Source organism: Streptomyces collinus Tu 365 (assembly GCF_000444875.1).
In the GTDB taxonomy this organism is placed as follows: Bacteria; Actinomycetota; Actinomycetes; order Streptomycetales; family Streptomycetaceae; genus Streptomyces; species Streptomyces collinus_A.
The window spans coordinates 6,413,333-6,470,177 of sequence record NC_021985.1; the positions used below are offsets into that span (position 1 = coordinate 6,413,333).

Consider the following 56,845-nt stretch of genomic DNA (forward strand, 5'->3'; position numbering starts at 1 on the left):
TCCCCGACCTCGCGCGCCGCCTCGGCCTCCGCGCGGGCGAGCTGCTGGGAGCGTGCCGCCTCCGCCTCGGCGAGCTTCAGCGTCCGGGCGGCCTCGGCCTCGGCGAGCCCCACTGAGCGGGTGGCCTCGGCCTCGGCGAGCTTCACGGACCGCGCCGCCTCCGCCTCCGCCAGCTTCACCGACCGGGCCGCCTCCGCCTCGGCGCGCACCGCGTCCGCGGCCGCCTGCTCCTCGGCCTCGCGGCGCGCGTTGGTGCCGCGCTGCTCGACCAGCTGCTCCTCGCGGCGGGCCAGCTCGATCCGGCTGGCCAGCTCGTTCTCGGCGATGGTGCGCTCCCGCTCGACCGCCACGGCCCGTCGTTCGTAGGTGGCGCGGTCGGCCTCCTGCTGGATCTGCTCCCGGGCCGGGGTGCGCAGCGCCCGCTCCACCTCCGGCTCGGGCCGCAGCGCCATCACGCGGACGGCGACCACCTCGATGCCGGTGGCCGGCAGCCGGGGCTCGGCGCCCAGGCCGGCCGCGACCCGTTCGCGCACCGCCGCCACCCCGTCCACCAGCGCCGCCGCCAGGGGCGTGCGTGCCAGGACGTCCAGCGCGTGCTGCTGGGCCGTCTCGGTCAGCAGGGTGCCGAGCTGGTCCAGCGGGGTGCCCCGCCAGGCGCCCGTGTCCGGGTCGATCGAGAAGTCCAGGCGGGCGGCGGCGACGGCCGGGTCCGCGATCCGGTAGGTGACCGTCGCCTGCACCGAGACGTCCTGGAAGTCGGAGGTGCGGGCGTGGAAGGTCATCGCCAGCTCCCGGTCGTCGACCGGTACCTCGGAGAGCGCGGCCGTCAGCGGGCGGAACCAGAAGCTGAGTCCGGTCCCGTCGTGGACCAGCGCGCCGGAGCGGTGGTGCCGTATGTGCGCCGTGGGCGCCCCGCGCAGATGGCGCCAGCCCAGGCGCCGGGTGATGTCGGCCATGGATCCCCTCGCTTTTCGTCATGACGACGATAATCGGGACGACCTTTCTCGTCAAGAGGACGAAAACAGGAAGTGGCAGAAACGGTCGATGGGAGCGTGAAGGCGGTCGTCCGCGGCCAGGATGGAGGCATGGCATACCACGTCCACTCCGAGGCCGGGCGACTGCGCCGCGTGATCCTGCACCGGCCCGACCTGGAGCTCAAAAGGCTCACGCCCAGCAACAAGGACGCCCTCCTCTTCGACGACGTGCTGTGGGTGCGCCGGGCGCGCGCCGAGCACGACGGGTTCGCGGACGTCCTGCGTGACCGGGGGGTCGCCGTCCACCTCTTCGGCGACCTGCTCACCGAGACCCTGGACGTCCCGGAGGCGCGCTCCCTCGTCCTCGACCGGGTCTTCGACGAGAAGGAGTACGGCCCGCTCGCCACCGACCACCTGCGCGCCGCCTTCGAGACGCTGCCGGCGCGCGAACTGGCCGAGGCCCTGGTGGGCGGCATGACCAAGCGCGAGTTCCTGGAGGCGCACGCGGAGCCGACCTCCGTGCGGTTCCACGTGATGGACCTCGACGACTTCCTGCTCGGTCCGCTGCCCAACCACCTCTTCACCCGGGACACCTCCGCCTGGATCTACGACGGTGTCGCCATCAACGCCATGCGCCGGCCCGCCCGGCAGCGGGAGGCCGTGCACTTCGAGGCGATCTACCGGCACCACCCGCTGTTCCGCGACGAGACGTTCCGGGTCTGGTCCCGGGGGCAGGCCGACTACCCCTCCACCATCGAGGGCGGCGACGTCCTGGTGATCGGCAACGGCGCCGTCCTCATCGGGATGAGCGAGCGCACCACCCCGCAGGCCGTGGAGATGCTGGCGCACAAGCTGTTCGCGGCGGGCTCCGCGTCCACGATCGTCGCGCTCGACATGCCCAAGCGGCGGGCCTTCATGCACCTCGACACCGTGATGACCATGGTCGACGGCGACACCTTCACCCAGTACGCCGGGCTCGGCATGCTGCGCTCGTACACCATCGAGCCGGGCGCGGGCGAGCAGGAGCTGAAGGTGACGGACCACCCGCCGGAGCACATGCACCGCGCGATCGCCGCCGCGCTGGGACTGGGCGAGATCCGGGTGCTGACCGCCACCCAGGACGTGCACGCGGCCGAGCGCGAGCAGTGGGACGACGGCTGCAACGTGCTCGCCGTGGAGCCCGGTGTCGTCGTCGCCTACGAGCGCAACTCCACCACCAACACCCACCTGCGCAAACAGGGCATCGAGGTGATCGAGATCCCCGGCAGCGAGCTGGGCCGGGGCAGGGGCGGCCCGCGCTGCATGAGCTGCCCCGTCGAGCGCGAGGCGGTGTGACCGACCGGACGCAACCGGACCGCATATAAATGCCATCGGTCGTATAGAATTCCAGGGTCCCCGGTCCTCTCACCTTTGGAGCGCCCCCATGGCGACCGTCCCGACCGCCCTCGCCGGCCGTCACTTCCTCAAGGAGCTGGACTTCACCGAGGAGGAGTTCCGCGGTCTGGTCGAGCTGGCCGCCGAGCTGAAGGCCGCCAAGAAGGCCGGGACCGAGACGCAGTACCTGCGCGGCCGCAACATCGCGCTGATCTTCGAGAAGACCTCGACGCGTACCCGCTGCGCGTTCGAGGTCGCCGCCGCCGACCAGGGCGCCCACACGACCTACCTCGACCCCTCGGGCTCGCAGATCGGCCACAAGGAGTCGGTGCGGGACACCGCCCGGGTCCTCGGCCGGATGTTCGACGCCATCGAGTACCGGGGCGACAGCCAGGCCGGGGTCGAGGAGCTGGCCGCGCACGCCGGCGTGCCCGTCTACAACGGGCTGACCGACGACTGGCACCCCACCCAGATGCTCGCCGACGTGCTCACCATGACCGAGCACGGCACCCGGCCGCTGACGGAGACCGCCTTCGCCTACCTCGGCGACGCCCGCTTCAACATGGGCAACTCCTACCTGGTCACCGGCGCGCTGCTCGGGATGGACGTGCGGATCGTCGCGCCGAAGTCCTACTGGCCGGCCCAGGAGATCGTCGACCGCGCCCGGGAGCTGGCCGAGTCCTCCGGCGCCCGGATCACGCTCACCGAGGACGTCGCCGAGGGCGTCGCGGGAGCCGACTTCGTCGCCACCGACGTCTGGGTCTCGATGGGCGAGCCCAAGACGGTGTGGGACGAGCGGATCACCGCCCTCGCCCCGTACGCCGTCACCATGGACGTCCTGCGCGCCACCGGCAACCCGGACGTGAAGTTCCTGCACTGCCTGCCGGCCTTCCACGACCTCGGCACCAAGGTCGGCCGGGAGATCCACGAGAGCCACGGCCTGACCTCGCTGGAGGTCACGGACGAGGTCTTCGAGTCGGCCCACTCCGTCGTCTTCGACGAGGCCGAGAACCGGCTGCACACCATCAAGGCCGTGCTGGTCGCCACCCTCGCCTGAGTCGATTTATCCTGACCGGCGGCCCTCGGACCACCCGTCCGGGGCCGCCGCCGCGACCGGGGAAACCCCCACGGGTCGCCCGCACCACCAGAAACGAGCACCACCCGCATGCCCGCCTCCCGCATCAAGTCCCCGCACCTGCTCGTCGCCGAATCCGGCGCCGACCGCGAGGGCCACGGCCTCAAGCGCACCATGGGCCTCTTCCAGCTCATCTGCTTCGGCGTCGGCGCCATCGTCGGCACCGGCATCTTCGTCGGCCTCTCCGACTCCGTCGCCCAGGCCGGCCCCGCCGTGGTCGTCTCCTTCGTGCTCGCCGCGGTCACCTGCGTCTTCACCGCCCTGTCCTTCGCCGAGCTGGGCGGCGCGATCCCGGTCTCCGGCTCCTCGTACTCCTTCGCCTACGCGGGCCTCGGCGAGTCCACCGCCTTCCTGGTCGGCTGGTGCCTGCTGCTGGAGTACGGCATCTCCATCTCGGCCGTCGCCGTCGGCTGGAGCCAGTACGTCAACGAGCTGCTGCACAGCCTCACCGGCTGGCAGCTCCCGGCCGCCCTCTCCGCCGGCCCCGGCGACCACGGGATCGTGAACCTGCCCGCCGTGATCGTCATCGCCATGGCGTCCGTGCTGCTGGTGCGCGGTGTGCGGGAGAGCGCCGGGGCGACCGCCGCCATGGCCGCCGTGAAGCTGGTCATCCTGCTGGCCTTCTGCGCCATCGGCTACAGCGCCTTCAAGCACGGCAACCTCACCCCGTTCTCCCCGGCCGGCCTCGGCGGCATCGGCGCGGGCACCACCGCAGCGTTCTTCTCCTACATCGGTTTCGACGCCATCACCACGGCCGGCGAGGAGGCGAAGAACCCGCGCCGGGACATCCCCGTCGCCATCCTCGTCTGCATGGGCCTGGTCACCCTGCTGTACTGCGCGGTCGCGCTCGCCGCGATCGGCGCCATCGGCGGCCACCAGGTCGCCGACCGGCCCGCCGCGCTGTCGTACGTCGTCAACCAGGTCACCGGCTCCGCCGTCGGCGGCGGAGTGATCGCCTTCGGCGCGGTCGTCGCCATCGCCTCCGTCGTGCTCGCCGTGATGTACGGCCAGACCCGCATCCTGATGTCGATGTCCCGGGACGGCCTGATCCCGCGCGTCTTCGAGAAGGTCTCCCCGAAGACCTCCACCCCGGTGGCCGGCACGCTGATCGTCGCCGTCGTCTTCGCCGTCCCGGCGGCCTTCGCCTCGCTCGACGCCGTGATGAACCTGTGCACCATCGGCACGCTCGCCGTCATGGCCGTCGTCAACATCACCGTGATCGCCCTGCGCCGCCGCGAGCCGGGTCTCGACCGCAGCTTCCGGGTGCCGTTCTATCCCGTGGGCCCGCTGCTGGGCGTCGGCTTCTGCCTGTACCTGATGTACGAGACCGGCTGGCGGACCTGGATCCAGTTCGCGCTGTTCCTCGTGGCCGGCCTGGTCGTGTACCTCGCCTACGGGCGCCGGCACTCCACGCTCGCGCGGCCGGTCCCCGCGGTCACGCCGGCCGCCGCTGAGCGGGAACCACAGGCAGTCTGAACCACACCGCCTTGCCCGACGGGGTGGGGCGGTGACCGCAGGACGAACTGAGGGCGCGGATCAGCAGCAGGCCGCGCCCGCCCTCCTGCCAGACGTCGGGCTCCTCGATCACCGGGCGGGTCAGATGACCGGGCGGCGCCGGGTCCGGGTCGTGCACCTCGACCTGGCAGCCGCTCGGCAGCAGCTCCACCACCAGCTCTATCGGGCCGCGGCCCGCCGTGTGCTCCACCGCGTTGGCCACCAGCTCCGCCGTCAGCAGCTCGGCGGTGTCGCTGTCGGCCGGGTGCTCCACCTCGGCGATGGCCGTACGCACCAGGGCACGGGCCACCGGCACCGCGGCGGCGGTGTGCGGCAGCGCGATGCGCCAGGAGGCCGGTCCGGCGGGGCGTTCGTGCAAGGCGAGTCCGTTCATGGAGCAGGCTGTCCTGCTTTCGACTAGGGAATGGTACGGGCCCGGCCCCACGGGACGGCCGCCGGGCGCCGCTCGGGACCACCGGCCCCGGTACCGGGCGGCCTACCCCACGAGGAACCGCAGGACTCGGTGAAGGCCCTCGCCGAAGACCGCAACGTCCTGCACCCGGGGCGCATCGCCAGGGCGGCCCGTCAGCTCGGCCCGATCCCGAACGCGCAGGGCTTCCGCAATCCGAAGCACCGTCTCAAGACCGGGCGCGCTCACTCAGCGGCCCCATCTGATCCGACAGGGCGGGATAGTCGTTGTAACCGGCGGCCCCGCCCACATACATGAAGTACCGGTCCCGAACCGGGTTGAGGGGTGCGTCGAGGCGCAGCCGGGTGACGAGGTCCGGGTTGGCGAGGAAGGGTCGGCCGAGCGCCACCAGGTCGGCGCCGGCCGCCAGCATTTCCCGCGTGGCCCGTGTGACGGCCTGTGTGGAAAGGTCGGTCAGGTCTGGGTTGCCGATCAGGACGCCGGACCAGTCGGTCCGGATCCGCCGGTACCAGCCGGTTGCCGGGTCGGAGCGCACCAGGTGCAGATAGGCGAGGTCCAGCCCCTTCAGGCGGTCCAGGAGCGTGGCGTAGAGGCCGTCGGTGTCTTCCTCCACGACGCCGTTGACCGTGCTCGCGGGGGAGATGCGGATGCCCACCCGGTCCGCTCCGATCGCGTCGGCTGCCGCCTCGGCCACTTCCGCCGCGAACCGCACCCGCCGCGCGGCGGAGCCGCCGTAGCCGTCGGTGCGGAGGTTGGTGTTGTCCGCGAGGAACTGGTGCAGCAGCATGCCGTTGGCCGAGTGCACCTCCACACCCTCGAAGCCTGCGTCGACGGCCCGGCGTGCGGCGGCGGCGAAGTCGGCGATCGTGTCCCGGATGTCCTCTGTCGTCATCGCGCGTGGGACGGCTGCCTGCAGGTGGCCCTGCGGTGTGAAGATCCTCTCCGGCAGCGGGACGGGGGAGGGTGAGAGGGGCGTGAGGCCGGTGGTCGCCGGGTGGCTGACCCGGCCCCCGTGTTGGAGCTGCAGGAACATCTGTCCGCCGGCTGCCCGCACCGCGTCGGTGACCCGCCGCCAGCCGGCAGCGTGCCGGCCGGTGTGGATCGCGGGGATGTCGGGGTACGTCTGTCCGGCCGGGTTGGGCGTCGAGCCCTCGGCGATGATCAGTCCGGCCGCGGCGCGCTGTGCGTAGTGGGTGACCATCAGGTCCGTAGGGGTGCCGTCGGCCTCCGCGCGGTTCCGGCTCAGCGGGGCCATCACGAGGTGGTGGGGCAGGGCGAGCCGGCCGAGCCGGGCGGGGGCCAGGAAGTCCGTTGTCCGCGTCATGCCGGCACGGTAGAACTTGACACCGATGTGAGGTTCAAGCCCACTTCCCAGCGGAGGCGGACATGCGAATCGGCGAACTGGCCCGGCGCACCGGCGTGAGCGAGCGGTCGCTGCGCTACTACGAGACACAGGGACTGCTCACCGCCGAGCGCACCCCCGGCGGCCACCGCGACTACCCGGAATGGGCCGTCGACCGGGTCATCCGGATCCAGGAACTGTACGCGGCCGGGCTGCACAGCGGGAAGATCCGACAACTGCTGCCCTGCATGCGCGACCGGGACGGCGGGCCCTCCGCGATCGCCACCGGACGCCTGGTGCGGGACCTGACCGCCGAGCGGGACCGGATCGACCGCATGATCGCTGACCTGCGCCGCTCCCGGGAGACCCTGGACGAGGTCATCCGCACGGCCCAGGACGCCTGACCGGCCGCCGTCTTGGCCTTCGACAAGCGTCGCTCTCACCCCCCCCGTAGGGGCGTACAGACAGCCGCTCGGACCCCTGACGTGCCGGAGCAGCCAGACGCTGACAGTTGGACCGCTGAGGCCCTGGCACGCGAACCGGCGCAAGGCAGACGCTGACGACAGGCGGTGACCACCGGCAGCCGAATCCGCCGGCCTGCTCGACGGGCTGAGCGTGCGCGCGTGGGGCAACGCGGAGTTCCTCGCCCTGGTCCCACGAGACAGCCGCGCCGGTCGCAGCGCCCTGAACAAGCACGTACGAAGTTCCTCCGCGCCCGCGTACAACCCTTCGGCCCCCTTACCGGTCCCTTGTTCGCGGACCCCACGCGGCACCCGAGGAATCTCTCGATGAACGACGTGGCGTCCCCACACACCACCGGCCACACACCCTCGCTCGGCGCACAGCTCGCCGCCGACTGAGGCCACCGCCTCCGCGACTCACGAGGAGCCCCACCACCCATGCCCGTCCGCACAACGGCCACGCTCGCCACCTTCCTGGCAGCGGGCCTCGTCCCCCTCACTCTGCCCGCCGCCTCGGCGAGCGCCGCACCCGCGAAGTACGGCGACGACTTCAACGGCGACGGCTACCGCGACTACGCGTACGCGAGCTTCAGCGCCAGAGGGGGCGGCGGGGTCACCGTGGTGTACGGGACTGCCACCGGACCCGGCACCTCGAAGCAGCGCATCACCCAGTCGAGCCCCGGCGTGCCCGGCACCGACGAGGCCGATGACATGTTCGGCGAGGTCCGTGCCGCCGCGGACTTCGACGGCGACGGATACGGCGACCTCGCGGTGGCGGCGACCGGCGAGAACGGCTTCCAGGGCGCCGTGACGATTCTCTGGGGCTCCCCCTCCGGCCTGTCCACCGGCACGGCCCTCCCGAACAAGAACCCCGGCCGCAACAACTACATGGGCAAGGATTTGGCGACCGGCGACTTCAACGGGGACGGCAAGCAGGACCTTGCCGTCATCAACGAATCGATGACCTACGTCTACCGCGGCCCGTTCAAGCGCTCCGGCACCACCGGCGCCGTGACCAAGCTCGACAAGACGTCGTCCTTCTACGCCTCGGCCCTGATCTCCGGCAAGGTCGACGGCGACAAGAAGACCGACCTCGCGATCATCGGCGACGTGGTCAGCCCCGAATACACCGCGTCCGACGTCTGGTTCATCAAGGGTGGCGCAACCTCGCTCACCCCGGGCAAGAGCCTCCGCCTGGAGTCCGAGTCCGGCAACGGCGGCAGCGCCGAGCGCGGCGGCGACGGTGTCATCGCCGACTTCAACAAGGACGGCTACGGCGACATCGCCATCGGCACACCCCTCTACTCGAAGCACAAGGGCCGCGTCAGCGTCTGGTACGGCTCGTCCGCCGGCCCGTCCCGAAGCACCCGCCTCACCCAGGCGACCAGTGGGGTCGCCGGGACCCCCGAGAACCGGGACGAATTCGGCTCATCCATTGCGGCGGGTGACGTCAACGGCGACGGCTACGCGGATCTCGCAGTCGGCGTGCCGGGCGAAGAGATCGACGGCCAGGACTACGCGGGCGGCGTGCACGTCTTCAAGGGGCGGGCGGGCGGCCTGTCCGGAGCCGGTTCGCAGTGGTTCGCCCGCAACACCCCTGGCGTCCCGGGTCCGTTGATGGCCGACGACCAGTTCGGTGGCCTGGTACGGCTGCGCGACACGGACGATGACGGAACGGCCGACCTGTACGTGAGCGGTGTCGGCTCTCTGCGGCTGCCCGGCTCAGCCAGCGGCATCACGACGGCGGGCGCGACGGACTACAACACGATGCCCATCGACGGCTTCCTGGAATGACTCCTCAGGACAAGTGGGAGCGCGGCGGCGTCCAGGGCGTCGGCCGCCTCCTGCAAGGCGGCTGTCAATGGCACCAGCTGACCGGGCTCAGCGGCTGATCGGTTCGCGGGAGGACCAGACGGGGTCGGTCACGTCGGGGCGCGGCACGTCCTTGCCGTAGTAGCTCTGTCCGCGCGTCCGAGTCGCCGGCGCCTTGACCTCGGGCGTGCGGACGCAGGCGGTCTGCACGTCGAGGGAGAACTGCCCTTCCCCGCCGACAACGGGCCCGGTCCGTGGTCCGGGGCATCATGTGTCCAGTCGAGCGGGGGCCCAACCGCGCGTGCCAGATGTGTGCCTTCCTCACGGAGACCTCGTGGACGGGGTCCGTACAACCTGAATTGCGGGCCTGAAACGGTTCTTGACGCCGATCCACCGTTTTTCTGTTGTCTCCGTGAGCCTCGGGCGGTCTCCGTTCCGACAGCCGATCCCTGCGTGGAGGAACACACCCACATGATCGAGAACCATCGGAGAGGGCCTGATCCCGGCTTGGTCACGGCCGCCCGCGCGGGTGACGGACGGGCCCGGGAGGAACTGGTGGGCCGTTGCCTGCCGTTGGTCTACAACATCGTCGGCCGCGCCCTGAACGGGCATGCCGACGTCGACGACGTCGTACAGGAGACGCTGTTGCGCATGGTGCGCGGGCTGCCGAAGCTGCGGGATCCGTCCGCGTTCCGGTCCTGGCTGGTGGCGATTACGATCCGGCAGGTACGGAACCGCGAGCAGTCGCGGGCCATGGACCGCGACCGCAGGACGCACCTGGACGACGCGGAGACGATCACCGATCCCACCCTCGACTTCGCCGGGCTGACCATCCTGCGGCTGGGACTGACCGAGCAGCGCCGTGAGGTCGCCGAGGCGACGCGCTGGCTCGATGCGGAGGACCAGGAACTGCTGTCCCTGTGGTGGCTGGAGGAGACCGGCGAGCTGGAGCGCGCGGACCTCGCCGGTGCGCTGGGGCTGTCCGACCGGCACACGGCGGTACGGGTGCAGCGGATGAAGAAGCAGATGGAGATATCGCGGGGCGTGGTGCGGGCGCTGGGCGCCGAGCCGCGCTGTGCGGAGCTGGACCAGATCGCCGCGCCGTGGGACGGCACGCCGAGTTCGCTGTGGCGCAAGCGGTTCGCCCGTCATCTGCGCGGCTGTGGGGTGTGCGGGGGCCTGGAGCGGGGGCTGCTGCCGATGGAACGGCTGCTGGGCGGGCTGCCGCTGGTGGCCGTGCCGACCAGTCTCGATCCGGCGCGGGTGCTCGCCCATGTGTGGACGGCGGCGACCCCGCCGTCCTCGGGGTCCGGGGGGTCTTCCGGCTCGGGGAGCGGTGGAGGCCGGGCGCCCGGGCGGGGGCACCGGCGGCTTGCGCGGACGGGCAGGCGGATGGCGGGCAAGCAGGCCGTCGTCGGCGGCTCGGCGGCGGTCGCGGCCGTCGCGGTGGCCGCGCTGGTCGCCACCCGGCTGACGGCGGGGCCGTCCGCGCCGGCCGCGGCGACGGTTCCGCCGCCCACACCGATGGCCGTCACCTCGTCCAGTGCCCCGCCGAGCCCCGGCCCCAGCCCCAGTCCCAGCCCCAGCCCCAGTCCCAGTAAATCCCCTTCACCGTCGGCAAAGGCGTCAGTGAAGAGGAGTCCTACGCAGCAGTCCGCGACCCCCGTGCAGATCGCGTCCGGCGTGAAAAAGGGTGTCGGGGTGTGGACGTTCAACGGGGTGAGCCAGGCGCTCGCCGCAAGCGGGGCGAGGTGGTACTACACCTGGAACACCCAGCACCAGGGCGTGACGACTGCGAAGTCGGCTTCGTTCGTGCCGATGATCTGGGGCGCCTCGTCCGTCACCGACGCGGCGCTGGCGCAGGCCCGGGCCGCGGGGCCGTACCTGCTGGCCTTCAACGAACCCGACTTCGCGCAGCAGTCGAACATGTCGGTCGACCAGGCGCTGCGGCTGTGGCCGAAGCTGATGGAGGCTGGGAAGATCCTGGGCAGCCCCGCGGTCGCGACGGGCGCGGGAACGCCCGGCGGCTGGCTTGACCGGTTCATGGCCGGGGCGGCGGAGAGGGGGTACCGGGTCGACTTCATCACTCTGCACTGGTACGGCGGTGACTTCCGCACCCCGCATGCGGTCGAGCAGCTGAAGTCGTACCTGACGTCGGTGTACGCGCGCTATCACAAGCCGATCTGGCTGACCGAGTACGCGCTGATCGACTTCTCGCAGGGGACGCGGTTCCCCTCCGCCGCACAGCAGGCGGCGTTCGTCACGGCGTCCACGAAGATGCTGGACCGCATGCCCTACGTGCATCGTTACGCGTGGTTCGGGCTGGGTGCGGACCCGTCGAAACCGAGCAGCGGGCTGTTCACGGACGGTACGACGGCCACGGCGGCGGGCCGGGCCTTCCAGGCGGCGCGCTGAGCTGAGGGGGCCGTGCGGCGGTTGCGCCGGCACCGGCCCCCTCGGGCTATGGGCTGACGCCCCATGACTGCATGTGCCAGGCGGCAATGACGATCTTGTGCATGACCGCGACCAGTGCGCGTTCCCGCACGCCGAGCCCGTCACGGACCCGGGAGGCGAGGGCGACGGCCTCCTTGGCCTCGACGGTGTCCGTCAAGCCCGACGCGGAGGTGCCGAGTTGTCGTCGGCCGCCATCGCTGAACTCGACGCATACGGGTCGAAGACGGCATCGCGCATCCTGCTGCGTTGCCCCAGCAGGCGGGTCTGTTCCTTCTTCAGCGTGGCGAATCCTTGGCGCGCATAGGCGGCGAGCTCCTCGCTGGGGAACGACACCACCGAGAGGTGGTGGTCGTGGTTTCCCTGTGCCCACCGGGCAGCTGTGATCTCGTAGCCCGAGACATGCGCACACAGGTGAAGCAGAAGCGGCGGCATGTCTGGTTCGCTCAACAGGTCCGCGTGTTTGATGACCAGGTCGCGCATGGCCTGGATGTTGGGGAGAAAGACGGTGGTCACCCACAGCCGCCATTCGGTGAGCTCTTCCGGGGTGGGCGGGATCTCGTGATCGAACGGCGACGTTCCGCCGGGGCGAGCATGACGTCCCACGAACGCGTCGAAAGTGCGTCTGTTGGCTTCCGTGAGGGCGAACAGAGGCCCATAGAGGTCGCTGAGCTGGCGATTCACGCGAGCGAGCCGTTCTTGCCGTTGCGTCAGGCGCAAACCGTTGAGGTAAGTGACGACATAGCCGACGAACGCCAGCCCGATGGTGACGACCATTGCGATCATGAGGGGCGATGCTAGTGCTGTGACCGCACAGGTTCACCGGGTTCGGCCTTGTCCTAGGATCCTCTGGCCATGGGGGGATCTTTTCGTGACCGGCAGCGCCTGACTCGTGCCGTTGCTGTGGCGCTGGCCGTAGTGGCCGTGATCGTGTTACTGGGCGTCGTGCTCCTGGTTCTTCCGGGGCTGATGGTCGACCACGACCTCGCAGGTGGCCACCTCGCTGCAGCGGACCGGCTGAACGCGGTGAACAACGTGCGCACCACCCTTCTGCAGACGGTTGGCGGTGCGGTCGTCCTGTTCGGCGCCTGTGCCACATGGCGGCAGCTGCGCGTCAGCCAAGACGGGCTGAACGCAACCCGAGAGGGGAACATCACCGATCGCTTCAGCCGGGCCGTGGACCAGCTCGGCAGTGACAAGCTGGACGTGCGGATCGGAGGCATCTACGCACTGTGGCGCCTTGCAGATCATTCCGACCGCGACCGCGAGGCGGTCGTCTCCATCATGGCGGCGTATCTGCGGACACACCTTCCCTGGCCGCCGCAGGAACCCACAGTTCCGGCGGCGGACGCGTCCATTAACTCGGTGCCCCCGCTGGAGACCCGCGCCGCGGACGCCCAGACGGCGCTGACCTGCCTCGGGGTCCTGTACCAGGAACGCCGTCCGGAGTGGCTCAACGTCAGCTCGACCGATCTCCGCCGAGCCGACTGTGACGGTTTGTGGCTGCACGGAGCCAACTTCGACGGCGCATGCATGGAAGCGGCGAGCGTCTACCAGGTCAACCTGAGCAAGGCATCACTGATCGCCGCCAACCTGCGGCATGCCGAACTCGGCACCTCCATTCTCCACCAGGTCCGCTGTCTGCAAGCCGACTTGCGCGGCGCACGCCTGGTCAAAGCCGACTTGAGGTCGGCGGACTTCACCCGTGCGGACCTGCGGGAGGCGAACCTGCGCAAGACTCGTGCCCAGGGCGCTGTCCTTGCCGGCGCGGACCTGCGGTTGGCCGACCTCCGGGGCTGCGACCTCACCGACGCAGACCTGCAAGGGGCGAGGCTGGAGGGCGCACTGGCGAGCGACCTTACGATCTGGCCAGCCGGCTTCAACGCTCGAACAGCCGGCGTCGTTGTCACCGCGGATCCTGGCATCGAACCGGACAATCTGCTTCCGGCTGCCGCGCTCACGAGGCGAGTCCCGCTGCTGCGATCGGAGCCGCGCCTGTACGGCACGGCGCTCGACATCGACGGCTAGGACATCTCGTTCCCGTGCTGGTGACAGCCACGCGTTGCGGACTGTGACCAGCACGGTCGCCTTGACCCCGTATCTGTGACAGGGAAACAGGTCAACGGGGAGTCAGGAGGCCGCTCACCAGGGCGCGGAGTCCGTCCAGATAGGTGTCCTCGGCGGTCAGCGGGGCCCAGCGGTCCGCGACCTGTGCCAAGCGGGGTAGCTCGCCCGGGTCGAGGTCGGCGAAGACTCGCTCCCGGTAGGTCGCACGGTCATCGTCTGCGCGCCGCCGGGACGCTGTCGCCCGGATCATGATCTCTCCAGCGGTGTAGTACCAGATCGCACGGTAACCGTGCACAGCCTGATCGAGGGACATTCCGCATTCGACCAGGCCGTCGACTATCTGCTCGACGAACCACAGCGCGGTTGCGGACATCAGGTCATCGGCGGTCAGCACCTCCACGATCCAGGGACAGGCGGCGAGCGCCTCATGGATCGCGGCGGCGGCAACGACGAACATGGTGCGGCTGCAGGCAGGCACCGCCGTGATCGTTCCCCGTGGCCGGTGGCACCGCCTGGAGCTGGACGCCCCCAGCAACCTGATGTCGGTCACCCTCCGCCACGGCACCCGCCTCGAAAGGCGCACTGACACTCGCTGAGCGACATGTGGCCCGGCGGTCGCGCTGCCGGGCCACCACCGGTGACGCCCGTCACCGGACGGGACCGCACCCGCCACGTTGTCGCGCCATCGTGACGACGGTCACGAACGAGTGATAGCTTTTCCGGGTAGCGCACGCGTGAGGCACCGCCCCCCTAGGAGGCCGCACGTCATGAGTCCCTTCACCGGCTCCGCCGCCCGCACCCGCGACTGGGAGCACCTGCGGGTCCAGATCGCCGACGGGGTCGCCACCGTCACCCTCGACCGGCCCGCCAAGCTCAACGCCCTCACCTTCGGCGCCTACGCCGACCTGCGCGACCTGCTCGCCGAGCTGTCCCGGGAGCGCGCGGTGCGCGCCCTGGTGCTCGCGGGCGAGGGCCGGGGCTTCTGCTCCGGCGGCGACGTGGACGAGATCATCGGCGCCACCCTGGCCATGGACACCGCCCAGCTCCTCGACTTCAACCGGATGACCGGACAGGTCGTACGGGCGGTGCGGGAGTGCCCGTTCCCGGTGATCGCCGCCGTGCACGGGGTGGCGGCCGGGGCCGGCGCCGTCCTGGCGCTCGCGGCCGACTTCCGGGTCGCCGACCCCTCCGCCCGGTTCGCCTTCCTCTTCACCCGGGTCGGCCTGTCCGGCGGCGACATGGGCGCGGCCTATCTGCTGCCCCGCGTCGTCGGCCTCGGCCACGCCACCCGGCTGCTGATGCTGGGCGAGCCGGTCCGCGCGCCCGAGGCCGAGCGCATCGGCCTGATCAGCCTGCTCACCGAGGAGGGCGGGGCCGACGAGGCCGCCGCCGCGCTCGCCCGCCGGCTGGCCGACGGCCCCGCCCTGGCGCACGCGCAGACGAAGGCGCTGCTGACGGCGGAACTCGACATGCCGCTGGCGGCCTCCGTGGAACTGGACGCCTCGACCCAGGCCCTGCTGATGAACGGCGAGGACTACGCGGAGTTCCACGCCGCGTTCCGGGAGAAGCGGCCCCCCAAGTGGCGGGGGCGGTGACCGTGCGGCGCATCGCGGTCATCGGCGGCGGCCCCGGCGGTCTCTACGCGGCCGCCCTGCTGAAGCGGCTCGACCCCGCGCGGCAGATCACCGTCTGGGAACGCAACGCCCCGGACGAGACCTTCGGCTTCGGCGTGGTGCTCTCCGACGAGACCCTCGGCGGCATCGAGCACGCCGACCCGGTCGTCTACGAGGCCCTGAAGAAGGAGTTCGTCCGCTGGGACGACATCGACATCGTGCACCGCGGAGTGCGCCACCGCTCCGGCGGTCACGGGTTCGCCGCGCTCGGCCGCCGCCGGCTGCTGCGGGTCCTGCACGAGCGCTGCCGCTCGCTCGGCGTGGAGCTGCGCTTCGCCACCGAGGCGCCGCCCCTCGACGAGCTCCGCGCGGAGCACGACCTGGTCGTCGCCGCCGACGGCGTGCGCAGCACCACCCGCGCGGCCCTCGCCGACGCCTTCCGCCCCCGGGTGAGCGAGCACCGCTGCCGGTACATCTGGCTGGCCGCCGACTTCGCCTTCGACGCCTTCCGCTTCGAGATCGCCGAGACCGAGCACGGCGTCGTGCAACTGCACGGCTACCCCTTCGCGGCCGACGCCTCCACCGTCATCGTCGAGATGCGCGAGGAGGTCTGGCGGGCGGCGGGACTCGACCGGGCCGGGCCGCAGGAGTCCGTGGAGCGCTGCGCCAAGATCTTCGCCGACGCCCTCGGCGGACGGCCGCTGCGCTCGAACAACTCGGCCTGGACCACCTTCCGCACGGTCGTCACCGAGCACTGGTCGCACGACGGCGTCGTCCTGCTCGGCGACGCCGCCCACACCGCCCACTTCTCCATCGGCTCCGGCACCAAGCTCGCCGTGGAGGACGCCCTGGCCCTCGCCGCGTGCCTGGCGGAGCAGCCCGACGTGCCCGCCGCCCTGGCCGCCTACGAGGAGGAACGCCGGCCCGTCGTCGCCTCCACCCAGCGGGCCGCCCGGGCCAGCCTGGAGTGGTTCGAGGACCTGGGCCGCTACCTCGACCAGCCGCCCCGCCAGTTCGCCTTCAACCTGCTCACCCGCAGCCGCCGGGTCACCCACGACAACCTCCGGCTGCGCGACGCCCACTTCACCGAGGCCGTCGAGCGCGAGTTCGGCTGCCCGCCGGGCACACCCCCGATGTTCACCCCGTTCCGGCTGCACGGCCTGACCCTGCGCAACCGGGTCGTCGTGTCACCCATGGACCTGTACTCCGCGGTCGACGGCGTCCCCGGCGACTTCCACCTCGTCCACCTCGGCGCCCGCGCCCTCGGCGGGGCCGGCCTGGTGATGACCGAGATGGTGTGCGTCAGCGAGGAGGGGCGCATCACCCCGGGCTGCACCGGCCTCTACACCGCGCGCCAGGGCGAGGCGTGGCGGCGGATCACCGACTTCGTGCACAGTCAGGCGCCCGGCACGGCGATCGGCGTGCAACTCGGCCACTCCGGGCGCAAGGGCTCCACCCGGCTCATGTGGGAGGGCATGGACGAACCGCTGCCCGAGGGCAACTGGCCGCTGGTGGCGGCCTCCCCGCTGCCCTACCGGCCGGACGGCCAGGTCCCGCGCGAGCTGTCCCGGGCCCAGCTCACCGACATCCGGGAGCAGTTCGCCTCGGCCGCCTGGCGAGCCGCCCGGGCCGGCTTCGACCTGCTCGAACTGCACTGCGCGCACGGCTACCTGCTCTCCGGCTTCCTCTCGCCGCTCACCAACCTGCGCACCGACGCCTACGGCGGCTCGCTGGACAGGCGGCTGCGGTTCCCGCTGGAGGTCTTCGACGCGGTGCGCGGTGTGTGGCCGGACGACCGCCCCATGACCGTACGCGTCTCGGCCACCGACTGGGCCGAGGGCGGCACCACCGCCGAGGAGGCGGTCGCGATCGCCCGGGCCTTCGCCGCGCACGGCGCCGACGCGATCGACGTCTCCACCGGCCAGGTCGTGGCCGGGGAACGACCGGAGTTCGGGCGGTCGTACCAGACGCCGTTCGCCGACCGCATCCGGCACGAGGTCCGCGTCCCGGTGATCGCCGTCGGCGCGATCTCCTCCTGGGACGACGTCAACTCCCTGATCCTGGCCGGGCGCACCGACCTGTGCGCCCTGGCCCGCCCGCACCTGTACGACCCGCACTGGACCCTGCACGCGGCGGCCGAGCAGGGCTACCAGGGCCCCGGCGTGGTCTGGCCCGCGCCCTACCGGGCGGGCAGCAGGCGCCCCCAGACCGGCCGCACGGACGCGCCGAGGCCGCGGCTGGCGCTCGACCCGGTCACAGCCCTTCCCCCCGACCGCGCGGTTCCCGGTCCGCACGGATCCTGAAGCGGCCCGCGACCGGGCCGCACCAGGCCCCCGCCCGAGCGTTCCGGCGGGGGCCACGGCCGATTCCGGCAGGGGCTACGGCCATGACACGGCGCCGCGGACACGGTCACGGCCCGTCCCCGGGCCCGGCACCCGCGAACGCGGCCCCGGCGTCCCGCAGCCGCTCGTGCAGCCCCCGGAAGACCTCCGCCGAGCGGACGCCCGGCCAGTCGGCCGGCAGCAGGTGGGCGGGCAGGCCCGGGTCGGTGTAGGGGAGGTGGCGCCAGGTGTCGAGGGCGAGGAGGTAGTCGCGGTAGGCGTCCTCGGGCGCGGTGTCCGTGCGCCCCTCCCAGGCGTGCAGCACGGGCGCGTGCGCGTCCAGGAAGTGCTCGTGCTCCTTGGCGATCGCCGCCAGGTCCCACCAGCGGGCGACCGCCTCCGGGGTGGGGGCGAAGCCGAGGTGCTCGCCGCGGAAGAAGTCGACGTACGGGTCGAGGCGCAGCCGTCCCAGGGTGTGCCGGGTCTCCTCGTAGAGGCGTGCCGGGGCGATCCACACCCCGGGCGCCGCCGTGCCGAAGCCGAGGCCGGCCAGCCGGGAGCGCAGCACGTGCCGCTTCTGCCGCTCCGACTCGGGCACCGAGAACACCGCGAGCACCCAGCCCTCGTCCTCGGGCGGCCCGGCCAGATAGATGCGGCGGTCGCCGTCGTCCATCAACTGACGCGCCTCGGGGGACAGTTCGTAGCCGGCCGCCCCGGTCGCGGTGCGCGCGGGCAGCAGCAGGCCGCGGCGTTTGAGCCGGGACACCGAGGAGCGGACGGACGGCGCGTCCACGCCGACCGCGGCCAGGAGCCGGATCAGCTCGGCGACGGGCACCGGACCGGGTGCGAAGCGGCCGTACGCGCCGTAGAGCGTGACGATGAGGGACCTGGGGGCGTGCTGCTCGGACACGTTGATCATTTTAGTTCGTCGACATCACTGCTGGTCACCTCCGGCCCGCAACCGGAACCGCTGGAGCTTGCCGGTGGCCGTGCGGGGCAGCGCGTCCAGGAAGACGAACTCGCGCGGGCACTTGTACGGGGTCAGCTCGCGGGTGAGGAAGGCGCGCAGCGCCTCCGGGTCGCGCGCCGCGCCCTCCCGCAGGACGGTGTACGCCACCGCCACCTGACCGCGGGCCTCGTCGGACCGGCCGACGACGGCCGTCTCGACCACGTCGGGGTGGCGCAGCAGGGCGTCCTCCACCTCGGGGCCGGCGATGTTGTACCCGGCGGAGACGATCATGTCGTCGGCGCGGGCCACGTAGCGGAAGTAGCCGTCGCTCTCCCGGACGTAGGTGTCGCCGGTGACGTTCCAGCCGCCGCGCACGTACTCCCGCTGCCGCGGGTCGGCCAGGTAGCGGCAGCCCACCGGGCCGCGGACCGCGAGCAGGCCGGGCTCGCCGTCGGGCACCGGGTCGCCGTGCGCGTCCTGCACGCGCGCCTGCCAGCCCGGCACCGGGACGCCCGTCGTGCCCGGCCTGATCCGCTCGTCGGCCGCCGAGATGAAGATGTGCAGCAGCTCGGTGGCGCCGATGCCGTTGATGACGCGCAGCCCGGTCCGCTCCCGCCAGGCCCGCCAGGTGGCCGCGGGCAGGTTCTCGCCCGCGGACACGCAGCGGCGCAGGGACGAGACGTCGTGGCCGTCCAGCTCGTCGAGCATCGCCCGGTAGGCGGTCGGCGCGGTGAACAGCACCGAGACCCGGTGCTCGGCGATCGCGGGCAGCAGCTGCCGGGGGCCGGCCTGTTCGAGGAGCAGGGCGCTGGCGCCGGCCCGCAGCGGGAAGACCACGAGGCCGCCGAGGCCGAAGGTGAAGCCGAGCGGCGGGCTGCCGGCGAACACGTCGTCCGGCCGGGGGCGCAGCACGTGGGCGGAGAAGGTGTCGGCTGTCGCCAGCACGTCCCGGTGGAAGTGCATGCACCCCTTGGGCCGGCCGGTGGTGCCGGAGGTGAAGGCGATGAGGGCCACGTCGTCGGCGGCCGTGTCCACCGCCGGGTACGGGGTGCCGGGCGCCGGGCGGCGCAGCAGGTCGTCGGGCGCGTCGCCGCCGTACGTCGTGATGCGCAGGCCCGGTATCGCGGCCTTCGCCAGGTCGTCCACGGCCCGCACGTCGCACAGGGCGTGCCGGACCCGGGCGATCTCGCAGATCGTGGCCAGCTCGTGCGGACGCTGCTGGGCCAGCACCGTGACCGCGACCGCGCCCGCCTTCAGCACCGCCAGCCAGCAGGCGGCGAGCCAGGGGCCGGTGGGGCCGCGCAGCAGCACCCGGTTGCCGGGCACCACTCCCAGCTCGCCGGTGAGGACGTGCGCGACGCGGTCCACCCGGGCGCGCAGGTCGCCGTACGTCCAGGCGGGGCCGGCCGGGGTGTGGAAGGCCGGCCGGGCGGGGTCGGTGCCGCCGAGCAGCTCGGCCGCGCAGTTGAGCCGCTCCGGGTAGCGCAGCTCCGGCAGGTCGAAGCACAGCTCGGGCCACTCGTCGGGCGGCGGGAGATGGTCGCGCGCGAAGGTGTCGACGTGGGCCGAGACGTGCATGGCGGTTCGCCCCCTATGCCGTGAGGCGTCGAGACGGGCGTCCTGGTGCGCTCGCGGATCGAGCGTATCGTGTTGGTGACGGCAGTCAACTGTGCGCGATAACCTCACCCGGAGACGGGAAGGTCACGACGGGACCCGTCCCGGAGGGAGGACCGGCAGTGCCCGCATTCTCACTCGAACCGGAACAGACCGCCTGGTGCGCCGAGCTGCGCGCCCTGGCCGCCGAACGGCTGCGCCCGCTCGCCGACAAGGGCGAACCGGGCCGGGTCAACCGGCCGCTCCTGACCGAGCTGGGCCGGCTCGGCCTCCTGGCGCGGCTGTTCGCGTCCGGCGCGCTCGACCTGTGCCTGATGCGGGAGTCGCTGGCCCAGTCCTGCACGGAGGCCGAGACCGCGCTGGCCCTCCAGGGCCTGGGCGCCCACCCGGTGCACGCCCACGGCAGCGCCGCCCAGCGGGAGCGCTGGCTGCCCCGGGTGGCCGACGGCGGCGCGGTGGCCGCGTTCGCGCTCAGCGAGCCGGGCGCCGGCTCCGACGCGGCCGCCCTCGCCCTCGCGGCCGAGCCCGACGGCGGCTCCGGCTGGCGGCTCACCGGCGCCAAGTGCTGGATCTCCAACGCCCCCGAGGCCGACTTCTACACCGTCTTCGCCCGCACCACCCCCGGCGCCGGAGCCCGCGGGGTGACCGCCTTCCTGGTCCCCGCCGACCGGCCGGGCCTGACCGGCTCCGCGCTGGAGATGATCTCGCCGCACCCCATCGGCGCCCTCGACTTCGACGCCGTGCCCGTCACCGCCGAGGACGTGCTCGGCGAACCCGGCCGCGGCTTCGCCGTCGCCATGGGCACCCTCAACCTGTTCCGGCCCAGCGTCGGCGCCTTCGCGGTCGGCATGGCCCAGGCCGCGCTCGACGCCACCCTGCGGCACACCGCCGAACGGGAGGCGTTCGGGGGGCCGTTGATGCGCATGCAGGCGGTGTCCCACCAGGTCGCCGAGATGGCCCTGCGCACGGAGGCGGCCCGGCTGATGGTGTACGCGGCGGCGAGCGCCCACGACGCCGGCGCACCGGACGTCCCCGGGCGCGCCGCCATGGCGAAGCTGCTCGCCACCGAGACCGCGCAGTACGTCGTCGACACCGCCGTCCAGCTGCACGGCGCCCGGGCCCTGCGCCGCGGCCACCTCCTCGAACACCTCTACCGCGAGGTGCGCGCCCCGCGGATCTACGAGGGCGCGAGCGAGGTCCAGCGGGGCATCATCGCCAAGGAGCTGTACGCCACACCCACCCGGGAGGCACGGTGACGACCGAGCGCGTCAACCCGCCCGAACTGTCCCCGCCCGCGGGCTTCTCGCACGCCGTCGTCGCCACCGGCTCCCGCGTGGTGTTCCTCGCGGGCCAGACGGCGCTCGACGGCGACGGAAAGATCACCGGCACCACCCTGCCCGAGCAGTTCGAGAAGGCGCTCACCAGCCTCCTCACCGCCCTGGCCGCGGCCGGCGGCACCCCCGCCGACCTCGCCCGCGTCACCGTCTACGCCACCGACGTCGCCGACTACCGCACCCACGCCCGTCAGCTGGGCCGCATCTGGCGGGAGCGGGCCGGCCGGGACTACCCGGCGATGGCGGTCGTGGAGGTCGTCCGGCTGTGGGACGAGCGTGCGCTGGTGGAACTGGACGGGTTCGCGGTGCTGGCCTGAACCCTCAGGCGGCCACCGCGAGCCGCTCGGCCGGGACCCGCCGGGGCGGGACCACGCTGCCGTCCGGGTGCAGTTCGCCCGAGTCGTCGAAGACGATCGAGCCGTCGCACAGCAGGGCCCAGCCCTGCTCCGGACGGGCGGTCACGAGATGCGGGACACCGGCGCGGACGGCCGTGGACGAGATCGGGCAGGAGCACATGGCGCACCTCCACAGCGGGGTGGGAAGGGCCGGCGGGATCGGCCGCGGCCCGTGCACCGACCATGCCCGCGCCGCGGGCAGGGGGGAACCGTCCGCCAGGAAGCGTGACAACACGCGGACAGCTTCCGGACGGTCCGAAGACGCGCCACCGATGGGGTGACGGTCACGGCGGCCGGCCCGGCCGACCGGTACCAGTGGGACCCCCCCCACATCACGGAACCGGGAGGCATCCCATGCCCGTACGTCACGCCCTCGCCACCGCCCTGGGAGCAGCGGCGCTGCTGTGTGCCGCGGTCGGCCCGGCCGCCGCCGGCACCGGCGAGAGCATCACGGTCGACCCCACCGGCACCGTCGCGCCCGACGGCACCGTCACCCTCTCCGGCACCTACCGCTGCACCGCCGGCACCGGTCCGGTCCTCGTCGGCTCCTCGGTCGGCCAGTCGGACCCCCGGGTCCAGCAGGGCGTCGGCGGCGGCGTCGCGCTGTGCGACGGCGCCGAACACCGCTGGGAGAACTCCGGCGAGGTCGTGCCCGGCTCGGTCGAGGCGGGGCCGGCCCATGTCCAGGCCGCCCTCGTGGAGCTGCGCCCGTCGGGCATCGTGCCGCTGCCCTATTTCCACGCGGTGGCGGAGCGGGACGTCACCCTCGTCCAGGACTGACACGCCCGCCCGGCGGCCCACCCCCGAGGGGCCGGGCCGCCGGGCGCGGGCCGAGGCCGTCAGGAGCGCTGCCAGCTGTGCGGGGCGTGGAAGGCGTGGGGGCGCCAGGAGGTGGTGCCGGGCGAGGAGGGCTCGGCGCCCTGCCCGGCCAGCGCGCTCCGGCTGAGCAGCAGCACCGTCAGGGCGGCCAGCTCCTCGTCGGTGGCCTCGCCGCGCTCGACACGGATCGGGGGAGTGGGGGACGTCACGGACGCGGGGGACGCCGGGGTCGTGGGGGACATCAGGGACATGCGGACCTCCGTCACTGAGGGGGATTGCCGTGCTTGCGCACGGGACGCTCGGCGTGCTTGGTGCGCAGCATCGTCAGCGCGCCGATGAGGACGCGGCGGGTGTCGGCGGGGTCGATGACGTCGTCCACCAGGCCGCGCTCGGCCGCGTAGTAGGGGTGCATCAGCTCGGCCTTGTACTCCTTGACCATCTTCTGCCGCATCGCCTCGGGGTCCTCGGCCTCGGCGATCTGGCGGCGGAAGATGACGTTGGCCGCGCCCTCGGCGCCCATCACGGCGATCTCGTTGGTGGGCCAGGCGTAGGTGAGGTCGGCCCCGATCGACTGGGAGTCCATGACGATGTAGGCACCTCCGTACGCCTTGCGCAGGATCAGCGAGATCCGGGGCACCGTCGCGTCGCAGTAGGCGTACAGGAGCTTCGCGCCGTGGCGGATGATGCCGCCGTGCTCCTGGCCCACGCCCGGCAGGAAGCCGGGCACGTCCAGCAGGGTGACGATCGGGATGCTGAACGCGTCGCACATCTGCACGAAACGGGCCGCCTTCTCCGACGCCTCGATGTCCAGCACACCCGCCAGGGTCTGCGGCTGGTTGGCGACGATCCCGACGACCTGGCCGTCCAGCCGGGCCAGTGCGCAGATGACGTTGCGCGCCCAGCGCTGGTGGACCTCCAGGTACTCGCCGTCGTCGACGATCTCCTCGATCACCCGCGTCATGTCGTACGGCCGGTTCCCGTCGGCGGGCACCAGGTCGGCCAGCGTCTCGCAGCGCCGCTCCGCGGGGTCGTCGCAGGGCACCGAGGGCGGGTTCTCGCGGTTGTTGCGGGGCAGCAGCGACAGGAGGTAGCGCACCTCCTCCAGGCACGTCTCCTCGTCGTCGTACGCGAAGTGGCACACGCCCGAGGTCTCGGCGTGGACGTCGGCGCCGCCCAGGCCGTTCTGGGTGATCTCCTCGCCGGTGACGGCCTTGACCACGTCGGGGCCGGTGATGAACATCTGCGAGGTCTCGCGGACCATGAACACGAAGTCGGTCAGCGCCGGGCTGTAGGCGGCACCGCCGGCGCACGGGCCGAGCATCACCGAGATCTGCGGGATGACGCCGGACGCCGCCGTGTTGCGCCGGAAGATGCCGCCGTAGCCCGCGAGGGCGGTGACGCCCTCCTGGATGCGGGCGCCCGCGCCGTCGTTCAGGGAGACCAGGGGCGCACCGGCCGCGATGGCCATGTCCATGATCTTGTGGATCTTCGCGGCGTGGGCCTCGCCCAGGGCGCCGCCGAAGATCCGGAAGTCATGGGCGTAGACGAAGACGGTACGTCCCTCGACCGTGCCCCAGCCGGTGACGACACCGTCGGTGTACGGCTTCTTCGCCTCCAGGCCGAACCCGGTCGCCCGGTGCCGGCGCAGCGACTCGACCTCCTGGAAGGAGCCCTCGTCGAGGAGCAGGCCGATCCGTTCGCGCACGGTGAGCTTGCCCTTGGCCTTCTGGGCGGCGGTCGCCTTCTCGCTCGGGCCGGCGAGCACCCGCTCGCGTATGCCGGCCAGTTCCTCGACCTGGGACCTCATGTCTCCCCCTGGTTCCCTGAAGTGACGGATTACCGGTCGCCGAGCCGGCGCAGCGCGCTCGCCTGGAGTGCGGCGAACGCCGCCACGACGGCCGCCTGCAGCACGGTCCACACCGTGCCGACGGTGTTCGGGCCGAACCACCCGAAGACGGCGGTGACGACCGAGGCGAGCGCCCACAGCGCGTTGGCCTCGATCACCGCCTTGGTGGCGGTCCCGCCGGGCACCGGCCGGCTCGCCAGCAGGGCCACGAGGGCGCCGTACACGGTGAGGAACGCCCCGATGCCGCGCAGGAGTCCGGAGCCGAGGCCGAGCAGATCGCCCACCGGTCCGGCGGCGAGCAGGTAGATCAGGCCGTTGGCGGCGGTGACGGCCGCGTCCAGCGCGAGGAAGGTCCGTAACGGGCGGGCCGCGGCGGAGCGGGTGAGCGTATGCCGCGCCGCGTGCGCCGGGGTCTGGCTCGTGGTCATGGGGCCTCCGAAAGTAGGGAAGTCTGATTCCACTTGCCCGAAGAGCGTGCCAGGACGGGCTGACCGGCGGCTGACGGAGCGCTTACGCGCCCGGCCGGTCCCTCAGACCGGCTGCAGGCGCATGTCGCCGGTCAGGGCCGGGTCGTGGGAGAGGATCGCGTGCTCGACCCGGCGCAGCGCGGGGGAGGGCTGTATCCCCAGTTCGTCGTCGAGGTGGCGGCGCATCCGGCGGAAGACGTCGAGCGCGTCGGCCTGCCGGCCCGAGCCGTACAGGGCGATCATCAGCTGCTCGCAGAACCGTTCCCGCAACGGGTGGTTGGTGTGGGCCTCGGTCAGTTCGGCGAGCACCGCGGCATGGCGGCCCAGCCGCAGCTCGGCGTCGAAGCGCAGCTCCATGGCGCGCATCCGGTACTCCTCGTAGCGCGCGGCAGCGAGCTGGCACAGCGTCCCGGCGGTGAACCCGCCGAACACCGGACCGCGCCACATGCCCAGCGCGTCGCCCAGCAGCCGCGCGGTGCGGGCCGCGTCGTCCGGCGTCGCGGCCTCGGCCAGCCGCACCGCCCTGATGAACTCGGCCGCGTCCAGCTCGCCCTCGCCGACACCGAGCCGGTAGCCGGAGGGGTGCATGGTCACCCGGGAGGCCGGCCGGTCCGGCTCCAGGTCACGGAGTCTGCGGCGCAGCCGGCTGACGTGGGCCTGGAGCGCGTTGGCCTGGTTGTCGGGGACCGAGTCCCCCCACATCTCCTCCGCCAGGCTCTCCCCGGACACCGGCTGCCCCTCGCTGACCAGCAGCGTCTGCACCAGAGTGCGCTGCAGGTCGCCGGAGACGTCCGCCGGGCCGTGGACGGTGAGTATCTGCAGCGCTCCGAGTACGGAGAACCTCAGCATGCCTTCTCCCCCTTGAACGACAATTCCTGGCGAAGATGTTTCTTTCCCGATTCTTTCCGGGCCCGTGCCACGGTGAAATGCCGGGGCCCCGAACGCGCCGCGCCCCGGCGGGCGCATGATTTCTCATCGGCCCGCCGGGGCGGTTGCTCCGCCGGGACGGGGGGCGGCCGGCGGCTCCTGGGACGTCCGGTCCCGCAGCGTCTTCGGCGCGGCACCGGACGGAAAGAATTCTTGCTCGTGTACTTCCGACCGTGGCGGAGAGGGCAGGATTCGAACCTGCGCAGGCCGTCGCCGGCCCGACCTGAGGCGTGCTCAAGGTCCCCGATCAGCCACTCCGGGCACCTCTCCTCGCTTCCGGCCCGGTTTCCCGTGCCGTTCACGGAAACAACAGTCGCAGCACCCGCTGACGGAATGCTGACACGCTTCTGACGCAGGCAATGAATTCCTTGTGGCCCTTTTCTCGGACGTCCTCACGGTGTTGTACTCCCTTCGATGGAAAACGCTCCCGAAAGGGGTAAGGGAATGACCGCGACCACCACCGAAACCGTCACCGGAAACCTGGTTCTCGACGCCATACGCCGCCACACGGACGCCGAGAACCCGAGTTCTTTCCTGGCGCTCAACAGCGGAAACAGTACGTTCACCGTCCCGGGCACGGACGGTGTCGTCGTCTACCGCCGCACCGGCCGCTGGGCCGTGCAGTTCGGCGGCCCGTTCGCCGCCGGACAGGACTACGCCACCCTCCTGGAGGGCTTCCGGCAGTACGTCCGCGACGAGGGCCTGAGCCTCGTCGGCGTCCAGCTCCAGCGCTCCGACGCCGAGCGCTACGCCGCCGCCGGCTTCACCGTCAACCAGGTCGGCGCCTCCTGGGCGGTGGGCCTGCCCGAGTTCACCCTGCGCGGCACCAAGTTCATGCAGCTGCGCAACAAGATCTCCCGCGCCCACCGCAACGGCCTGACGATCAAGGAGGTCGACGCGGCCGACGTCCAGGACGCCATCGCCACCATCGACCAGGCCTGGCTCGGCTCCAAGGGCGGAGCCCAGCAACTGGAGTTCCTGGTCGGCCAGATCGGCGGCCCGGTCCAGGAGCACCGCCGCCTGTTCGTCGGCACCATCGACGGCGCCCCGGTCGCGTACATCTCGTACTCGCCGGTCTACGGCAGCCGGGCCGGCTGGATGCACGACCTGAGCCGGCGCATCCCGGAGGGCTCGCCGGGCCTCATGGAGGCCATCAACGCGCACGCCATCGAGGTGTTCCGGGCCGAGGGCGTGCAGTGGCTGCACTTCGGGTTCACGCCCTTCACCGGGCTGGACGCGAGCCACGAACTCGACGGCCACAGCCCCGCGTTCCAGTGGCTCATGCACGCTCTGTGGGCCGAGGGCGCGGCGCTGTACCCGGCGCAGACGCAGCTGTCGTACAAGCAGAAGTGGGCTCCCGACGTGCTGATCCCGGAGTACGTCGCCGTGGACGGCCCGCAGGCCTCGCTGCCCGGCTTCGCGCACGTCTTCCGCGCCTGCAACGCCTTCTGACGGCACCGGCACCCCACTCCCCACCGCGCACCACCCACCCCCACCGCACCGCACACACGCACCGGAAGGAGCGAGCAGAGATGAGCCAGTCCACCGAGGAACTCCAGCACGCCATGGTCGAGCAGCTGATGGCGGTCATCGGCGCCCCCGACGACGAGGCGGTGGCCGAGGCCGCCGACTCGGTCGTCCGCGCCCTCGACGAGCGCCTGCGCGCCGGGGCGGCCGGCTGAGCCCCGCGCCGCACACCCGGTCAGACCGGTATCAGTGCCACATCAGCGCTCCACGGAACGCTGGACACACGTTCGCCCGGCGGTCCGGGCCCGGGAGCACCGCACTGTGCTCCCGTCGCCCGGGTCCGCCGGACGGACCCCAGGCCCTGTCCCGCGGCGGTGACCGCGCGGGAGCTGAAGTCGACTCGCGGCGCCCGCAGCTCCGTGGGGCAGCGGTGCCGCCGCCCGATCCGGGCACTTCTCCCAAGGAGAGCAACGCATGCAGCGTCCGCACACACAAGAGGCCGGGGCCGCGCTGGCCGCCGGTTCAGGCGCCGGCGCCGGGCAGCGCACCGGTGCCTCGGCGACCTTCTCCGAACTACTCAAACGGGTCAAGGCCGAGGGTCTGCTCGACCTCGACCCCCGGTACTACGTGGGCAAACTCGCCCTCAACACCGCCCTGCTGCTGATCGGGTTCGCCGCCTTCTTCGAGCTGGGCGACTCCTGGTGGCAGCTGCTGACGGCCCTGTGGATGGGGCTGTGCGGCGGCCAGTCGGCGTTCATGTGGCACGACGCCGGCCACAAGGCGATGTTCCGCAGCAAGAAGGCCGCCTCGGCGGTCGGCTACGTCCACGCCAACCTGGTCAACGGGGTCAGCTACGGCTGGTGGGTCAACCACCACAACCGCCACCACAGCAACCCCAACCACCTGGACATGGACCCGGACATCGGCCGGCGCACCGCCATCTTCGACATCAAGCAGTACCCGACCCGCAAGGGCACCCAGAAGTTCGTCGTGCGCTACCAGAGCGTGCTGTTCTTCGTGCTGCTGGTGCTCGAGGGCTTCAAGATGCTGAAGACCGCCGTGCTGTCGATCGCCCAGGGCAAGACGAAGCGGCCCGTGCTGGAGACCTCCCTCATCGTGCTGCGCACCGCCGTCTACCTCGGCCTCGTCTTCACCGTGCTCTCCCCGGTCCTGGCCGTCGCCTTCGTCCTGGTCCAGCACGCCGCCCTGGGCGTCTACTTCGGGATGATCTTCGCGCCGAACCACAAGGGCATGGACATCCGCGACGGTGACGAGGAGACCCTGGACTGGCTGGAGCGCCAGGTCCTCACCTCCCGCAACATCCGGCCCAGCCTGCTGATCGACTTCCTCTACGGCGGTCTCAACTACCAGGTGGAGCACCACCTGTTCCCGGCCATGCCGCAGAAGAGCCTGCCGCGCGCCCGGGAGCTGACCCGCGAGTACTGCGCCGAGCGCGGGGTGCCCTACCACGAGGTCGGGTTCTGGGCCTCGTACCGCGAGGTCGCCTCGTTCCTGCACGAGGTCAGCGCGCCGGTGCGACGCGGCGACGTGGAGGAGCAGATCCGGCGCCAGGCCATGGAAGCCGCCTGAGGCCGGTCCACCACCCCGCACCACCTTCCCCACACCCCCGCGCCCTCTTCCCCACACCCCCCACAGCGGGCACCCGCCCCCACACCCCCACACCCGGCCCCCGGGCCGCGCGCCCGGGCCACCGCGGGCCCGGGCCGCGCGCCCGGCCCCGCGGTGGCCCGGGCGGTTCCTTCCCGGGAGCGACGCAAGAGTTCGCAGGCAAGTCCCCAAAGGAGCCAGCCCCATGTCCCAGACCACCGCGGCGGCGGGCGGAGTCACCGCCCCCGCCTCGATCGGGGTCCGCCTGGACCGCATGCCGATCACCCCGCTGCACCGAAGACTCACCGCGGTCATCGGCGTCGGCCTGTTCTTCGACACCTTCGAGAACAACCTGTCGGGCACCATCGGCAAGGTGCTGCAGAGCGACTTCGGCTTCGGCGCCACCTCGCTCAAGCTCGTCCTGGCCTCCGTGTTCGTCGGCCAGTTCATCGGTTCCCTGACGCTCGGCCGGATCGCCGACCGGTTCGGCCGGCGCCGCGCCTTCCTGATCAACCTCGCCATCTACTCGGTGTTCTCGCTGCTCGGCGCGTTCTCCCCGAACGCCGGCTGGCTGATCGTCACCCGCTTCCTCGCCGGTGTCGGCATCGGCGCCGAACAGGCCCTGTCCGACTGCTACCTGGCCGACGTGCTGCCCGCCCGCAAACGCGGCCGGTTCATCGCCTGGGCCTACACCCTCGCCTTCTGCGGGGTCCCCGCCGTCGGCTTCGCCGCCCTGTGGCTGGTGCCGCTGACCCCGCTCGGCGTGGCCGGCTGGCGCTGGCTGTTCGTGCTCGGCGCGCTCGGCTCGGCCGTGGTGTGGATCCTGCGCCGGCAGCTCATCGAGTCCCCGCGCTGGCTGGCCGCCGCGGGCCGCACCGCGGAGGCGGAGCACCTGGTCGACCGCATGGAGGCGGAGGCGGCGGGCCGCGGCCTGCCGCTGGAGACCCCCGCGCCCGCCGAGCCCGGCACGGCCGGCCCGCAGGCCCGGCTGCGGGACGTCCTGCGCCCCGGCATGCTCCGCCGCACGCTCGTCCTGTGGCTGTTCTGCGTGCTCTCCGTCGTCGGCTACTACGGCTTCGGCACCCTCGCCCCGCAGATCGTCGCAGCCAAGGGCTACGGCATCGTCGCCGGCCTCGGCTTCACCGCGCTGTCCTTCCTCGGCTACCCGGTGGGATCCGCCCTCGCCCTGCCCGTCGTCGACCGCGTCGAACGGCGCACCCTGGTCGCCCTCTCGGCGGCCGCGATGATGCTCGCCGGACTCGGCTTCGGCTACGCGGACTCCGCCGCGACGATCGTCGTCTGCGGCTTCGCCTACACCCTGTTCAGCAACGTCTTCTCCAGCGTCTCGCACGTGTACCTGTCGGAGCAGTACCCCACCGCGATCCGGGCCACCGCCTCCGGCGCCGCCTACTCGCTGTCCAAACTCAGCGCCGCCGCACTGCCGTTCGTGCTGCTGCCGGTGCTGGACACGCACGGCACCGGCGCCCTGTTCGGTGTCATCGCCGCCGCCATGGCCGTCCTCGCCGTCACCGTGCTGACCCTGGGCGAGCGCACCACCGGCACCCCACTGAAGTGAAACCGGCCGACCTAACGAGGAGTTGAGCATGGCCTACGTCATCGGACTGCCCTGCGTCGACGTCAAGGACCGCTCCTGCATCGAGGAGTGCCCCGTGGACTGCATCTACGAGGGCCGCCGCGCCCTCTACATCCATCCGGAGGAATGCGTGGACTGCGGCGCCTGCGAACCGGTGTGCCCGGTCGACGCCATCTACTTCGAGGACGACATGCCCGAGGAGTGGGGCGCCGACCACGCGGCCTCCAACGCCGCCTTCTTCGACGGGCTCGGCTCGCCCGGCGGCGGCAGCGCCCTCGGCCCCCAGGACCACGACTCCCCGCTGGTGGGCGCCCTGCCCCAGGAGGTGACGGTGGCATGAGCGGCATCCTCGCCGGCAAGCGCGTCCTGGTGACCGGGGTCGTCACGGACGCCTCCATCGCCTTCCACGTGGCCCGGATCGCCCAGGAGGAGGGCGCCGAGGTCCTGCTGACCGGCTTCGGCCGGCTCAGCCTCATCGAGCGCGTCGCGGGCCGCCTGCCCAAACCCGCCCCGGTGATCGAGCTGGACGTCACCGACAAGGACCAGCTCGCCTCCCTGGCCGGGCGGATCGGCGAGCACGTCGACTCCCTCGACGGCGTCGTGCACTCCATCGCCTACGGCCCGCAGGGCGCCTTCTCGTTCCTGGACGGCACCTGGGACGACGTCTCCACCGCCGTGCAGGTCTCGGCCTACTCGCTGAAGTCCCTCACCACGGCCTGCCTGCCGCTGCTGGAGCGGCGCGGCGGCTCGGTCGTCGGCCTCACCTTCGACGCGGCCGTCGCCTGGCCGCACTACGACTGGATGGGCGTCGCCAAGGCCGCCCTGGAGGCCACCAGCCGCTACCTCGCCCGCGACCTCGGCGGCCGCGGCATCCGCTGCAACCTCGTCGCGGCCGGCCCGCTGCGCTCCATGGCCGCCAAGTCCATCCCGGGCTTCTCGCAGCTCGCCGACGTCTGGGAGACCGAGCGGGCCCCGGCCGGCTGGGACCTCGCCGACCCGGACCCGGCCGCCCGCGGGGTCGTCGCCCTGCTGTCGGACTTCTTCCCGCGCACCACCGGCGAGATCGTCCACGTGGACGGCGGAGTGCACATGATGGGCGCGTGAGGCACCGCGAAGGGGCGGGAGCCGAGGTCCTCACCTCGGCTCCCGCCCCTTTCGCGTCCCGGGCCGGGCCCCGGCTACTCGGTCCCGCCGCCCGGCAGGATCCGCCGGAACCCGGTGTACGGCACGAGGGCGTCGGGCAGCACCACGGACCCGTCGTCCCGCACGCCCTGCTCCAGCAGCGCGGCCACCGTGCGGCCGATCGGCAGGGCCGAGCCGTTGAGCGTGGCCGCCGGCGTCTTGCGGCCGTCGGCCCGCTTGACCCGGATGTCCGCGCGGCGGGCCTGGAAGGTCCCGCAGTCGGACACCGAGGAGATCTCCCGGTAGGCGCCGCCGCCGGGCAGCCACACCTCGATGTCGTACGTCATCCGCGCCGAGAAGCCCATGTCGCCCGCGGGCAGCAGCACGGTGCGGAAGGACAGTTCGAGCCGGCGCAGGCACTCCTCGGCGTGCGCGACCATCAGCGCCAGCTGCTCCTGCGCCACCTCCGGTGCGCAGATCCGCACCAGCTCCACCTTCTCGAACTGGTGCAGCCGCAGCACGCCCCGGGTGTCCCGGCCGTACGCCCCCGCCTCCGCGCGGAAGCAGGGCGTACGGGCGGTGAACGCGTACGGCAGTTTGCGCGCGTCCAGGAGCTGCCCGGCCACCAGGTTGGTCAGCGGCACCTCGGCGGTCGGGATCAGGAACAGCTCCCGGTCGCCGACCTGGGTGCGGAACAGGTCCTCCTCGAACTTGGGCAGCTGCCCGGTCCCGGTCATCGTGTCGCGGCCGACCAGGAACGGCACCGACTGCTCGGTGTAGCCGTGCTCGCGGGTGTGCAGGTCGAGGAAGAAGTCGCCGAGGGCCCGCTCCAGCCGGGCCCCGGCCCCGTGCGACACGCTGAACCGGGCACCGGAGAGCCGGGCCGCCGCGGGGGAGTCGAGGATGCCGAGCGCCTCCCCGATCTCCGCGTGGTGGCGGGCGCCGTCGGTCGGGCGCGGGGCGGGACCGCCGCGCCTGACCTCCACCGCCTCCTTCTCCGAGTCGCCGTCCGGCACGGCGTCCAGCGGCAGGTTGGGGATGCCCAGCAGCAGCTCGGTCAGCGCGCCGGCGGCCGTGCGGGCGGTGCCCTCCGCCTGCTGCACCTCGGCGCGCAGCGCCCGGGCCGCCTCCTTCTCCGCCTCGGTCGGCGGCCCCGAGCGGCGGGCCTTGGCGGTGCGGTTCAGTTCGGTGCGCAGCCGGGTCACCTCGGCCTGGGAGGCCGAGCGGTCCCGCAGCGCGCCGCTCACAGCGTCCAGGTCGAGGTCGTAGCGGCGCCGGGCCAGGCGGCGGACCGCCTCGGGACCGGCCTCGATCAGCTCGTTCGGGTCATGCATGGCGGTCTCCTGACAGAGCGGGGGCGGCCGGGCCGGGGTCCGGCGCCGCGGTCGTGGTGTGCCGGGTGCCGAGCAGGGCGTAGCGGGCCGGCCGGGCGGAGCGCAGCCGGGCGGCGTACAGCAGGCCGCCCGCCGCGACCAGCGGCAGCAGCCAGGGCAGGGCGGCGATGACCTGGGACGGGGAGCCGGTGAGCATGTCGAAGTTGCCGACCACCAGCCACACCGAGGCGGCCAGGCCCAGGAAGCCCAGCAGCGGGGCGACGACCTCCCGCCACCAGTGGCCGCCGCCCTCGCGCCGCCGCAGCCGCAGCCCGAGCACCGACAGCGCGGCCAGCGCCTGGAGGGCGACGATGCCCAGGGTGCCCAGGCCCAGCATGCTGGTGGTCAGGTCGGCGTACGGGTCGAGACCGGCCACCGCGAAACCGCCCACGACCACCGCGGTCAGGGCGCTCTGCGCGAGGCTCGCGCGGTGCGGGGAGCGGTGCCTGGCGTGCTCGGCGGCCAGAGCGCCCGGCAGCAGGCCGTCCTCGGCGAGCACCTGGGCGTAGCGGTTGGCCGCGCTGTGCAGGGCCAGCGTCGCCGCGAACAGGCTGGTGCACAGCAGGATCTGCAGCCCGGTGCTGCCCGCCTTGCCCAGGAAGTCGTCGCCGAGGACGAAGAACAGGTCGCCCATCTGCTTGCCGGCGACCTCGCGCACCCGGTCGCTGCCGACCGCGCCGACCGCCAGCCAGCTCGTCAGGGCGTAGAAGCCGGCGATCAGGGTGACGGCCGCGTAGGTGGCGCGGGGCACGCTGCGCCGCGGGTCCCTGGCCTCCTTGCCGTACAGGGCGGCCGACTCGAAGCCGATGAAGGAGACGAACGCGAACATCAGCGAGACGCCGGCCCCGTGCCCGGCCGCGGTGTGCGGGGAGAAGGAGGTGGCGGGCAGGGCGTGCAGGCCGTGCCGGGCGAGGATCGCCACGTCCAGGGCGGCCAGGACGCCGATCTCGCCGAGCATCAGCAGGGCCAGCACCCGGGCGCTGAGCGCGATCTCCCGGTAGCCGAGCACGGCGGTCAGCAGCAGGCCGACGGCCGCGCACCACTCCCAGGACACGGTCAGGCCGTGGGCGGCCAGCACCAGTTGGGTGAAGTAGCCGAGCGCGCCGGCCAGGCCGATGGTCGCGCAGTTGTAGGAGAGCAGCGCGACGTAGCCGGCGGCCACCGCGGGCGGCCGGCCGAGCCCGTCGGCGACGGAGGCGTAGAACCCGCCGGACCCCCCGGTGCGGCGGGCGCTGACCGCGTAGCCGACCGAGAAGCACAGCAGGGTGACGCCGGCGAACAGGAAGGCCGCGGGGACGCCGGCGCCGTCACCGAAGGCGAAGGCGAGGGGGACCGTGCCGACCATGGCGGAGAGCGGGGCCGCGGCCGCGACGATCAGGAACAGGATGTGCCCGGTACCGAGCCGTCCGGACGGGGGTGGGGAACCACTGGTGGACATGGGGAACTCCAGAGCGAGCAGGGCGGAAAGGGGGAGCGGGACGGAGAACAGCCGCCCGCGGAGGATCCTCAGCGGACGGCTGTCGAGGCGCCCCACAGGGGCGCGGACTAGGCGGGCGCGATCGCCAGCGACGTGTTCTGCCCACCGAAACCCAGCGAGTTGCTCAGGGCCAGGTCGATCGGCATGTCGGTGACGGTCTGGGCCAGCTTGACCTCGATCCGGGGATCGGGCATGACCAGGTTGGCGGTAGGCGGGATGACTTCGTGTTCCACGCTGAGCACGGCGAACGCGGCCTCGACCGCGCCGGCGGCGCCCAGCAGATGACCGGTGACTCCCTTCGTGGAGGTGACCAGCGGGTCCCCGCGCAGGGTCCGCTGGATCATGCGGGCCTCCGACAGGTCGTTCAACGGGGTCGAAGTCCCATGGGCGTTGACGTGCTGCACGTCGTCCGGATCGGCTCCGGCGTCGGCGAGGGCCGCCCGTACGGCGGCCTCGATGCCGGTGCCGTCCGGGTGCGGCGACGTCATGTGGTGCGCGTCGGCGGTCGCCCCGTACCCGATGATCCGGCCGTGGATGTGCGCGCCCCGGGCGCGGGCGTCCGCGACGCGTTCCATCACGAGGATTCCGGCGCCCTCCCCGGCGACGAATCCGTCCCGGTCCACGTCGAACGGACGGGAGGCGGACGCCGGGTCGTCGTGCCGCTTGGACAGGGCGCCCATCTGCGCGAACCCGGCCATCACCAGCGGGGTGATCATGGCCTCGCTGCCGCCCGCGAGGACGACGTCGCAGCGGCCGAGGGCGAGCAGGTCACGGGCCGTGCCGATGGCGGTCGCGCCCGAGGCGCAGGCGGTGGCCACCACCAGGTTGGGCCCGGTCGCCCCGAACTCGATGGCCGTCTGACCGGCCAGCATGTTCGGCAGCTGCATGGGCAGCAGCAGCGGCGACACCCGGTCGGCGCCCTGCTCGCGCAGCACATGGTGCTGTTCCTCGACCGTGCCCGGCCCGCCGTCGGCGCAGCCGAGCACCACGCCCACCCGCGCGCCGTCCCAGGACTGCGGGTCCAGGCCCGCGTCGGCCACCGCCTCGTGCGCGGCGACCAGCGCGAACTGGACGAACCGGTCCAGGCGGTGCGCGCGTCGCGCGCTGAGCAGGCTCTCGGGGTCGAAGCCGGGCACCCGGCAGGAGATCTGTACAGGGTTGTTCGCCAGTACCGGATCCAGGGCGGCGGCCGGCCTGCCGTCGCAGACCGCCGCCCAGCTCGGCCCGACCCCGATACCGCCCGGGGTGACCAGGCCGAGCCCGGTGACGGCGATGTCCATCCCGGCCATCAGACCTTCGCGCTCCGCTCCTCCATCAGCCGGACCATGTCGCCCACGGTCTCGGCCTCAAGGAGATCGTCGTCGCTGATGTCCAGGTCCAGTTCGGACTTCAGCAGCAGCGACAGCTCCACCACGGCCAGCGAGTCCAGCTCGATGTCCTCCCTGGTGGCCTCCGGAGTGATGGACTCGGGCGACACCTTGAGCTTGTTGGACAGGATTTCCTTGAGCTGCTCCAGCATGTCGGTTCCTTTCGAGGGTGTACGCGCCGCGCGCACCGCTGAATCGATATGAGTGACTGACGGTCGGTCAGGTTGTCTGCAGCTCCGGCCAGACCACGGTCGTGGCGCCCCAGGACAGGCCGCCGCCGAACGCGGTCAGCAGCACCCGGTGCCCCGCCGCGAGCCGGCCCTCGGCGGTGGCCTCGGCGAGCAGCAGCGGGATCGAGGCGGCGCCGGTGTTGCCGACCCGCGCGATGTTGCTCAACTGCCGCTCGGCGGGGATGCCGAGCCGGTCCGAGACGGCCTCCAGGATCCGGGCGTTGGCCTGGTGGGCGACGAACCGGTCGACGTCGTCGAGACGCCATCCGGCCCGCTCGGCGGCCTCGGTGGACGCGGCGGTCATGCGCTCCACCGCGTGCCGGTAGGTGTCCCGGCCGAGCATCCGGAAGTAGTGGTCCTCCGGGTCGACCGGACGGTCGCTCGACCGCTGCCGGGAGCCGCCGGCCGGCACCTCGATCAGGTGGCTCAGCTCGCCGTCGCTGCCGAGCACCAGCGGGCCGATCGCCCCGGGCTCGTCGGCGTCGCCGGCCCGCAGCACCACCGCGCCCGCGCCGTCCGCGAAGATCACCGCGGTGGTGCGGTCCGCGGGGTTGATGATCGTGGTGAAGGCGTCCGCCGCGATCAGCAGCACCCGGTCGGTGATGCCGGCCGCGATGAGCCCCGCGGCCGAGGCCAGGCCGTAGGGGAACCCGGAGCAGACGGCCGCCACGTCGAAGGCGGGCACCTGCCCGAGCCCCAGCCGCGCGGCCACCTGCGGCGCGGTCGCCGGGCAGGGCTGGTCGGGGGTGGTGGTGGCCAGCACCACCGCCCCGACCCGCTCGTCGCCCGCCGACTTCAGCGCCCTCAGACCGGCCTCCACCGCGAGGTCGCCGGTGGAGGTGCCCGGGGTGATGAAGTTGCGCTCGGCGATCCCGGTGCGCGACCTGATCCAGGCGTCGGAGGTGTCGAGCCGTTCGGCCAGGTCGTCGTTGGTCACCACGTTGGGCGGGACGTACGACCCGATGCCGGTGACGACCGCGGCCCGGCCGGTGCTCATGCGCCGGCCTCCGACGAGAGCACCTCGACCGGCAGGCCCATGTACTCCATGCGGACCTCGGCCATCTCGTCGGTCCACCGCTCGGCCATGTCGTAGCGCTGCTCGGCGGTGGTGTCCAGGAGCCGCACGCCCGGCCAGACCTCGTAGTCACCGATCTTGTCGGCGTGCTCGGCCATGCCCTGCTGGAACAGCTCCTCGCGGTGGATGACGAACTCCCGGTCCGGGATCTCGTCCCACAGCTTCACGCCCGAGCGCAGGATCTCCAGCAGGCGCGGCGTGTACTCGGGGTGCCGGGCCACGTGGTCGCGCAGGATGGTGCTGGCCACGGTGAGGTGGCGGATCTCGTCGATCGCGGTGCCCCGCGAGATCTCACCGGTCGCCGGGGACAGCGGGGTCCACTTGCGCTCGCTCAGCTCGGCCGCCGGGGCCAGCACGCCCTCGATGATGATGGCGAACACGGCGACCCCGCCGGGGAAGTCGGCCCGGTCGCGGACGATGTCGAGGGTGAAGTCCACCACCGGGTCCAGGACCCGCTTGCGGTAGTCCCGCGCCATGTCCTCGATGTCCCTGAGCAGGGTGCTCGCCGGGATGCCCAGTTCCACCAGGTGCTGGCGGAACACCCGGGCGTGCCGGGCCTCGTCGATGAGCTGGGTGGCGTAGAACTCCATCTCGGGGATGCCCGGCGCGATCGACACGTAGTGGCCGAGCAGCCGGGTGGCCAGCTCCTCCGCCAGCGCCCGGAAGCCGAACTCCAGCACCAGCGCCTCGCGCAGCGGGCCGGGCGCCTTCAGGAAGCCGGGCGTGACCGCGTTCTCGTGGTGTCCGGTGACCCCGCGGTCGCGCAGCGTGCCCTGGGCCACCGAGGTGATCCAGTAGGCGAGGTCGCACTCCTCGGGGCCGAGGGTGAGTTCCTTGGCGCCGTCCAGCAGACCGGGCGCCTTGTCCCAGTCCGCCTCCGGAGCTACGGGTGCGGTCATGATGCGGCGGCCTCCTTAGCCGGGCGCAGGGAGCCGGCGTACAGCCCGCCGGCGTAACTGAACAGGGGGAGCCCGTCGTCCGCGGTGGCCCGCACCACGTGTCCGAGCAGCAGTTCGCTGTCCCCGGCCGCGTGCGCGGAGTGGAACCGGCAGACGTAGTGGGCGAGCGCGCCCGCGATCAGCGGGGCGTGCGCGTACCGGTCCGCCGTCCAGGCCAGGCCCGCGAAGGCCGCGTCGCCGTCCGGCCGGCCGCTGTCGGCGAACCGCCGGGCCACGTCGGCCTGGTCGCCCGCGAGCACGTTGATCGCGAACCGGCCCTCGGCGGCGGCCAGCCGGGCGAAGGACGACCCCGCCCGCAGGACGACCCCGACCAGCAGGGGCGAGCGCGAGACCAGGGTCACCGTGCTCGCGGTGGTGCCGTGCGTCCGGTCCTCGGGGCCGGTGGTGAGCACCGACACCGGCGACGCCAGGTGGTACAGCGCCCGGCGGCGTTCGGCCGGGTCCTGCCGGACCGGACGGCGTACGTCCGTGGCCGTGGTCATCGCACGGCCTCCTTCTCCCGTACGACCGTCCGCGCCGCCGGGACGTGCCCGACCGGCACCGGGTCCATGGCGTGGCCCACCGGCTTGGGGTGGGGCAGGCCCAGGTCGTCCAGCAGCCGCAGGTAGCCCTCCTGGCGCACCGGCTCGAAGGGCAGTGCGAAGGACTTCATGAAGTTGCCGAACAGGCCGCGGTCGCCGAACAGGTGGAACGGCAGCACCAGCAGCGCCCACTCCGGCTTGACCAGCCAGCACCACAGCGCGGCCACCGCGCCCTGCGTGATGAGGCTGTGCATGACGTTGTAGAGGACGTAGTACGCCTTGTGGATCGGCCGGCCGCCGCTCTTCTTGAACGCGATGGCACCGGGGATGTAGCCGATCAGGTCGATGTAGAGGAACAGTCCGAGCGCGGGCAGCCAGCGGATGTCGCCGAAGTGGTAGACGATCATGCCGGTGGTGACGGCGAGGCCCACCAGGTACTCGGCGCGGTGCAGCGAGTACGTGCGGGGTGTCTCGAAGGGGTTCGCCTGGTCCATGGTCAGCTCCTCGGCGATCCCTAGGCGCCGACGGCGGCGGGCTCGGTGAGTTCGATCCCGCCCTGGATGCGCACGGCCGGGTACAGGCCGGTCAGCGCCCAGGCGACCGTCTCCTTGATGACCCGCTCGGCGATCGGGTCGAGGATCCCCTCCAGGCTCGGGATCCCGAAGTCGAAGTCGGCGTCGAAACGCACGGCGACGTCCTGTCCGGACTGCCGGAAGGTCCAGGTCCCGGTGAAGGAGTCGAAGTCGCCGTCGGACTGCTCGAAGCGGATCTCCCCGCTCTCCGGCAGCACGGTGTCGTCCTCGGTCCAGCGCAGCAGGCCGCTGCGGAAGTGCAGCTCCCAGCTGGAGGAGGGGTTCGGGTCGGGGTAGGAGGAGTGCACGGTGGTCGCGTTGACGTGGGGTGCGAGGTCGGGGTACCTCTCCCAGCGCCGTACGGCGTGCAGGACCGTTTCAGCCTGCTCCGCGGGTATCAGGGCATCGAGTTCGACGTGCCGCACGATCAGTTACCGCCTTCCGGCATCTTGGCCGCGCCCTTGATGAGGTCGCGAGTGGCCAGGTCGAAGGAGTTGACGAGGAAGTCCACGTCGGTGTCGTCCAGCACGGCGGGCGGCGTGAACCGCACCACCGAGCTGCCGTTCATGGAGTGGTTGGCGACCACACCGTGGTTGAACAGTTCGATCAGCAGCTCGCCGGCGAGGCCCGCCTCGACCAGCTCCACGCCGATGAGCAGCCCCTGGCCGCGCACGTCCACCACGAGCTCGGGGATGTTGCGGTGGGCGACCTCCGCGATGCGCGGCAGCAGCCGGGCGCCGAGGTCCATGGCCCGGGTCACCAGGCGCTCCTCCTTGACGGCCCGGATCGCGCCCTGCACCGCCGCCATCAGCACCGGCTGGCCGGAGAAGGTGGCGGTGTGGACGTAGGGGTCCTTGTCGAAGGGGCGGAACGCCTTGCGGGTGGCGACGGCCGCCGACACCGGCATCACGCCGCCGCCGAGCGCCTTGCCGGTGAGCAGGACGTCGGGGACGACGCCCTCGACGTCGGCGCCCCACCACTCGCCCAGCCGTCCGAAGCCGGACTGCACCTCGTCGAGGATCAGGAAGCCCTCGTACTCGCGGACCAGTTCCTCGACCCGCTTGAGGTAGCCGCGGGGCGGGATGATCACGCCGCCCTCGCCCTGGACCGGCTCCAGGATCACGCACAGCTCGCCCGGGTGGGCGCGCAGTTCGGCCTCCAGGGCGTCGGCGTCACCGAACGGCAGGTGCTGGAAGTCGGGGATGAGCGGGCGGAACGGCGCCTGGTAGACGTCCTTCGCGGTCGCCGACAGCGCACCCAGGGTCTTGCCGTGGTAGCCGCCGCGCATCGAGACGGTCCGCTTGAAGCCGCCCGCGCGGGCCAGCTTCAGGCCGGTCTCCACCGCCTCGGCGCCGGACAGCGCGAAGTGCACGCGGTCCAGGCCGGCCGGCAGCACCGACACCAGCGCCTCGGCGGCGCGCGCCACCGTCGGCTCCAGCAGGATGCGGGTCGCGGTGGGGTGGGTGCGCAGCTGGCGCTCCACCTCCTCCATCACGATCGGGTGGCGGGCACCCATGATGAAGACGCCGTAGCCGCCCGCGTTCAGGAAGCGCTCACCGTCGCTGGTGGTGAGCCAGGCGCCCTCGGACGCCACCTCCATGTGGCTGCCGAACAGCTCGGCGAGGGTGGCCCGGCCCTTGCTCAGGTGGGCCCGGTACAGGTTGAGGATCTCCGCCTCGTCGTCGACGGCGGTCGCCGGCGCCGGCGAGTCCTGAATGACGGTCACGTGTGGCTCACTCCAAAAGGTCGGGTGGGGGGAAGCGCCCCGAAGGGGCGCGGGGCCCTGTCGATGTGCGGCTACCGCCGCGTGGGCGCGACCAGCCACAGCCGGCCCGCAGAAGCCCACTCAGCTCCGCCTGCCGAGCTCTAGGCCAGAACCAGCGGCCCGCCGCCGAAGTAGGCGAGCAACGGCTCCGAGGCGGCGATCCGGGACGGCGGGTGGAACGCCAGCGCCCGAGTAGCGGCGGCGACCTGCGCACTGGCCGGGTTGTTGATGAACTCGAGGCCGCCCAGCAGCTCCAGGGCCCGTCCGACGATGTCCGGCAGCGCGTTCTGCACCGCGTACCGGGCGACCAGCACCCGGGCCACCGACTCCTCGTCGCCCGGCTCGGCGCCCGTGCCGCGGGCCACGCCCTCCAGCAGGGCGAGCGCCGCCTCCATGTCGACGGCGAGCGCGGCCCGCTCCTCGACACTGCCGCGCTTGCGCTCCACCACCTGCTCCACGAGGGCGGCGGCGCTGCCCGCGTAGCCGGCCGAGATCAGCATCTCGAACCAGACGAACCCGGCCGACTGGAGGTCGTCGAGGCGCGTCGGGTCGTCGGCGCCGGCCCGTACGACCATGTCGGCCGGGACGAACACGTCCTCCAGGCGCACCTCTTCGCTCTCGGCGCCGGCCAGCAGGTCGTTGCCCCAGAAGTCGTGCACGGACAGGCCCGGCGCGCCGGCGGGCACCAGCGCGAGCGCCAGCTCGGGCTCGCCGCCCTCCTCGCCGTGGATGGCGATCGACGCCGTCAGCAGGCTCATGGAACGGGACAGGCTGCACGGCTTCTTCGAACCGGACAGCAGGAACCCGCCCTCGACCGGACGCGCGGTCACGGCCGGCTTCAGGATGTTCTGCGCGGTCCGGCCCTCGGCCCAGCCGGAGGCCATCACCTGCTGCTCCGGCACGATCCGGTGCAGCAGCTCGGTCTGCGCGCCGGTGAGCCGGCCCGACTTGACCGCCAGCGAGTACAGCATGGCGGCGGTGAAGTGGTGCATGGACACGGCCGCCACCAGCGACGGCGACACGGCACCCAGGGCCAGCTGGACCCGCAGCGCCTCGAGGGGGGCGGCGCCGTGGCCGCCGTAGGCCTCGGGTATGAGCAGACCGACCCCGCCATGGATGCGGAACAGGTCGATCACCGGGCTGCCGGGCCGCTCCCGCTCGGTGTAGGGGATCTGCTCCAGCTCCTTGAGCAGTCCGGGGTGGAACCGCTCGCAGACGGTCCGGGCAGCATCGAGGGAACGCACGGGAAACCTCCGGGAGACTTCGGGACGGGCGGTCAGGCGCCGAAGACCGCGTCGTACGGGCTCACGTCGCGGGCGATGCTGACTCCCTGGACGTGGGAGGTCTTGAGCATCGGGTAGTTGGCCTCGCCGAACGCGCCGCCGGTGCGGCCGGTGCCGCCGTGGCTCGGCAGGTACGGCAGGAAGCCGATGTGGGAGTCGTTGACCTTCAGCAGGCCGCCGTTGACGACCCGGCGCACGAACGTCTCGATGACGTGGTCCGAACGCGACCACAGCGAGTTGCGCAGCCCGTAGTCGTTGCTGTTGACGAACTGGAGGAACGCCTCCAGGAGCGCGTCGTCGTTGTCGCGGTCGGGGACCACGATCGGGATCAGCGGGAAGAAGGTCTCCTCCCGGACCACGTCGTAGGTCCGCGCCCGGTCCAGGCCGTCCACCCGCACCACCGTCGGCTGCAGGAAGACACCGGTCTCGGACACCGTGCCGTCGACCTCGGTGCGGTTGCCGCCGGTGACCAGCTCGGCGCCGTTGTCCAGCGCCTGGCGCAGCAGCCGGAAGAACCGCTCGCTGCGCCTGACCGGCGACAGCAGCACGTCCTCCTCCTCGGGCAGGCCCGGCCTGATGCCCTTGACCTGCTCCTTCACCTCGGCGATCAGCGCCTCGGCGACCTCCGGGTGGACCAGCACGTAGTTGGGCACCATGCAGATCTGGCCCGAGCCGTAGAACGACTCCGTGATGGCCTCGGCCGCCCACTTCACGTCGGCGTCCTTCCAGACCACGATGCCGTCGTTGCCGGCGAGTTCGAGGATCGGCTTCTTGCCGTGCGCCACGCACTGCTGCTCGAAGCGCAGGCCCTCCTGGCTGCCGCCGATGTAGAAGATGTCGTTGATCAGCGGGTCCGCGATCCAGCGGTCCATGGTCTGCTTCGGGTTGGAGCACACCGCGTTCAGCACACCGGCCGGCGCGTCGATCTCCTCCAGCAGCGGGGCGACGATGTCGCGCAGCAGCCACATGGTGGACAGCGCGATGCTGCGGGGCGCCCGCACGACGACGGCGTTGCCGGCCATCAGCGCCAGCACGCACAGGGCGGCGCTCGGCAGCGGGGCGTTCTGCGGCGGGTTGAAGGCGACCACGCCGTCCGGCTGGCGGTGCAGGATCAGCTTGCGGCCGTTGTACTCCTTCTCGACCCGCATCTGCTTCATGTACCAGCGCAGGGAGCCCGGGGCGTAGATCTGCAGCAGGCAGCTCAGCTCCCAGCGGGCCAGCTTCACGGGGTGGGACTCGGCGACCAGCATGCGCAGGAACTCGTCCTGGTGCTTGATCAGTTCCTCGCGGAACCGGGTGCCCAGCCGCATCCGCCGCTCCAGCGGGACGGCGCGCCAGTCGGGGGCGGCCGCGGCGGCCGCCTGGGTGGCCAGGTCGATGGCGGAGTCGTCGGCGATCGCGCACCGTCCGACGACGTAGGGGTGCTGGGCCGCCTCGGACTCGGGGTCCTGTTCGAGGGTGCGCTTCAGGCTGACGCTCGTGAAAACGTCTTCCAGCAGGGAACGTCCGCTGACGGTGTAGACCCACCCGTCCCCGGCGACGTCCTTGCCCGCGATGTAGAGGTCGTAACTCTTCAATCCGGAAGGTGCCTCAGCACTCTCCTCCTGCGCGGCTTCGCGAAGCATCTTCAGCCTTTCGGATATGGCGTGTGGATTTCTTGAAGCAATGCGAGCCTGACAGCGGAATCTGACCCCGCGCTGACACGTGACTGACCGGACCGATCCGGCCACGGGAGCGCTCTCGGGCTGTCAGTGGGGCGTCAGTCGGCGCTGCTTGCATGGCCGCATGCCACCTGTCGACAGCACGATCGAGCGGTTGCGCGACCTTCCGCGCAGTGAACTCGCCGAAGAGATCGAGTCAATCGTCCTGGAGAAGTTCCGGGTCGTCCTGCTCATGGACGACGCGGAGGACCTCCCCGTCGACGTCAGCTACTTCGATCTCGGCCTCACCTCGCTGCGGCTGACCGAGATACGGCAGAGCCTGGAACAGCTCCTGGATCTGTCGATCAACGTCAACGTGCTCTTCAACGAGCCGACGATCGCCCATCTCGTGGACCACCTGACCCAGGCCATTCAGGAAGCTTGAGGAGTCGTTCCATGCCGCGTAAGGAATCTGAGCAGGCGCCCGAGCCGGTCGCGATCGTCGGAATCGGTCTGCGGTTCCCCGGCGGCAGCGGCTCGCCCGACGAGTTCGACGCCTTCCTGAAGGAGGGCCGCAGCGGGATCCGGCCGATCCCACGGGACCGCTGGGACGTCGACGCGTTCACCCCCGAGGGCCCCGACGACAAGGGCAAGATCCGCGCCACGGCCGGCGGGTTCCTGGACCGCATCGACACGTTCGACGCCGCCTTCTTCAACATCTCCCCGAAGGAGGCCCGCTACATGGACCCCCAGCAGCGGCTGCTGCTGGAGACCGCCTGGCAGGCCCTGGAGCACGCCGGCATCGACCCCGCGCCGCTGCGCCGCGGCAACGGCGGCGTGTACATCGGCGCCAGCTCCATCGACTACGCGCTCGAACTGGACTCACTGCCGTACGAGGAGCTCGACGGCCACCTCGCCTCCGGCATCACCATGTTCCCGCTGTCCGGGCGCCTGTCCTACTTCCTCGGCTGGCGCGGCCCCAGCATGAGCGTCGACACCGCCTGCTCGTCCTCCCTGGTCGCGCTGCACCTGGCGGCCAACGCCCTGCGCGCCGGCGAGACCGACATCGCGCTGTGCGGCGGCGTCAACGCCCTGCACCACCCGCGCATCCCGGTGATGTTCTCCAACGCCCAGATGCTGTCCCCGGACGGTCAGTGCAAGACCTTCGACGAGGCCGCCGACGGCTACGCGCGCGCCGAGGGCTGCGGCATCGTCGTCCTCAAGCGGCTCTCCGACGCCGAGCGCGACGGCGACCGGATCCTCGCCCTGGTGCGCGGCACCGCCGTCGGCCAGGACGGCGACAGCGCCGGCCTGACCGTGCCCAACGGCCCCGCCCAGGAGAAGGTCATCCGCAGCGCCCTGGCCGCCGCCCACCTCGCGCCCGAGGACATCCAGTACGTCGAGGCGCACGGCACCGGCACCCCGCTCGGCGACCCCATCGAGTTCGGCGCCATCGGCGACGTGTTCGTCGATTCCCACACCAAGGACCAGCCGCTGCTGGTCGGTTCGGTGAAGACCAACCTCGGCCACATGGAGCCCGCCTCCGGCATCGTCGGCGTCATCAAGACCGTGCTCCAGCTGCGCGCCGGCACGATCTACCCGCACATCAACCTCAACACCCCCTCGGGACGCATCCCCTGGGACCTGTACCCGGTGCGGATCCCCACCGCCTGCGAGCCCTGGGACGCCGAGGTCAGGCGCGCGGTCGTCAACAGCTTCGGGTTCGCCGGGACCATCGGCGCCGTGGTGCTGGAGCAGGCCCCCGAGCCGGCCGCCCGCCCGGCCGACGAGGACGGCGCCGCACCGCTGTTCACCCTGTCCGCGAAGAACGCCACCGCGCTGCGCGAACTCGCCGCCGACTACCGGCGCCTGCTGGACGAGCGGCCGGACGTCTCGGTGCCCGCGCTGTGCCACAGCGCCAACACCGCCCGCACCCACCACCCCTACCGCGTCGCCGCCCCCGTCGCCGACCGCGCGGCCCTCGTCAAGCTGCTGGACAAGGCCGCCGAGGCCGAGCACGAGGGCCCCACCGGCATCCGCAAGACCGCGTTCATGTTCACCGGCCAGGGCTCCCAGTACGCCGGCATGGGCGCCGCCCTCTACGCGGCCCTGCCCGTCTTCCGCGCCCAGGTGGACGCCTGCGACAAGCTGTTCGCGCAGCACCTCGACGGCTCGGTGCGCGACCTGCTGCTCGGCACCGCCGACGACCCCGAGGCGATCGACCGCACCGAGTACACCCAGCCCGCGCTGTTCACCCTGGAGTACGCGCTCGCCCTGCAGTGGATGGCCTGGGGCGTACGCCCCAACGTGCTCATCGGGCACAGCATCGGCGAGGTCGTCGCCGCCGCCGTGGCCGGCCTGTTCAGCCTCCCCGACGCGGTCCGGCTGGTCGCCGCCCGCGGCCGGCTGATGCAGGCGGTGCGCGCCGAGGGCGGCATGGCCGCCGTCGCCGCGCCCGTCGAGGAGGTCGCCCCGCTGCTGGAGGGCCGGCCCGACCTGGCCCTGGCCGGGATCAACGCCCCCGACCAGACGGTCGTCTCCGGCGCCACGGCCGCCCTCGACGAGGTCGTCGGCATCCTGGAGGGCCGGGGCGTGCGCGTCGACCGCCTCAAGGTCTCGCACGCCTTCCACTCGCCGCTGATGGCCGAGGTCTACGACGACTTCCGGGCCGCCCTCGACGGCATCACCTTCCACGAGCCGAAGATCAGCATCATCTCCAACGTCACCGGACGCCTCGCCCGCTTCCGCGAGATCGGCGACCCCGACTACTGGGTGCGGCACATCGGCGAACCGGTGCGCTTCCTCGACGGCATCCGCGCCGTCGCCAAGCGCGGCCGGCACGCCCTGGTCGAGATCGGCCCGCAGGCCGGGCTGACCGCCCTCGCCCGGCGCTCCGTCACGGTCGAGGACCACCTGTGGCTGGCCAGCCTGCGCCGCCGGGACACCACCACCGCGACCACCCTCACCGCGCTCGCCGAGTACTACGCGGCCGGACTCGCCGTCTCCTGGACCGACTACCACGCCGGTCACCCCGCGCCCGCCCGCGTGGACCTGCCCACCTACGCCTTCCAGCGCAAGCGCTACTGGCTGCCCTCCGTCACCCCCCGCAAGTCCGCCGCGAACGGCACCGCACGGCACCTGCTGCTCGGCGTCGAGGAGCGGTTCGCCAGCGGGGTGCGCGAGTTCAACGCCGAGTTCACCACCGAGGAACTGGGCGCCCTCGCCGACCTCGCCGACGGCGGCCGCACCGTCCTGCCCGCCGGCGCCTACGTCGACCTGCTGCTCGCCGCGCAGGACGCGGTCCAGGGCCACGCCCGCTCCGCCGTCCGCGACCTCAGGCTGCTCGCCCCGCTGGAGCTGCCCGCCGAGACCCTGACCGCGCTGACCACCCGCTGGCGGCCGCGTCCCGGCGGCGGCGCCGAGGTGGAGGTGTTCACGGTCGTCGGCGGCGAGGAGAACCTGCACGCCACCGCCGTGGTCTCCGCCGACCCCGAACCCCTGGTCCCGGTCTCCGAACTGGCCGAGCTGGACGCCGGCCTCGCCCCGGGCGGCCAGCTCATCGACGACGAGGACATCTACACCGACCTCGCCTCCGTCGGCCGCCCCCAGGGCCCGCGCATGCGGCTGCTGCTGCGCGCCGCCCGGCACGGGGACGGCCTGGTCACCGGCGAGCTCACCGGCCGCGACGCCACCGCCGTCGAGCACGTCCCGGCCGAACTGCTGGAGGCCGCCGTCCAGGCGCTGGTCGTCCTCGACCCCGAGGGCCCGGTCTTCGTGCCCCGCGAGATCGCCTCCGTACGGCACTTCCGCAAGCCGCGCGGCGAGAACCTGCGCGTCCTCGCCCGCGTCCGCGGCGAGCAGGACCGGCGACTGGCCGACGTGCTGCTGCTGGAGAACGGCGAACCGGTCGCCGAACTGCTCGGCGTGCGCATGGCCCGGCCCGAGGGCCGCGGCGGCCGCCGCCAGTTCCTGCACCGCCCCGAGTGGGTGCGCCGCGCGCTGCCCGAGGCGGAGAACGCGCCCGCCCGGCACGTGGTCCTGCTCGACCCGTCCGCGGTGCGGGCCGCCGAACTCGCGGCCGAGCCCGGCCTGAAGGTCACCTGGCTGCCCGACCTCACCGACCTCAAGGCGGCCCTGGAGGACCCCACGGTCACCGACGTCTGCCGGGTCTGGCGGCAGCTGCCGTCCCCGATGTCCGACGGCCGGCTGCGCGCCGAGTGCGAGGACAACTACCGCGAACTCCTCGCGCTCGTCGGCGCGCTGGACGCCTCCGGCGCGGCCCGGCCGCCCCGGCTCTGGCTGGTCACCGAGGGCGCCCAGTGGCTGCCCGGCGACCCGGCCGGTGACGGCGGCCACCTCGGCGCGGCCACCCTGTGGGGCTTCGGCCGGGTGCTGCTCACCGAGTACCCGCAGTACCGGGCCACCCTCGTGGACCTCGCCCCGGGCAGCGGCCTCGCCCCGCTCGCCGAGGAGTGGCGCTCGGAGCCGGCCGGCGAGTACCAGGTCGCCCACCGGCCGGGCCGCCGCTACGTGCGCCGGCTGCTCGCCGGTGACGCCACCCTCACCTGGACCGGCGGCTTCGAACTGCGCGCCCCGGACTCCGGCGACCTGTCCGACCTGGCGCTCGCCGCGGCCGCCGACCGCGCTCCCGGGGACGAGGAGGTCCAGGTCAAGGTGCGCGCCGTCGGCCTGACCGCCGAGGACGCCCGCACCGCCCTGGACACCGGGCGCGCCGAACGCGCGGAGGAGGAGGGCACCGACGCGACCGGGGAGGAGCCCCCGCCGCTGCTCGGCCGGCTGGCCCGCGGCACGGTACTCGCCGCCGCCGGCGGCACCGGCTTCGCGGCCGGCGACGAGGTCCTCGTCCGCCACGACGGCACCTTCCGCTCCACCCTCACCGTCCCCGCCGTGGCCGTCGTGCACGCCACCGGCTCCGACGACACCGCGCCCGCCTTCCGCCTCGACGAGACCGGCGAGGCCCTGCGCACCGCCCTGGCCGACCCCGCCGGACGCGCCTGGGTGACGCTCCCGGAGGACCCGGCCGAGGAGCGCACCGACCCCGCCGACGAGGGCCCCACCGGCCTGCGGGCCGACCGCACCTACCTGGTCACCGGCGGTCTCGGCGGACTCGGCCTGGTCACCGCCCGCAAGCTGGTCGCCCTAGGCGCCCGGCACCTGACCCTGGTCAGCCGCAGCGGCCGGGCCACCGACGAGGCCTCCGAGGTCCTCGCCGACCTCGCCGCCGACGCCGAGATCGACGTCGTACGCGCCGACATCTCGCGCTCCCAGGACGTCCAGCGCCTGGTCCGGCACGTCACGGCCGGCCCGTACCCGCTCGGCGGGATCGTGCACGCCGCCGGCTCCTACGACAAGAAGCTGGTCTCCGAGCTGACCTGGGAGTCGATCGACGCCCAGCTCGCGGCGAAGGCGTACGGCGGCTGGCTGCTGCACGAGGCCGCCGAGGAGTCCTTCCCCGAGCTGGAGTTCTTCGTCACCTACTCCTCCATCGCCTCCGTCCTCGGCGGTGCCACCCAGGGCCACTACGCCGCCGCGAGCGCCGGTCTCGACGCCCTCGCCGAGTGGCGCAGCCGGCGCGGGGTGCCGGGCCTGTCGGTGAACTGGGGTGCCTGGGCCCGGGTCGGCATGTCGGCCCGCCTGGAGGAGCACCTCAGCCAGGAGATCGAACGCAGCGGTGTCCGCTTCTTCTCCCCGACCCGGGCCCTGGACACCCTGGCCCGGCTGTGGGGACGGCCGCGCACCCAGCGGATCGTCGGCGAGTTCGACTGGGACCGCTACGTCTCCGGCAGCGTCACCGGCGACCTGTTCTTCGACCGGCTGGCCCGGCAGGCGTCCGACGACGACGGCACCGGCCTCGACCTGAAGGCGCTGGCCGCGCTGCCCGCCGCCGAACGCCTGGCCGCCGTCACCGGCGTGGTCCGCGAGAAGGTCGCCGCCGTCCTGCACCTGGAGGAGGGCGACGAGCTGGACGTCTCCACCGAGTTCGTGTCGCTGGGCCTCGACTCCCTGATGGCCCAGCAGGTCAAGGCCGCCCTGGAGCAGACCTTCCGGCTGCCCCTGCCGGCCTCCCTCACCCACGACCACCCCACGGTCCGCGCGCTGGCCCAGTTCGTCGACGGGCAGCTCGGCCCGGTGCCGGCGGTCTGACAGCCCCAAGGCCTGACAGCCCCAAGGGACGGGAAACCACGATGACTGAGACACCGAGGGAGCGCTGGACGCTCCACCACGCCGCCCGCGCCCACGCCGGGAGCCGCCCCGACCACCCCGCGATCGTCTGCGAGGGCCGGGTCACCACCTACGAGAAGCTGCACCGCGACAGCAACCGGGCCGCGCACGCCCTGCGCACCAGCGGGGTCGGGCGCGGCGACCGGGTCGCGTACCTGGGCCGCGAGTCGGCGAACTACTACCTGGTGATGATCGCCTGCGCCAAGGCGGGCGCCGTCCTGGTGCCGGTCAACTGGCGGCTCACGCCGAGCGAGGTCGACCACATCCTGCGCGACTCCGGTGCCGCGCTGATCTTCGTCGACGACGAGTTCTGGGACACCGTCGCCACCGTCCGCCACCAGCTGCGCGGGCTGCGCCGGGTGATCCGGGTCGACGGCACCGACGCGGACGGCGAACCCGCCCGCGGCGCGGGCCTGCTGGCCTGGGCGGCCGACCAGCCCGACACCGACCCGGCGCCGGGCACCGGGCCGGACGACGCGGTCATCCAGATCTACACCAGCGGCACCACCGGTCTGCCCAAGGGCGCGGTCCTCGCCCACCGCAGCTTCTTCACGCTCCCGCACGCCAGCCGCGAGCGGGGCGTGGACTGGATCGACTGGCTGCCCGAGGACGTGGCGCTGATCTCCCTGCCGGGCTTCGGTGTGGCCGGCATCGGCTGGTTCCTGCACACCTTCAACGCCGGCGGCACCAACGTGATCATGCCGCAGTTCGACCCGCAGGAGGCCGTGCGCCTCATCCGCGCCCACGGCGTCACCACCACCTTCGCCGCCCCGGCCATGCTGCAGGCGATGGCGGCCGAACGCGGCGCGGGACCCGAGGCGTTCGCCTCCCTGCGCAAGATCGCCTACGGTGCGGCGCCCATGTCCGAGACGCTGCTCAAGCAGTGCCTGGAGACCTACCGCTGCGAGTTCGCGCAGATCTACGCGAGCACCGAGACCGGCAGCGTGGCGGTGTGCCTGCCGCCCGAGGCGCACCACCCGGGCAGCACGGTCCTCACCTCCGTCGGCAAGCCCTGCCCCGGCAACGAGGTGAAGGTGGTCGGCCCCGACGGCGAGGCGCTGCCGCCCGGCGCCATCGGCCAGATCTGCGTCCGCGCCCCCTCGCGGATGCTCGGCTACTGGAACCTGCCCGAGGCCACCGCCCGCACGCTGGTGGGGGAGTGGCTGCACATGGGCGACGCCGGCTACCTCGACGAGGACGGCTACCTCCACCTGTGCGACCGCATCAACGACACGATCATCGTCGCCGGCCAGAACATCTACCCGGCCGAGGTGGAGAAGGCGCTGGCCGCCCACCCGGCCGTCGCGGACGCCGCCGTCGTCGGGCTCCCCGACGACCGCTGGGGCGAGAGCGTGCACGCCGTGGTGGTGCTCAGGCCCGGCGCGAACGCCACCCCGCGCGAGCTGCTGCTGTCCCTGCGGGGCCGGATCGCCGACTACAAGATCCCCGGCACCTACCACTTCGCCGAGTCGCTGCCCCGCAACCCCTCGGGCAAGATCCTGCGCCGCGCGGTGCGGGAGCGGCTGACGGCGCCGGCCCGGGACCCGCTGGCGAGCACCGTATGACGTCACCCTCCAAGCCCCTCGTCGAGAAGGACTGTCCATGAGCACCGAGCCCCTGCGGATCGGCATCCTGCTGCCCACCCGGGAGCAGGCCATCAACGGCAGCTACGCGGCGGCCCCCCTGCTGGACTTCGCCCGCCGGGCCGAGGACCTCGGGTTCGACTCCCTGTGGGCCGGCGACTCACTCACCGCGCGCCCCCGCCTCGACCCCCTCGTCGTCCTGTCGGCCGCCGCCGCGGCGACCCGGCGGATCACCGTCGGCACCGCCGCCCTCACCCCGGCCCTGCGCCACCCGCTCATCGGCGCCAACATGATCGCGAGCCTCAGCCACGTCGCCGCCGGCCGGCTGGTCCTCGGCCTCGGTTCGGGCTTCCCCATGGCCGAGACGGAGGAGGAGTTCGCCTCCGTCGGCGCCTCCTTCCAGGGCCGGGTCGGCCGTCTGGACGAGATCACCGCGCTGTGGCGCACGGCCTGGCGCTCGGGCGAGGAGGGCGAACCCGCCGAGTTCCAGGGGAAGTACTGGCAGTCGGAGCACCTGGACCGGCTCCCGTCGCCCGCGGTCGCCGGCGGCCCGCCGCTGTGGCTGGCCGGCAGCGACACCCCCAAGGTGCTCGCCCGCGCGGCCACCCGCTACGACGGCTGGCTGCCCTTCCTGCCGGACGTCGACGCCTACGGCCGGGCCAGCCGCCGTATCGCCGAACTCGCCGCCGAGGCGGGCCGCACGGTCACCCCGGCGCTGTACGCCACGGTGACGGTGAACAGCGACGAGCGCGCGGCCCGGGCCGAACTGGAGCACTACATCAGCCACTACTACGGCCGTTCGCTGGAGCAGATGAGCAGCATCCAGGCGTACGCCTGGGGCAGTGCCGAGAAGTGCGCCGAATGGCTCGGCGGTTACGTCCGCGCCGGTGCCCGGCACCTGGTCGTGCGGATCGGTTCCCTCGATCCCGAGCCGCAGTTGAAGGAGATCGCCGAGGTGCTGCTGCCCGCGGTACGCGCCCTCGGTTCGTCCACCATCGTTGGGAGTACGCAGTCGTGACCTCCGCCATCGGCACCATCGGCAGTCAGATGTCCAGCGAGGGCAACTGGTTCCACCCCGTGGAGCCCTCGCCCGACGCCTCGATCCGGCTGTTCCTGCTGCCCCACGCGGGCAGCGGCGCCATCATCTACCGCGACTGGGAACGGCTGCTGCCGCCGGACATCTCCCCGCAGGCCGTCACCCTGCCCGGCCGCCACAACCGCCGGGACGAGCCGACGTACGAGGAGTTCTGGCCGCTGCTCGACGCCCTGCACGAGGCGGTCGTCAACGACCTCGACGAGCGTCCGTTCGCGTTCTTCGGTCACTGCCTCGGCGCCCAGCTCGCCTTCCGGCTGGCCATCCGGATGCAGGAGGAGGGCGACCGGACCCCGGTGATGGTCGGGATGTCCGGCTGGTCGCCGGTGGGCTTCTTCAAGCCGACCGAGGAGCAGAGCCGGATGCCGGAGCCCGAGCTGGTCGAGTGGATCAAGAAGCTGGGCTCCTTCCCGGCCGAGGTCTACGACAACCCCGAGATGCTCGCGCTCGTCGTGCCCGCGCTCCGCTCCGACCTCAGGGTCGCCGGGGACTACGACGACGACGGCGCCGGTGTCACCTGCCCGCTCGCCTCGTACGGCGGCCGCAGCGACCCGCTCCAGGAGGCCCCGGACGCCATGACGCACTGGGCCGGCCGCACCCCCGTCTACCTGGGCCACAACGAGTACGAGGGCGGCCACTTCTACATCGACACCCACGCGCAGGCGGTCACCGCGCACTTCGCGCACCGCCTGCAGCGAGCCGTGGCCACCAGCGTGAGCTGAGCCGAAGAGGCCGTGTCAGCGCCGTGTCAGCAGGGCGCGGGACAGTGACCCGATGACCGTATTGGGTGCCGTCCCGTGCCCTGCCGTGCATCACGGACACCTTCGGCCGTCCACCCCACCAGCACGAAACGACCTAGGAGGGTCGTCATGACCACCGAAGCGGAACTGACCGGCAGCGCGGCCTCGGCCGCACCGCCACCGGACATCGAGGAGGCGGCCGGCGCACCCGCCTGGGGTGCGCTCCTGGTCGTGCTGGCCGGCCTGTTCATCACCAACCTCGACTTCTTCATCGTCAACGTGGCCATCCCCTCGCTGCAGCGCGGGATGCACGCCACCAGCGCCGAGATCCAGCTCGTCGCCGCGACGTTCAACATCGGCCTGTCCGCCATGCTGATCACCGGCGGCCGGCTCGGCGACCTCTACGGCCGGCGGCGGATCTTCTCCCTCGGCCTGGCGCTGTTCACGCTCGCCTCGCTGGCGTGCGGCATCGCGCCGAACATGGGCGAGCTGATCGCGGCGCGCGCGGTGCAGGGCGCCGCGGCGGCCCTGGTCATCCCGCAGGTCCTCGGCATCCTGACCACGACCTACGCGGGCAAGGCCCGGGTCGCGGCGTTCAACGCCTACGGCCTGACCCTGGGCGCCTCGGCCGTCTTCGGCCAGCTCATCGGCGGTCTGCTGATCAAGGCCGACGTGTTCGGCTGGGACTGGCGGACCATCTTCCTGATCAACGTGCCGATCGGTGCCGTCGTCCTGCTGCTGACGCCGAAGCTGGTGCCCGAGTCCCGTGCCGACGGGCACACCGGACTCGACCTGACCGGTGTCGTCCTGGTGACCGCCGGGCTCACCGCCGTGGTGCTGCCGCTGGTCGAGGGCCGTGAACAGGGCTGGCCCACCTGGACCTGGGAGTGCCTGGCCGCCGCCGTGCCGCTGCTCGGGGCGTTCTGGTACACCCAGCGACGCAAGGCCGCCCGCGGCCGGTCGCCGCTGGTCAACCCGAGCCTGTTCGAGGACCGCGCGTTCGGCGTGGGCGTGGTCTCCCTGCTGGTCTTCTTCGCCGCGATGGCCTCCTTCTTCCTGGTCCTCGCGCTGTACCTGCAGGAGGGCCGCGGCCAGTCCGCGCTGCGCTCCGGGCTGCTGTTCGTCCCGCTCGGCCTCGGCTTCTTCATCGGCTCGGTGCAGGCGCCCAAGGTCGCGGCCAAGCTGGGCAAGCAGGTCCTGGCCCTGGGCGCGCTGCTGCTCGCGGCGGGCGACGTGGCGCTGGCCGAGACGGTGTGGCACCTGGACACCAGCGGCTCCGTCGGCTGGTGCATCCCGGCCATGGTGCTCGGCGGGGTCGGCATGGGCTTCGTCGTCGCGCCGCTCACCTCGCTGGTCCTGGAGGGCGTCGCCCCGCACCACGCGGCCGCCGCGTCCGGCGTCTTCTCCACCGCCCAGGAGATGGGCAACGCCATCGGCATCGCGGTGATCGGCGTCGTCTTCTTCAGCGTCGCCGGGCACGGGACCGGCGCCCACACCTACGCCCACGCGTTCGGCACCAGCCTGTTCGTCCAGGCCGCGATCTGCGTCCTGGTGGCCGCCCTGGTGCAACTGCTGCCGCGGGCGAAGGCGTCCGGGCCGGACGCAGTGCCCGAGACCGCCTGACGCACGTCAGGTACGAAGGCCCGACGGGGGCCGGCGGAACACCGCCGGCCCCCGTTCCGTTGTGCGCGCACGCCTTCTCCGCACCCGCCCGGAGACCCGAGCGTGCCCGAATTCCCGGACGGAAGCCCGATCGTGCCCGAATTCCCGAACGCCCGACGGGGGTCCGGTCGAGGCGAAGAAAGTCGGCCGACCGCCTTTACCAACGGAAAACCAGCCATTTACTGGCCGAAAACCTGTCAGTCATCCATCAGATATCCGTCAGCGGCGCTCATCAGGATGTCTCCAACGCTGGGAACCGGCCAAGGGAACCAGCCAACGGAGGGAATGTCATGTCCGAATGCGAGCAGCAGCTGCCCGAGTGGCCGATGCCACGTTCCTGCCCCTACGCGCCACCGGACGCGTACGAGGGGCTGCGCAAGGATCCCCCGCTGAAGGTGCGGATACGCGGCGGCGAGGCCTGGCTGGTCACCCGGCACGCCGACGTCCGCCAGGTGCTCAACGACAACCGCTTCAGCGCCGACGACCAAAAGCCCGGCTTCCCGATCCGCATCCAGCTCCCGCCCGAGCCCGGCGTGATGTCGTTCAACCGCATGGACGGCTCCGAACACGGCCGGCTGCGCCGCATGGCGATGACCGAGTTCACCGCCCGCCGCACCCGCGCCCTGCGCCCCGAGGTCGAACTCCTCGTCGAGCGGCTGCTGGACGAGCTGGAACGGGGCCCGCGCCCGGTCGACCTCGTGGAGCACTTCGCCGTACGGCTGCCGTCGCTGGTCATCGCCCGGATGCTCGGTGTCCCGGAGGAGGACGAGGCGACCTTCACCGAGCAGAGCCGGGTCATCCTCTCCCAGGACGCGACCCCCGAGGAGACGTACGGCGCGTTCGTCGAGATGACCGGCTATCTCGACCGGCTCGCCGCCCGGCGCACCGCCGAACCCCAGGACGACCTGATCAGCCGGCTGGTCACCCGCTACGTGGCGACCGGGGAGCTGACCCACCAGGAACTCGTCGCCATGGCCCGGTTCTTCCTGGTCGCCGGGCACGAGACCTCCGCCCACCAGATCAGCCTCAGCGTGCTCAGCCTGCTGCGCGACCCCGCCCTGCTCGCCGAACTGCGCGCCGACCCCGGCCTGTACAAGCCGGCCGTCGAGGAACTCCTGCGCTACTGGTCCATCTCGCAGGACAACCAGGTGCGGGCCGCGGTCGCCGACGTGGACCTGGGCGGTGCGCGCATCCGCGCGGGCGAGGGCGTGATCGTGGCGATCCCCGGCGCCAACCACGACGAGTCGGTGTACCCCGACGCGGGCCGCCTGGACATCCACCGCAACGCCTCCGGCCACCTCGCCTTCGGCTTCGGCGCGCACCTGTGCCCCGGCGCCTCGCTGGCCCGCATGGAGCTGGAGGTGTGCCTGAGCATGCTCTTCGAGCGCTTCCCCACGCTGCGCCTCGCCCTGCCGGCCGAGGACGTGCGCTTCCGCCAGAACACCCTCGTCTACGGCCTGGAGGAGCTGCCCGTCACCTGGTGACAGCCGGTCCCCCTCCGGGTGTCAGGAGGGCCGTGCCCCACCACGGCCCCGCCCCGAACCGCACCGCGGACAACCGGACCGCCCCCCGCACCCCCACCGCGCGGCTGGAACACCCCGTTCCCGCGCGGCTTTCCCACGTCAGCCCGTGATCAGCCCCGGGTC

At 72.5% G+C, this 56,845-nt stretch carries 50 protein-coding genes and 2 pseudogenes (1 of these 52 only partly in view); 25 read left to right on the forward strand and 27 right to left on the reverse strand.

Going from position 1 to position 56,845, the window contains the following annotated elements:
- Positions 1–956: the 5' portion of an SPFH domain-containing protein gene (locus B446_RS27870; RefSeq protein WP_020942768.1), read on the reverse strand. The gene continues 196 nt to the left of window position 1, outside the view; only the first 956 of its 1,152 coding nucleotides appear in the window; its start codon is at positions 954–956; the stop codon falls past the left edge of the window.
- 129 nt (positions 957–1,085) lie between these two features.
- On the opposite strand from B446_RS27870, the gene B446_RS27875 reads away from it, so the two are divergent.
- The 3 genes from B446_RS27875 (at position 1,086) to B446_RS27885 (ending at position 4,959) form a co-directional block, all read left to right on the forward strand.
- Positions 1,086–2,309, forward strand: a complete 1,224-nt coding sequence (locus B446_RS27875) for an arginine deiminase (protein WP_020942769.1) — start codon at positions 1,086–1,088, stop codon at positions 2,307–2,309.
- Positions 2,310–2,397: 88 nt separating this feature from the next.
- Positions 2,398–3,405, forward strand: a complete 1,008-nt coding sequence (gene argF, locus B446_RS27880) for an ornithine carbamoyltransferase (RefSeq protein WP_020942770.1) — start codon at positions 2,398–2,400, stop codon at positions 3,403–3,405.
- A gap of 108 nt (positions 3,406–3,513) precedes the next feature.
- Positions 3,514–4,959, forward strand: coding sequence for an amino acid permease (locus B446_RS27885; protein ID WP_020942771.1), 1,446 nt, complete (start codon positions 3,514–3,516; stop codon positions 4,957–4,959).
- On the opposite strand, the gene B446_RS27890 is transcribed toward B446_RS27885, so the two are convergent.
- On the reverse strand, positions 4,919–5,371 hold the full coding sequence (locus B446_RS27890; protein ID WP_020942772.1) for an ATP-binding protein: 453 nt from the start codon (positions 5,369–5,371) through the stop codon (positions 4,919–4,921). The genes B446_RS27885 and B446_RS27890 overlap by 41 nt on opposite strands.
- Positions 5,372–5,615: 244 nt before the next feature.
- Positions 5,616–6,731, reverse strand: a complete 1,116-nt coding sequence (locus tag B446_RS27895) for an NADH:flavin oxidoreductase (protein WP_020942773.1) — start codon at positions 6,729–6,731, stop codon at positions 5,616–5,618.
- Between the two features lie 62 nt (positions 6,732–6,793).
- On the opposite strand from B446_RS27895, the gene B446_RS27900 reads away from it, so the two are divergent.
- A complete protein-coding gene (locus B446_RS27900) occupies positions 6,794–7,153 on the forward strand; it encodes a MerR family transcriptional regulator (protein WP_020942774.1) in 360 nt (119 codons plus the stop codon).
- Between the two features lie 495 nt (positions 7,154–7,648).
- On the forward strand, positions 7,649–9,004 hold the full coding sequence (locus B446_RS27905; protein WP_020942775.1) for an FG-GAP and VCBS repeat-containing protein: 1,356 nt from the start codon (positions 7,649–7,651) through the stop codon (positions 9,002–9,004).
- Between the two features lie 87 nt (positions 9,005–9,091).
- Here the strand turns inward: B446_RS27905 and B446_RS41180 are convergent, their stop codons facing one another.
- Positions 9,092–9,232 carry a hypothetical protein gene (locus B446_RS41180; RefSeq protein WP_234967566.1) on the reverse strand — a complete coding sequence of 47 codons (141 nt, stop codon included), beginning with the start codon at positions 9,230–9,232 and terminating at the stop codon, positions 9,092–9,094.
- Between the two features lie 261 nt (positions 9,233–9,493).
- Here B446_RS41180 and B446_RS27910 point away from each other — a divergent pair, with 261 nt between their 5' ends.
- Entirely contained in the window at positions 9,494–11,437 is a 1,944-nt protein-coding gene (locus tag B446_RS27910) for a sigma-70 family RNA polymerase sigma factor (RefSeq protein WP_020942776.1), read from the forward strand.
- Positions 11,438–11,483: 46 nt separating this feature from the next.
- Here B446_RS27910 and B446_RS39895 read toward each other — a convergent pair whose 3' ends face one another.
- Positions 11,484–11,633, reverse strand: a complete 150-nt coding sequence (locus B446_RS39895; RefSeq protein ID WP_193384505.1) for a hypothetical protein — start codon at positions 11,631–11,633, stop codon at positions 11,484–11,486.
- Positions 11,630–12,259 (reverse strand): hypothetical protein, encoded by a 630-nt coding sequence (locus tag B446_RS27915; protein ID WP_020942777.1) that lies wholly within the window; start codon positions 12,257–12,259, stop codon positions 11,630–11,632. Before B446_RS27915 ends, B446_RS39895 begins: the two co-directional genes overlap by 4 nt.
- 69 nt (positions 12,260–12,328) lie before the next feature.
- Here B446_RS27915 and B446_RS36200 point away from each other — a divergent pair, with 69 nt between their 5' ends.
- Entirely contained in the window at positions 12,329–13,501 is a 1,173-nt protein-coding gene (locus B446_RS36200) for a pentapeptide repeat-containing protein (RefSeq protein WP_052352193.1), read from the forward strand.
- A gap of 91 nt (positions 13,502–13,592) precedes the next feature.
- Here B446_RS36200 and B446_RS27925 read toward each other — a convergent pair.
- A pseudogene (locus B446_RS27925) lies at positions 13,593–14,081 on the reverse strand (TetR/AcrR family transcriptional regulator C-terminal domain-containing protein); the annotation flags it as partial.
- A gap of 226 nt (positions 14,082–14,307) precedes the next feature.
- Between B446_RS27925 and B446_RS27930 the strand changes: the two are divergent.
- Together B446_RS27930 and B446_RS27935 are read left to right on the forward strand one after the other, a co-directional pair.
- On the forward strand, positions 14,308–15,135 hold the full coding sequence (locus tag B446_RS27930; protein WP_020942781.1) for an enoyl-CoA hydratase family protein: 828 nt from the start codon (positions 14,308–14,310) through the stop codon (positions 15,133–15,135).
- Positions 15,132–17,456 (forward strand): bifunctional salicylyl-CoA 5-hydroxylase/oxidoreductase, encoded by a 2,325-nt coding sequence (locus B446_RS27935; RefSeq protein ID WP_052352382.1) that lies wholly within the window; start codon positions 15,132–15,134, stop codon positions 17,454–17,456. The genes B446_RS27930 and B446_RS27935 overlap by 4 nt, the downstream gene beginning before the upstream one ends.
- A gap of 106 nt (positions 17,457–17,562) precedes the next feature.
- Here the strand turns inward: B446_RS27935 and B446_RS27940 are convergent, their stop codons facing one another.
- The gene (locus B446_RS27940) at positions 17,563–18,393 is read right to left on the reverse strand and encodes a PaaX family transcriptional regulator C-terminal domain-containing protein (RefSeq protein WP_020942783.1); all 831 of its coding nucleotides are present in this window, start codon (positions 18,391–18,393) and stop codon (positions 17,563–17,565) included.
- Positions 18,394–18,408: 15 nt separating this feature from the next.
- The gene (locus B446_RS27945; protein WP_020942784.1) at positions 18,409–20,001 is read right to left on the reverse strand and encodes an AMP-binding protein; all 1,593 of its coding nucleotides are present in this window, start codon (positions 19,999–20,001) and stop codon (positions 18,409–18,411) included.
- Positions 20,002–20,159: 158 nt separating this feature from the next.
- Here B446_RS27945 and B446_RS27950 point away from each other — a divergent pair, with 158 nt between their 5' ends.
- Together B446_RS27950 and B446_RS27955 are read left to right on the forward strand one after the other, a co-directional pair.
- Positions 20,160–21,293, forward strand: a complete 1,134-nt coding sequence (locus tag B446_RS27950; RefSeq protein WP_020942785.1) for an acyl-CoA dehydrogenase family protein — start codon at positions 20,160–20,162, stop codon at positions 21,291–21,293.
- The gene (locus B446_RS27955; RefSeq protein ID WP_020942786.1) at positions 21,290–21,688 is read left to right on the forward strand and encodes a RidA family protein; all 399 of its coding nucleotides are present in this window, start codon (positions 21,290–21,292) and stop codon (positions 21,686–21,688) included. The genes B446_RS27950 and B446_RS27955 overlap by 4 nt, the downstream gene beginning before the upstream one ends.
- Positions 21,689–21,692: 4 nt before the next feature.
- Here the strand turns inward: B446_RS27955 and B446_RS27960 are convergent, their stop codons facing one another.
- Positions 21,693–21,887, reverse strand: coding sequence for a DUF5999 family protein (locus B446_RS27960; RefSeq protein ID WP_020942787.1), 195 nt, complete (start codon positions 21,885–21,887; stop codon positions 21,693–21,695).
- Between the two features lie 233 nt (positions 21,888–22,120).
- On the opposite strand from B446_RS27960, the gene B446_RS27965 reads away from it, so the two are divergent.
- Complete coding sequence (locus B446_RS27965; RefSeq protein WP_020942788.1) at positions 22,121–22,546, forward strand: DUF6299 family protein; 426 nt, start codon at positions 22,121–22,123, stop codon at positions 22,544–22,546.
- Positions 22,547–22,605: 59 nt separating this feature from the next.
- On the opposite strand, the gene B446_RS27970 is transcribed toward B446_RS27965, so the two are convergent.
- From B446_RS27970 to B446_RS39040, 5 genes and pseudogenes are all read right to left on the reverse strand, one after another.
- Positions 22,606–22,836 (reverse strand): acyl-CoA carboxylase subunit epsilon, encoded by a 231-nt coding sequence (locus B446_RS27970; RefSeq protein ID WP_202807761.1) that lies wholly within the window; start codon positions 22,834–22,836, stop codon positions 22,606–22,608.
- Between the two features lie 11 nt (positions 22,837–22,847).
- Complete coding sequence (locus B446_RS27975) at positions 22,848–24,392, reverse strand: acyl-CoA carboxylase subunit beta (protein WP_020942790.1); 1,545 nt, start codon at positions 24,390–24,392, stop codon at positions 22,848–22,850.
- Positions 24,393–24,421: 29 nt separating this feature from the next.
- Complete coding sequence (locus B446_RS27980) at positions 24,422–24,859, reverse strand: hypothetical protein (protein WP_020942791.1); 438 nt, start codon at positions 24,857–24,859, stop codon at positions 24,422–24,424.
- A gap of 102 nt (positions 24,860–24,961) precedes the next feature.
- Complete coding sequence (locus tag B446_RS27985; RefSeq protein ID WP_020942792.1) at positions 24,962–25,747, reverse strand: AfsR/SARP family transcriptional regulator; 786 nt, start codon at positions 25,745–25,747, stop codon at positions 24,962–24,964.
- A gap of 252 nt (positions 25,748–25,999) precedes the next feature.
- Positions 26,000–26,095, reverse strand: a pseudogene (locus B446_RS39040).
- A gap of 174 nt (positions 26,096–26,269) precedes the next feature.
- On the opposite strand from B446_RS39040, the gene B446_RS27990 reads away from it, so the two are divergent.
- From B446_RS27990 to fabI, 6 genes are all read left to right on the forward strand, one after another.
- Complete coding sequence (locus B446_RS27990; RefSeq protein ID WP_020942793.1) at positions 26,270–27,277, forward strand: DUF2156 domain-containing protein; 1,008 nt, start codon at positions 26,270–26,272, stop codon at positions 27,275–27,277.
- A gap of 80 nt (positions 27,278–27,357) precedes the next feature.
- Positions 27,358–27,507, forward strand: coding sequence for a hypothetical protein (locus tag B446_RS39780; RefSeq protein ID WP_020942794.1), 150 nt, complete (start codon positions 27,358–27,360; stop codon positions 27,505–27,507).
- A 259-nt stretch (positions 27,508–27,766) separates the two neighbouring features.
- Positions 27,767–28,882 carry a fatty acid desaturase family protein gene (locus B446_RS27995; RefSeq protein WP_020942795.1) on the forward strand — a complete coding sequence of 372 codons (1,116 nt, stop codon included), beginning with the start codon at positions 27,767–27,769 and terminating at the stop codon, positions 28,880–28,882.
- Positions 28,883–29,105: 223 nt separating this feature from the next.
- Positions 29,106–30,476: an MFS transporter gene (locus B446_RS28000; RefSeq protein WP_020942796.1), complete on the forward strand. Its 1,371-nt coding sequence runs from the start codon at positions 29,106–29,108 to the stop codon at positions 30,474–30,476.
- A gap of 28 nt (positions 30,477–30,504) precedes the next feature.
- Positions 30,505–30,834, forward strand: a complete 330-nt coding sequence (fdxA, locus tag B446_RS28005) for a ferredoxin (RefSeq protein ID WP_020942797.1) — start codon at positions 30,505–30,507, stop codon at positions 30,832–30,834.
- The gene (gene fabI / locus B446_RS28010; protein ID WP_020942798.1) at positions 30,831–31,598 is read left to right on the forward strand and encodes an enoyl-ACP reductase FabI; all 768 of its coding nucleotides are present in this window, start codon (positions 30,831–30,833) and stop codon (positions 31,596–31,598) included. Before fdxA ends, fabI begins: the two co-directional genes overlap by 4 nt.
- Positions 31,599–31,672: 74 nt before the next feature.
- Here fabI and serS read toward each other — a convergent pair whose 3' ends face one another.
- From serS to B446_RS28070, 12 genes are all read right to left on the reverse strand, one after another.
- Positions 31,673–32,950: a serine--tRNA ligase gene (serS, locus tag B446_RS28015; RefSeq protein ID WP_020942799.1), complete on the reverse strand. Its 1,278-nt coding sequence runs from the start codon at positions 32,948–32,950 to the stop codon at positions 31,673–31,675.
- Positions 32,943–34,427, reverse strand: a complete 1,485-nt coding sequence (locus tag B446_RS28020) for an APC family permease (RefSeq protein ID WP_020942800.1) — start codon at positions 34,425–34,427, stop codon at positions 32,943–32,945. The genes serS and B446_RS28020 overlap by 8 nt, the downstream gene beginning before the upstream one ends.
- Before the next feature lie 107 nt (positions 34,428–34,534).
- The gene (locus B446_RS28025) at positions 34,535–35,755 is read right to left on the reverse strand and encodes a beta-ketoacyl-[acyl-carrier-protein] synthase family protein (protein WP_020942801.1); all 1,221 of its coding nucleotides are present in this window, start codon (positions 35,753–35,755) and stop codon (positions 34,535–34,537) included.
- Positions 35,755–35,985, reverse strand: a complete 231-nt coding sequence (locus B446_RS28030; RefSeq protein WP_020942802.1) for a phosphopantetheine-binding protein — start codon at positions 35,983–35,985, stop codon at positions 35,755–35,757. Before B446_RS28030 ends, B446_RS28025 begins: the two co-directional genes overlap by 1 nt.
- Positions 35,986–36,052: 67 nt before the next feature.
- On the reverse strand, positions 36,053–37,060 hold the full coding sequence (locus B446_RS28035; RefSeq protein ID WP_020942803.1) for a beta-ketoacyl-ACP synthase III: 1,008 nt from the start codon (positions 37,058–37,060) through the stop codon (positions 36,053–36,055).
- Entirely contained in the window at positions 37,057–38,037 is a 981-nt protein-coding gene (locus B446_RS28040) for a hypothetical protein (protein WP_020942804.1), read from the reverse strand. The genes B446_RS28035 and B446_RS28040 overlap by 4 nt, the downstream gene beginning before the upstream one ends.
- Positions 38,034–38,579, reverse strand: a complete 546-nt coding sequence (locus B446_RS28045; protein WP_020942805.1) for a flavin reductase family protein — start codon at positions 38,577–38,579, stop codon at positions 38,034–38,036. The genes B446_RS28040 and B446_RS28045 overlap by 4 nt, the downstream gene beginning before the upstream one ends.
- Entirely contained in the window at positions 38,576–39,112 is a 537-nt protein-coding gene (locus B446_RS28050; protein ID WP_020942806.1) for a hypothetical protein, read from the reverse strand. Before B446_RS28050 ends, B446_RS28045 begins: the two co-directional genes overlap by 4 nt.
- 20 nt (positions 39,113–39,132) lie before the next feature.
- Positions 39,133–39,615, reverse strand: a complete 483-nt coding sequence (locus B446_RS28055) for a type II toxin-antitoxin system RatA family toxin (RefSeq protein ID WP_020942807.1) — start codon at positions 39,613–39,615, stop codon at positions 39,133–39,135.
- A gap of 2 nt (positions 39,616–39,617) precedes the next feature.
- A complete protein-coding gene (locus B446_RS28060; RefSeq protein ID WP_020942808.1) occupies positions 39,618–40,916 on the reverse strand; it encodes an aspartate aminotransferase family protein in 1,299 nt (432 codons plus the stop codon).
- Positions 40,917–41,056: 140 nt separating this feature from the next.
- The gene (locus B446_RS28065) at positions 41,057–42,199 is read right to left on the reverse strand and encodes an acyl-CoA dehydrogenase family protein (RefSeq protein WP_020942809.1); all 1,143 of its coding nucleotides are present in this window, start codon (positions 42,197–42,199) and stop codon (positions 41,057–41,059) included.
- Between the two features lie 32 nt (positions 42,200–42,231).
- Positions 42,232–43,863: an aldehyde dehydrogenase family protein gene (locus B446_RS28070; RefSeq protein WP_043476557.1), complete on the reverse strand. Its 1,632-nt coding sequence runs from the start codon at positions 43,861–43,863 to the stop codon at positions 42,232–42,234.
- Positions 43,864–44,023: 160 nt separating this feature from the next.
- Between B446_RS28070 and B446_RS28075 the strand changes: the two genes are divergently transcribed.
- From B446_RS28075 to B446_RS28105, 7 genes are all read left to right on the forward strand, one after another.
- The gene (locus tag B446_RS28075) at positions 44,024–44,323 is read left to right on the forward strand and encodes an acyl carrier protein (RefSeq protein WP_043479251.1); all 300 of its coding nucleotides are present in this window, start codon (positions 44,024–44,026) and stop codon (positions 44,321–44,323) included.
- 11 nt (positions 44,324–44,334) lie between these two features.
- Positions 44,335–50,043, forward strand: a complete 5,709-nt coding sequence (locus B446_RS28080) for a type I polyketide synthase (protein WP_020942812.1) — start codon at positions 44,335–44,337, stop codon at positions 50,041–50,043.
- Positions 50,044–50,084: 41 nt separating this feature from the next.
- Entirely contained in the window at positions 50,085–51,686 is a 1,602-nt protein-coding gene (locus B446_RS28085; RefSeq protein ID WP_020942813.1) for a fatty acid--CoA ligase, read from the forward strand.
- A gap of 37 nt (positions 51,687–51,723) precedes the next feature.
- Complete coding sequence (locus tag B446_RS28090; protein WP_020942814.1) at positions 51,724–52,722, forward strand: LLM class flavin-dependent oxidoreductase; 999 nt, start codon at positions 51,724–51,726, stop codon at positions 52,720–52,722.
- 29 nt (positions 52,723–52,751) lie between these two features.
- Positions 52,752–53,519, forward strand: coding sequence for a thioesterase II family protein (locus tag B446_RS28095; RefSeq protein ID WP_043479253.1), 768 nt, complete (start codon positions 52,752–52,754; stop codon positions 53,517–53,519).
- Between the two features lie 147 nt (positions 53,520–53,666).
- Positions 53,667–55,160, forward strand: coding sequence for an MFS transporter (locus B446_RS28100; protein ID WP_020942816.1), 1,494 nt, complete (start codon positions 53,667–53,669; stop codon positions 55,158–55,160).
- 329 nt (positions 55,161–55,489) lie between these two features.
- Positions 55,490–56,683 carry a cytochrome P450 gene (locus B446_RS28105; protein ID WP_020942817.1) on the forward strand — a complete coding sequence of 398 codons (1,194 nt, stop codon included), beginning with the start codon at positions 55,490–55,492 and terminating at the stop codon, positions 56,681–56,683.
- The last annotated feature ends 162 nt before the right edge of the window (positions 56,684–56,845 follow it).

Excerpts from the sequence above, each read along its gene's own strand:
- B446_RS27980 (WP_020942791.1), bottom strand. The coding sequence starts at position 24,859 with ATGACCACGAGCCAGACCCCGGCGCACGCGGCGCGGCATACGCTCACC.
- B446_RS27960 (WP_020942787.1), bottom strand. The coding sequence starts at position 21,887 with ATGTGCTCCTGCCCGATCTCGTCCACGGCCGTCCGCGCCGGTGTCCCG.
- B446_RS28100 (WP_020942816.1), top strand. The coding sequence starts at position 53,667 with ATGACCACCGAAGCGGAACTGACCGGCAGCGCGGCCTCGGCCGCACCG.
- B446_RS27945 (WP_020942784.1), bottom strand. The coding sequence starts at position 20,001 with ATGCACGTCTCGGCCCACGTCGACACCTTCGCGCGCGACCATCTCCCG.
- B446_RS27975 (WP_020942790.1), bottom strand. The coding sequence starts at position 24,392 with ATGAGGTCCCAGGTCGAGGAACTGGCCGGCATACGCGAGCGGGTGCTC.
- B446_RS28070 (WP_043476557.1), bottom strand. The coding sequence starts at position 43,863 with ATGCTTCGCGAAGCCGCGCAGGAGGAGAGTGCTGAGGCACCTTCCGGA.
- B446_RS27890 (WP_020942772.1), bottom strand. The coding sequence starts at position 5,371 with ATGAACGGACTCGCCTTGCACGAACGCCCCGCCGGACCGGCCTCCTGG.
- B446_RS27970 (WP_202807761.1), bottom strand. The coding sequence starts at position 22,836 with ATGTCCCTGATGTCCCCCACGACCCCGGCGTCCCCCGCGTCCGTGACG.
- B446_RS27915 (WP_020942777.1), bottom strand. The coding sequence starts at position 12,259 with ATGATCGCAATGGTCGTCACCATCGGGCTGGCGTTCGTCGGCTATGTC.
- B446_RS27995 (WP_020942795.1), top strand. The coding sequence starts at position 27,767 with ATGCAGCGTCCGCACACACAAGAGGCCGGGGCCGCGCTGGCCGCCGGT.
- B446_RS28020 (WP_020942800.1), bottom strand. The coding sequence starts at position 34,427 with ATGTCCACCAGTGGTTCCCCACCCCCGTCCGGACGGCTCGGTACCGGG.
- B446_RS28040 (WP_020942804.1), bottom strand. The coding sequence starts at position 38,037 with ATGACCGCACCCGTAGCTCCGGAGGCGGACTGGGACAAGGCGCCCGGT.
- fdxA (WP_020942797.1), top strand. The coding sequence starts at position 30,505 with ATGGCCTACGTCATCGGACTGCCCTGCGTCGACGTCAAGGACCGCTCC.
- B446_RS27930 (WP_020942781.1), top strand. The coding sequence starts at position 14,308 with ATGAGTCCCTTCACCGGCTCCGCCGCCCGCACCCGCGACTGGGAGCAC.
- B446_RS27885 (WP_020942771.1), top strand. The coding sequence starts at position 3,514 with ATGCCCGCCTCCCGCATCAAGTCCCCGCACCTGCTCGTCGCCGAATCC.
- B446_RS27910 (WP_020942776.1), top strand. The coding sequence starts at position 9,494 with ATGATCGAGAACCATCGGAGAGGGCCTGATCCCGGCTTGGTCACGGCC.
- B446_RS28025 (WP_020942801.1), bottom strand. The coding sequence starts at position 35,755 with ATGGCCGGGATGGACATCGCCGTCACCGGGCTCGGCCTGGTCACCCCG.
- B446_RS28085 (WP_020942813.1), top strand. The coding sequence starts at position 50,085 with ATGACTGAGACACCGAGGGAGCGCTGGACGCTCCACCACGCCGCCCGC.
- B446_RS27965 (WP_020942788.1), top strand. The coding sequence starts at position 22,121 with ATGCCCGTACGTCACGCCCTCGCCACCGCCCTGGGAGCAGCGGCGCTG.
- B446_RS28050 (WP_020942806.1), bottom strand. The coding sequence starts at position 39,112 with ATGGACCAGGCGAACCCCTTCGAGACACCCCGCACGTACTCGCTGCAC.
- B446_RS27875 (WP_020942769.1), top strand. The coding sequence starts at position 1,086 with ATGGCATACCACGTCCACTCCGAGGCCGGGCGACTGCGCCGCGTGATC.
- B446_RS28105 (WP_020942817.1), top strand. The coding sequence starts at position 55,490 with ATGTCCGAATGCGAGCAGCAGCTGCCCGAGTGGCCGATGCCACGTTCC.
- argF (WP_020942770.1), top strand. The coding sequence starts at position 2,398 with ATGGCGACCGTCCCGACCGCCCTCGCCGGCCGTCACTTCCTCAAGGAG.
- B446_RS27900 (WP_020942774.1), top strand. The coding sequence starts at position 6,794 with ATGCGAATCGGCGAACTGGCCCGGCGCACCGGCGTGAGCGAGCGGTCG.
- B446_RS28035 (WP_020942803.1), bottom strand. The coding sequence starts at position 37,060 with ATGAGCACCGGCCGGGCCGCGGTCGTCACCGGCATCGGGTCGTACGTC.
- B446_RS27905 (WP_020942775.1), top strand. The coding sequence starts at position 7,649 with ATGCCCGTCCGCACAACGGCCACGCTCGCCACCTTCCTGGCAGCGGGC.
- B446_RS27940 (WP_020942783.1), bottom strand. The coding sequence starts at position 18,393 with ATGATCAACGTGTCCGAGCAGCACGCCCCCAGGTCCCTCATCGTCACG.
- B446_RS28075 (WP_043479251.1), top strand. The coding sequence starts at position 44,024 with ATGCCACCTGTCGACAGCACGATCGAGCGGTTGCGCGACCTTCCGCGC.
- B446_RS28080 (WP_020942812.1), top strand. The coding sequence starts at position 44,335 with ATGCCGCGTAAGGAATCTGAGCAGGCGCCCGAGCCGGTCGCGATCGTC.
- B446_RS27985 (WP_020942792.1), bottom strand. The coding sequence starts at position 25,747 with ATGCTGAGGTTCTCCGTACTCGGAGCGCTGCAGATACTCACCGTCCAC.
- B446_RS27895 (WP_020942773.1), bottom strand. The coding sequence starts at position 6,731 with ATGACGCGGACAACGGACTTCCTGGCCCCCGCCCGGCTCGGCCGGCTC.
- fabI (WP_020942798.1), top strand. The coding sequence starts at position 30,831 with ATGAGCGGCATCCTCGCCGGCAAGCGCGTCCTGGTGACCGGGGTCGTC.
- B446_RS28090 (WP_020942814.1), top strand. The coding sequence starts at position 51,724 with ATGAGCACCGAGCCCCTGCGGATCGGCATCCTGCTGCCCACCCGGGAG.
- B446_RS28045 (WP_020942805.1), bottom strand. The coding sequence starts at position 38,579 with ATGACCACGGCCACGGACGTACGCCGTCCGGTCCGGCAGGACCCGGCC.
- B446_RS28030 (WP_020942802.1), bottom strand. The coding sequence starts at position 35,985 with ATGCTGGAGCAGCTCAAGGAAATCCTGTCCAACAAGCTCAAGGTGTCG.
- B446_RS28000 (WP_020942796.1), top strand. The coding sequence starts at position 29,106 with ATGTCCCAGACCACCGCGGCGGCGGGCGGAGTCACCGCCCCCGCCTCG.
- serS (WP_020942799.1), bottom strand. The coding sequence starts at position 32,950 with ATGCATGACCCGAACGAGCTGATCGAGGCCGGTCCCGAGGCGGTCCGC.
- B446_RS27990 (WP_020942793.1), top strand. The coding sequence starts at position 26,270 with ATGACCGCGACCACCACCGAAACCGTCACCGGAAACCTGGTTCTCGAC.
- B446_RS28095 (WP_043479253.1), top strand. The coding sequence starts at position 52,752 with ATGTCCAGCGAGGGCAACTGGTTCCACCCCGTGGAGCCCTCGCCCGAC.
- B446_RS39780 (WP_020942794.1), top strand. The coding sequence starts at position 27,358 with ATGAGCCAGTCCACCGAGGAACTCCAGCACGCCATGGTCGAGCAGCTG.
- B446_RS36200 (WP_052352193.1), top strand. The coding sequence starts at position 12,329 with ATGGGGGGATCTTTTCGTGACCGGCAGCGCCTGACTCGTGCCGTTGCT.